The sequence below is a fragment of the Candidatus Accumulibacter contiguus genome (genome assembly GCF_036625285.1).
Taxonomy (GTDB): Bacteria; Pseudomonadota; Gammaproteobacteria; order Burkholderiales; family Rhodocyclaceae; genus Accumulibacter; species Accumulibacter contiguus.
Map to the genome: position 1 here is coordinate 2,850,436 of NZ_JAZKUC010000001.1, position 57,671 is coordinate 2,908,106.

The 57,671-nt window shown below is 60.9% G+C and carries 47 protein-coding genes, 1 tRNA gene and 1 pseudogene (2 of these 49 only partly in view); 23 read left to right on the forward strand and 26 right to left on the reverse strand.

The genetic code is table 11. From position 1 onward, the window contains the following. The 4 genes from V5B59_RS13825 to V5B59_RS13840 form a co-directional block, all read left to right on the forward strand. Positions 1-24, forward strand: partial view of a hypothetical protein gene (locus tag V5B59_RS13825; protein ID WP_169071780.1) — the 3' portion only. Its footprint begins 303 nt before the window's first position; only the last 24 of its 327 coding nucleotides appear in the window; its start codon lies beyond the left edge, outside the window; its stop codon occupies positions 22-24. A 179-nt stretch (positions 25-203) separates the two neighbouring features. Further along, complete coding sequence (locus V5B59_RS13830; RefSeq protein ID WP_169071756.1) at positions 204-827, forward strand: YSC84-related protein; 624 nt, start codon at positions 204-206, stop codon at positions 825-827. Between the two features lie 182 nt (positions 828-1,009). Next, a complete protein-coding gene (locus V5B59_RS13835) occupies positions 1,010-1,822 on the forward strand; it encodes a DUF2092 domain-containing protein (protein WP_169071757.1) in 813 nt (270 codons plus the stop codon). A gap of 20 nt (positions 1,823-1,842) precedes the next feature. Continuing rightward, positions 1,843-2,310, forward strand: coding sequence for a hypothetical protein (locus V5B59_RS13840; RefSeq protein ID WP_169071758.1), 468 nt, complete (start codon positions 1,843-1,845; stop codon positions 2,308-2,310). Between the two features lie 493 nt (positions 2,311-2,803). Here V5B59_RS13840 and V5B59_RS13845 read toward each other — a convergent pair whose 3' ends face one another. The 12 genes from V5B59_RS13845 to hisG form a co-directional block, all read right to left on the reverse strand. After that, the gene (locus tag V5B59_RS13845; RefSeq protein WP_169071759.1) at positions 2,804-3,718 is read right to left on the reverse strand and encodes an MBL fold metallo-hydrolase; all 915 of its coding nucleotides are present in this window, start codon (positions 3,716-3,718) and stop codon (positions 2,804-2,806) included. Continuing rightward, a complete protein-coding gene (locus V5B59_RS13850; protein ID WP_169071760.1) occupies positions 3,718-3,909 on the reverse strand; it encodes a DUF1289 domain-containing protein in 192 nt (63 codons plus the stop codon). The genes V5B59_RS13845 and V5B59_RS13850 overlap by 1 nt, the downstream gene beginning before the upstream one ends. Positions 3,910-3,911: 2 nt before the next feature. Continuing rightward, on the reverse strand, positions 3,912-4,160 hold the full coding sequence (locus V5B59_RS13855) for a DUF1289 domain-containing protein (RefSeq protein ID WP_169071761.1): 249 nt from the start codon (positions 4,158-4,160) through the stop codon (positions 3,912-3,914). Continuing rightward, complete coding sequence (locus V5B59_RS13860) at positions 4,157-5,080, reverse strand: hydroxymethylglutaryl-CoA lyase (RefSeq protein WP_169071762.1); 924 nt, start codon at positions 5,078-5,080, stop codon at positions 4,157-4,159. Before V5B59_RS13860 ends, V5B59_RS13855 begins: the two co-directional genes overlap by 4 nt. Beyond that, a complete protein-coding gene (locus V5B59_RS13865; RefSeq protein ID WP_169071763.1) occupies positions 5,077-7,107 on the reverse strand; it encodes an acetyl/propionyl/methylcrotonyl-CoA carboxylase subunit alpha in 2,031 nt (676 codons plus the stop codon). The genes V5B59_RS13860 and V5B59_RS13865 overlap by 4 nt, the downstream gene beginning before the upstream one ends. 57 nt (positions 7,108-7,164) lie before the next feature. Beyond that, complete coding sequence (locus tag V5B59_RS13870) at positions 7,165-7,959, reverse strand: enoyl-CoA hydratase/isomerase family protein (protein ID WP_169071781.1); 795 nt, start codon at positions 7,957-7,959, stop codon at positions 7,165-7,167. A gap of 9 nt (positions 7,960-7,968) precedes the next feature. After that, on the reverse strand, positions 7,969-9,588 hold the full coding sequence (locus tag V5B59_RS13875; protein WP_169071764.1) for a carboxyl transferase domain-containing protein: 1,620 nt from the start codon (positions 9,586-9,588) through the stop codon (positions 7,969-7,971). A gap of 423 nt (positions 9,589-10,011) precedes the next feature. Next, positions 10,012-11,544, reverse strand: coding sequence for a mechanosensitive ion channel family protein (locus V5B59_RS13880; protein ID WP_169071765.1), 1,533 nt, complete (start codon positions 11,542-11,544; stop codon positions 10,012-10,014). A 196-nt stretch (positions 11,545-11,740) separates the two neighbouring features. Continuing rightward, positions 11,741-12,073, reverse strand: a complete 333-nt coding sequence (locus tag V5B59_RS13885) for a DUF3024 domain-containing protein (RefSeq protein WP_169071766.1) — start codon at positions 12,071-12,073, stop codon at positions 11,741-11,743. 84 nt (positions 12,074-12,157) lie between these two features. Beyond that, complete coding sequence (locus V5B59_RS13890) at positions 12,158-12,292, reverse strand: hypothetical protein (RefSeq protein ID WP_256436019.1); 135 nt, start codon at positions 12,290-12,292, stop codon at positions 12,158-12,160. Between the two features lie 211 nt (positions 12,293-12,503). Then, positions 12,504-13,817, reverse strand: coding sequence for a histidinol dehydrogenase (hisD, locus tag V5B59_RS13895; protein WP_169071767.1), 1,314 nt, complete (start codon positions 13,815-13,817; stop codon positions 12,504-12,506). After that, positions 13,810-14,466 (reverse strand): ATP phosphoribosyltransferase, encoded by a 657-nt coding sequence (gene hisG / locus V5B59_RS13900; protein ID WP_034916291.1) that lies wholly within the window; start codon positions 14,464-14,466, stop codon positions 13,810-13,812. Before hisG ends, hisD begins: the two co-directional genes overlap by 8 nt. A 330-nt stretch (positions 14,467-14,796) precedes the next feature. Here hisG and V5B59_RS13905 point away from each other — a divergent pair, with 330 nt between their 5' ends. Further along, positions 14,797-16,248 (forward strand): hemolysin family protein, encoded by a 1,452-nt coding sequence (locus tag V5B59_RS13905; RefSeq protein ID WP_034916285.1) that lies wholly within the window; start codon positions 14,797-14,799, stop codon positions 16,246-16,248. A 47-nt stretch (positions 16,249-16,295) separates the two neighbouring features. On the opposite strand, the gene V5B59_RS13910 is transcribed toward V5B59_RS13905, so the two are convergent. From V5B59_RS13910 to V5B59_RS13930, 5 genes are all read right to left on the reverse strand, one after another. Beyond that, on the reverse strand, positions 16,296-18,533 hold the full coding sequence (locus tag V5B59_RS13910; RefSeq protein ID WP_169071768.1) for an arginine/lysine/ornithine decarboxylase: 2,238 nt from the start codon (positions 18,531-18,533) through the stop codon (positions 16,296-16,298). Between the two features lie 109 nt (positions 18,534-18,642). Then, positions 18,643-19,209 (reverse strand): dCTP deaminase, encoded by a 567-nt coding sequence (gene dcd, locus V5B59_RS13915; RefSeq protein ID WP_169071769.1) that lies wholly within the window; start codon positions 19,207-19,209, stop codon positions 18,643-18,645. 323 nt (positions 19,210-19,532) lie between these two features. Then, positions 19,533-20,624, reverse strand: a complete 1,092-nt coding sequence (apbC, locus tag V5B59_RS13920) for an iron-sulfur cluster carrier protein ApbC (RefSeq protein ID WP_288129620.1) — start codon at positions 20,622-20,624, stop codon at positions 19,533-19,535. A gap of 166 nt (positions 20,625-20,790) precedes the next feature. Further along, the gene (locus V5B59_RS13925) at positions 20,791-21,600 is read right to left on the reverse strand and encodes an inositol monophosphatase family protein (RefSeq protein WP_034917593.1); all 810 of its coding nucleotides are present in this window, start codon (positions 21,598-21,600) and stop codon (positions 20,791-20,793) included. 63 nt (positions 21,601-21,663) lie between these two features. Then, on the reverse strand, positions 21,664-22,215 hold the full coding sequence (locus V5B59_RS13930; RefSeq protein ID WP_169071770.1) for a thioredoxin family protein: 552 nt from the start codon (positions 22,213-22,215) through the stop codon (positions 21,664-21,666). 56 nt (positions 22,216-22,271) lie between these two features. Between V5B59_RS13930 and V5B59_RS13935 the strand changes: the two genes are divergently transcribed. The 4 genes from V5B59_RS13935 (at position 22,272) to V5B59_RS13950 (ending at position 26,416) form a co-directional block, all read left to right on the forward strand. After that, positions 22,272-23,033: a 16S rRNA (uracil(1498)-N(3))-methyltransferase gene (locus V5B59_RS13935; RefSeq protein WP_034909941.1), complete on the forward strand. Its 762-nt coding sequence runs from the start codon at positions 22,272-22,274 to the stop codon at positions 23,031-23,033. Then, positions 23,026-24,735, forward strand: a complete 1,710-nt coding sequence (pap, locus tag V5B59_RS13940; protein ID WP_169071771.1) for a polyphosphate:AMP phosphotransferase — start codon at positions 23,026-23,028, stop codon at positions 24,733-24,735. The genes V5B59_RS13935 and pap overlap by 8 nt, the downstream gene beginning before the upstream one ends. 1 nt (position 24,736) lies before the next feature. Further along, positions 24,737-26,056 (forward strand): amino-acid N-acetyltransferase, encoded by a 1,320-nt coding sequence (gene argA / locus V5B59_RS13945; protein ID WP_169071772.1) that lies wholly within the window; start codon positions 24,737-24,739, stop codon positions 26,054-26,056. An 87-nt stretch (positions 26,057-26,143) separates the two neighbouring features. Then, positions 26,144-26,416, forward strand: coding sequence for an oxidative damage protection protein (locus V5B59_RS13950; protein ID WP_169071773.1), 273 nt, complete (start codon positions 26,144-26,146; stop codon positions 26,414-26,416). Positions 26,417-26,608: 192 nt separating this feature from the next. On the opposite strand, the gene rpiA is transcribed toward V5B59_RS13950, so the two are convergent. From rpiA to V5B59_RS13965, 3 genes are all read right to left on the reverse strand, one after another. Further along, entirely contained in the window at positions 26,609-27,271 is a 663-nt protein-coding gene (gene rpiA, locus V5B59_RS13955; protein ID WP_169071774.1) for a ribose-5-phosphate isomerase RpiA, read from the reverse strand. 144 nt (positions 27,272-27,415) lie between these two features. Beyond that, a complete protein-coding gene (locus V5B59_RS13960; protein ID WP_169071775.1) occupies positions 27,416-29,386 on the reverse strand; it encodes an acyltransferase family protein in 1,971 nt (656 codons plus the stop codon). A gap of 76 nt (positions 29,387-29,462) precedes the next feature. Next, positions 29,463-29,539: transfer RNA gene (locus V5B59_RS13965), tRNA-Arg, on the reverse strand. Between the two features lie 115 nt (positions 29,540-29,654). Here V5B59_RS13965 and V5B59_RS13970 point away from each other — a divergent pair. Continuing rightward, a complete protein-coding gene (locus tag V5B59_RS13970; RefSeq protein WP_169071776.1) occupies positions 29,655-30,101 on the forward strand; it encodes a c-type cytochrome in 447 nt (148 codons plus the stop codon). 50 nt (positions 30,102-30,151) lie between these two features. Here V5B59_RS13970 and V5B59_RS13975 read toward each other — a convergent pair whose 3' ends face one another. Continuing rightward, positions 30,152-32,155, reverse strand: coding sequence for a UvrD-helicase domain-containing protein (locus V5B59_RS13975; RefSeq protein ID WP_332351971.1), 2,004 nt, complete (start codon positions 32,153-32,155; stop codon positions 30,152-30,154). Positions 32,156-32,374: 219 nt separating this feature from the next. Between V5B59_RS13975 and V5B59_RS13980 the strand changes: the two genes are divergently transcribed. Next, on the forward strand, positions 32,375-32,935 hold the full coding sequence (locus V5B59_RS13980) for an acetate uptake transporter (RefSeq protein ID WP_034917732.1): 561 nt from the start codon (positions 32,375-32,377) through the stop codon (positions 32,933-32,935). A gap of 86 nt (positions 32,936-33,021) precedes the next feature. Beyond that, on the forward strand, positions 33,022-33,576 hold the full coding sequence (locus tag V5B59_RS13985) for a cache domain-containing protein (protein WP_169071777.1): 555 nt from the start codon (positions 33,022-33,024) through the stop codon (positions 33,574-33,576). 121 nt (positions 33,577-33,697) lie between these two features. Here the strand turns inward: V5B59_RS13985 and V5B59_RS13990 are convergent, their stop codons facing one another. Beyond that, positions 33,698-33,910 carry a hypothetical protein gene (locus tag V5B59_RS13990; RefSeq protein WP_211203517.1) on the reverse strand — a complete coding sequence of 71 codons (213 nt, stop codon included), beginning with the start codon at positions 33,908-33,910 and terminating at the stop codon, positions 33,698-33,700. A gap of 196 nt (positions 33,911-34,106) precedes the next feature. Between V5B59_RS13990 and rmuC the strand changes: the two genes are divergently transcribed. Continuing rightward, positions 34,107-35,729, forward strand: coding sequence for a DNA recombination protein RmuC (gene rmuC / locus V5B59_RS13995; protein ID WP_169071778.1), 1,623 nt, complete (start codon positions 34,107-34,109; stop codon positions 35,727-35,729). Between the two features lie 8 nt (positions 35,730-35,737). Here rmuC and V5B59_RS14000 read toward each other — a convergent pair whose 3' ends face one another. Next, positions 35,738-39,628 (reverse strand): Ig-like domain-containing protein, encoded by a 3,891-nt coding sequence (locus V5B59_RS14000; protein WP_332351972.1) that lies wholly within the window; start codon positions 39,626-39,628, stop codon positions 35,738-35,740. 263 nt (positions 39,629-39,891) lie between these two features. On the opposite strand from V5B59_RS14000, the gene V5B59_RS14005 reads away from it, so the two are divergent. Together V5B59_RS14005 and V5B59_RS14010 are read left to right on the forward strand one after the other, a co-directional pair. Then, the gene (locus tag V5B59_RS14005) at positions 39,892-40,314 is read left to right on the forward strand and encodes a hypothetical protein (protein ID WP_034931510.1); all 423 of its coding nucleotides are present in this window, start codon (positions 39,892-39,894) and stop codon (positions 40,312-40,314) included. Next, complete coding sequence (locus V5B59_RS14010) at positions 40,311-41,234, forward strand: hypothetical protein (protein ID WP_332351391.1); 924 nt, start codon at positions 40,311-40,313, stop codon at positions 41,232-41,234. The genes V5B59_RS14005 and V5B59_RS14010 overlap by 4 nt, the downstream gene beginning before the upstream one ends. A 120-nt stretch (positions 41,235-41,354) precedes the next feature. Here the strand turns inward: V5B59_RS14010 and V5B59_RS14015 are convergent, their stop codons facing one another. From V5B59_RS14015 to gltA, 3 genes and pseudogenes are all read right to left on the reverse strand, one after another. Further along, positions 41,355-42,290, reverse strand: a complete 936-nt coding sequence (locus V5B59_RS14015; RefSeq protein WP_034917738.1) for an alpha-E domain-containing protein — start codon at positions 42,288-42,290, stop codon at positions 41,355-41,357. A 19-nt stretch (positions 42,291-42,309) separates the two neighbouring features. Continuing rightward, a pseudogene (locus V5B59_RS14020) lies at positions 42,310-43,730 on the reverse strand (circularly permuted type 2 ATP-grasp protein). Positions 43,731-43,990: 260 nt separating this feature from the next. Continuing rightward, entirely contained in the window at positions 43,991-45,280 is a 1,290-nt protein-coding gene (gltA, locus tag V5B59_RS14025; protein WP_169071012.1) for a citrate synthase, read from the reverse strand. Between the two features lie 426 nt (positions 45,281-45,706). On the opposite strand from gltA, the gene V5B59_RS14030 reads away from it, so the two are divergent. The 8 genes from V5B59_RS14030 to ribD all read left to right on the forward strand — a co-directional run. Beyond that, positions 45,707-46,024, forward strand: coding sequence for a hypothetical protein (locus tag V5B59_RS14030; RefSeq protein ID WP_169071011.1), 318 nt, complete (start codon positions 45,707-45,709; stop codon positions 46,022-46,024). Continuing rightward, a complete protein-coding gene (locus V5B59_RS14035; protein WP_169071010.1) occupies positions 46,021-48,621 on the forward strand; it encodes a [protein-PII] uridylyltransferase in 2,601 nt (866 codons plus the stop codon). The genes V5B59_RS14030 and V5B59_RS14035 overlap by 4 nt, the downstream gene beginning before the upstream one ends. A 115-nt stretch (positions 48,622-48,736) precedes the next feature. Further along, a complete protein-coding gene (locus tag V5B59_RS14040; protein ID WP_169071009.1) occupies positions 48,737-52,114 on the forward strand; it encodes a DUF2126 domain-containing protein in 3,378 nt (1,125 codons plus the stop codon). 40 nt (positions 52,115-52,154) lie between these two features. Next, positions 52,155-54,716: a circularly permuted type 2 ATP-grasp protein gene (locus tag V5B59_RS14045; RefSeq protein WP_169071008.1), complete on the forward strand. Its 2,562-nt coding sequence runs from the start codon at positions 52,155-52,157 to the stop codon at positions 54,714-54,716. Between the two features lie 5 nt (positions 54,717-54,721). Next, positions 54,722-55,744 carry a transglutaminase family protein gene (locus V5B59_RS14050; RefSeq protein ID WP_034909505.1) on the forward strand — a complete coding sequence of 341 codons (1,023 nt, stop codon included), beginning with the start codon at positions 54,722-54,724 and terminating at the stop codon, positions 55,742-55,744. 155 nt (positions 55,745-55,899) lie between these two features. Next, positions 55,900-57,159 carry a serine hydroxymethyltransferase gene (gene glyA / locus V5B59_RS14055; RefSeq protein WP_169071007.1) on the forward strand — a complete coding sequence of 420 codons (1,260 nt, stop codon included), beginning with the start codon at positions 55,900-55,902 and terminating at the stop codon, positions 57,157-57,159. Further along, entirely contained in the window at positions 57,156-57,638 is a 483-nt protein-coding gene (gene nrdR, locus V5B59_RS14060; RefSeq protein WP_169071006.1) for a transcriptional regulator NrdR, read from the forward strand. The genes glyA and nrdR overlap by 4 nt, the downstream gene beginning before the upstream one ends. Beyond that, a protein-coding gene (gene ribD, locus V5B59_RS14065) for a bifunctional diaminohydroxyphosphoribosylaminopyrimidine deaminase/5-amino-6-(5-phosphoribosylamino)uracil reductase RibD (protein WP_034909499.1) crosses the window boundary here: on the forward strand, positions 57,638-57,671 show its start. It continues 1,073 nt past the right edge of the window; the window shows 34 of its 1,107 coding nt (coding positions 1-34); its start codon is at positions 57,638-57,640; its stop codon lies beyond the right edge, outside the window. The genes nrdR and ribD overlap by 1 nt, the downstream gene beginning before the upstream one ends.

Genomic DNA, 57,671 nt, shown 5'->3' on the forward strand with positions numbered 1-57,671 from the left:
ACGGCGTTGTTGATTTGGGGATAATTGAACCGCCGTTGATCGCTTGTTCCATGTATGACTTCCGCTTATGCGGGGAATCCGGATTCCCGCTGGGTGCCCGGCTTCGCGGGACGACCGGATTGATTGGGGGGGCCATGTTGAAACATCGACGTCTGTTCAAGGACGGACGGGGTCCATCCACAGACTTTATTGGAGAAAGTACCATGAAAAATCGCTTGTCACCGCTTGCAATCGCCCTTTGTCTCACCGCGCCGCTGGCCACTGCCGCCGAGTTCTCCTGGGATCCGCTGCAGGATGTCGAGAACGTCCTGCCCGCGGGGGTGCCCAACGAAGGCAAGATCATCCAGGCCCGGCACCAGGTCCGGGAAATGGCTCAGGATGCGCTGGCCACGCTGTACGAAATTCAACCCGGCGCACAGCGCGCCATAGCGAATGCCGCAGGCTACGCGGTGTTCAGCACCTTCGGGATCAAGCTCTTCTTTGCCGGCGGCACGACAGGCAAGGGCATGGTCGTCAACCAGCGCACCAGCCGCCAGACCTTCATGCAGATGGCGCAGGTGCAGGGCGGGCTGGGATTCGGCGTCAACAAGAATCGCCTGATCTTCGTTTTCGCCACCGAACAGGCCTTGCGGAACTTCATCAACCAAGGCTGGGAGTTCGGTGCCCAGGCCAACGTCTCGATGATGGCCGACGGTCAGGGCGGCATGTTCTCCGGAGCCGCCTCAGTCGCCCCCGGCGTCTATCTCTACCAGTTGACCGAAACCGGTCTCTCCGCCACGCTCACCGTGTCGGGTACCAAGTTCTTCAAGGATTCCACTCTCAATTGAGTTTCGGGAGCGTTTCCGAAGTTCAGTGCATGGCGGGTGTCATGAATTGCCAACCGTCTTCATGAACCAATCGCAGGAGAATCAATCGAGATGAAAATACGTGCTCCAGCGGCGTCGACCGCAATGCAAGAATGCAGCGTACATCCGTGGCAATGTCGCCTCGGGCTAACTGGAAGATAGACATGCCAAAAAGAAAGCCAAATCCATTTGCACGTTTGTTCGGCGGTGCCGTGCTTGCCGCCACAGTCCTCTTCGGCGGCGCTGCCGTGGGCCAGGAAAAGCCCGCCGAAGCGCCAGCGACTGCACCCGTGCAGCAGTTCAAGGACGAACGCGCACTCAACCTGCTGAAAGGCATGAGCGATACGCTGGCCAAAGCGCAAACCCTGAACGTCAAGGTGCGCAGCCTGATTCCCTTTGCCACTCCCTCCGGGCAGCAGATCAGTCTGTTCGGGGCTTCGCGCGTGGCGATGCAACGGCCCGACAAGTTGTTCGTCGAGTCCCGTGGCGAGCTCTTCCCGCACAACCTCTATTTCAATGGCAAGACGGTGACGGCCATCGGCATCGAAAAGCGGTTCTATGCGCAGCAGCCAGCAGCGGCGAGCACGGTTGAGGCGTTGCTCGAGAAGGAACACCCAGGTTCGGATGCGCTGGCGCCTTTCGTCGATCTGCTCGTTGCCGACCCCTTCACCCGACTCACCCAGGATCTTTCGAGTGCGCTGCTGGTTGGTCAATCGACCCTTGATGCGGTCAACACTGATCATTTGGCATTTTCCGGTGCCGGGGTCGACTGGGAAATCTGGATCGGCACCAAGGACAAGCTGCCGCGCCTGATGGTCGTGCATTATCGGGGCGGGGAACGTCAGCCAACCTTCACGACGACATTCTCGGACTGGAAACTTGGTGCGCCGATCGCGGCCCAGACTTTCAACGCCAACATCCCGAAGGATGCGGTGAAGATCGACTTCAAGCTTCCCATCCTTCAGCAATCCAAATGAGCGGCCAAAGGAGCAATGCGATGAAACAGATCAAGATACTCGCCCTGGGAATCGCCGCCACTGCCGGCGCACTCGTTCCCCTGGCCGATGCCAACGCCTGGGTTGCAGCAGGTCGTGGTTATGGCGGCCGCGGATTTGTTGCGGCTGGTGGCTACCACGGCGCCTATTACCATCCCGCTTACCACCCTGCCGGATGCTACGGCTGCGGCGCGGCGGCCGGTGCCGTCGCCGGGATGGCGATTGGCGCCGCGGTTGCCAGCGCGGCGCGACCCACCACGGTCGTCGTCGCCCAACCCGCTTACGTGGCTACGCAGCCGGTTTATGTCGCCCAGGGCAATGTGCCGATCGGCACCCAATACGCGGCGTTGCCGTCCGGAGCGCAGAGCATGGTGATAAATGGCGTGAACTATTACCAGAGCGGACCGACCTGGTACAAGCCGTATTTCGGATCAAGCGGTGTCTACTACGAGGTGGTACCGGCACCGTGACATACAACTCCCGGCCGCACAGCGGCTGGGGATTTCTTGTCAGGAAGGGAAACTGTCGTGTGGTGGATCAGCTATCGTGGCGAAGGCCGTCACGGTCTCGAGAACGTCGGCGTATTCAACGATGACGGCACACCGCGGCAGAAGCATCCCTTGCTGCTCGACGACTCGCTGTGAATGGCGGTCAAAAAGCGCGTAATTCTGGCGCAGCGTTTTTTCCAGGCCCGAAAAATGCTTTCGCGCTGCACCGAAGAAGCGCTTTGTAGCCGAGTCAAGGGCAGGCTGCGGCCTTATGCAGCCTGGCGAAGCGCACCTTTTACGCGGCGTAGGAGCGATATGCTGGGCGTGCCAGTAAATAGTGTCTGGCAGAACAAGCCGTTTCTTGGACAGTCGGGGGCGTTCAGCGGCGCAAAAAATTGTGCGCGAATGCATTCTCCTTGCACTCGCTCGACTTTTCGTATGCGGTATGCGGACACGAACATCCGGATGTCTGTGCTTAGACGGCCAGCAGCATGCCACCGACGTCTTTCAGCGTTCCGACTCGGATCAGGTCGCGGACCAGCCATTGCGCCAGCACCTCGTTGCTGTGGTTCAGATAACGTGCGTTGACACTCTGGCAGAAGCTGAGGCTGGCGAGGAAGTCCGGGAGATCGGCGCGCAGCAGTTGCCGTCTCTCCAGCAAGGCAAAAGCAAGAATGACCCGGAGGGCATGTCTGGCCAGCAGCTCGACATTCTGTTCGAAGGTGGCCAGCCGCTGGTAGGCGCGCTCGAAGGCATCGGCCACCTCGACGAAAGGCGCACCGTGGCCGGGGATCACCCCATCGATCGGCAGGCGCGCCAGTACGTCGAGCGTTTCACGCGCGGCCTTCAGACCCCCCGCATCCTCCGGATGGCCCAGCAGTTCCGAGAAAATCACCCCGAAGCCGTTGCGCCACAGGGCATCACCGGAGATCAGCAGGCGCCGCTCCGGGTTGTGAAAGGCCAGCGCATCCATGTCATGGCCGGGAACCGCAATCGCACGCCAGTTGAGCCCGCCGAGTTCGACTTCATCGCCGGCAGCGATCGTTGCATCATGGCAAAAGCGCGCGCCCGACTGGCCGAGCGGCGAGAGCAGCAAGGCCTCTTCGTCCCACTCGGCAATCGTCGCGTCGATACCCTGGGGAACGATGACCTGGCAGCCGAAGGCGCGGGTCACTGCCGCATTGCCCCCGATATGGTCGGAATGCGAGTGGGTATTCAGCAGTCGCGTCAGGCGGCGACCGGCCAGCGCGTGTTCGAGCAGAGCGACCGTCTGTGCGGCATGCGTCACGTAGCCACTGTCGATCAGCGCCGCCTGCTCTCCTTCGAGGAAGACGATGTTGTTCGACGACAGCCAGCCGCGTTCAAGAACCAGCAGGCTATCGGGAAGCATCAGTCTGGATCTGGCGAGTCGTTGTTCGGAAAGGCGTCATAGATTGGCTCGCGGCGCAGTTCCTCGACGACGATTCCTTGCGTGATCAGCGAGACCGGCAGCGGCGGACGACCGCAGCCAAGGCAGTAACCGGAATCCGGGTCGGGCATGCAGATGCCGACGCAGAAATATTCTTCTTCAGATTCGTTCATGATCAACGATCGCAATCCGCGCGGAAATCACCACCCGACGCACAGCCTTCCGGGTCGTGTTCGAACCGCCGATGCTCGACGGCCAGTAGAATCCGCAGGCGCTGGTCATCGGAGGCGCGGCTCCAGACGGCAATTTCCTCGATCGTCCGGAAGCAACCCAGACAGCAGCCGGTTTGCTCGTCCATCCGGCAGACATTGATGCACGGCGAGGCAAGCGTTTGCGTCACGACCGTAGCTGCAGCAGCGCTCATCGGGTGTTCTGCCTGGCGAGCAAGGCGCGCGCCACTTTCGACGCCGGTTCGCGGCCCAGGTGATGCGCAATGAACTGGCTGGCGACCAGCAATTTTTCCATATCGACTCCGCATTCAATGCCCAGGCCCTGCAGTAAATGGACGACATCCTCGCTGGCGACGTTGCCGCTGGCGCCGACGGCATAAGGGCAGCCGCCGAGTCCGGCGATCGAACTGTCAAACACCGCCATGCCGAGTTCGAGCGAGGCGTAGATGTTGGCAATGGCCATCCCGTAGGTGTCATGGTAATGCCCCGCCAGCTTCTCGATCGGCACCACCGCCGCGCAGGCCTGGATCATTCGCTGGATCGATGCCGGCGTGCCGGCACCGATGGTATCGCCGAGAGAGACTTCGTAGCAACCCATTTCGAGGAGTCGCTCGGCGACCCACGCGCTTTTCACCGGATCGACGGCGCCTTCGTAGGGGCAGGCGACGACGCACGATACATAGCCGCGTACCTTGACCTCGAGTGCGCTGGCGGCATCGACGACGGCAGCGAAGCGCTTCAGGCTCTCGGCGATGCTGCAGTTGATGTTCTTCCGCGAGAAGGTCTCCGAGGCCGCAGCGAAAATCGCGACTTCCTGCGCGCCGGCTTCGACGGCCGCGTCGAAACCCTTGAGGTTGGGGGTCAACACCGGGTAGGAGGGCTGCGGCCAACGTCGCGGGCTCGCCAGCAAGGCGCGCAGCACCTCGGCGCTGTCGGCCATCTGCGGCACCCACTGCGGCGAGACGAAAGAGGTGGCCTCGATGGCCGACAGTCCGGCATCGGCAAGACGTTCGATCAGTTCGACCTTGATCGCCGTCGGAACGATCGCTTGCTCATTCTGCAAGCCGTCGCGTGGCCCGACCTCGACCAGTTTCACTCGCTGTGGCAGGGTCATGGCTCGACCTCGAAATCGACCAGTTCGGCAGCATCGGCGACCTGGTCGCCGGCGGCGTAGTGGAAGGCCTGGACGCGGCCGTTCTTCGGCGCGGTAATCGTGTGTTCCATCTTCATTGCTTCGAGAATCAGGAGCGGCGCGCCCTTGTCCACCCGCTGTCCGACCGCGGCCAGCAAAGCGATGACCTTGCCCGGCATCGGTGCGGTCAGACCACCGCCATGCGCCCCTCCTGCTTCGACGAGGTGCAACGGATCGTCGCGCAGGATGACGTAATTGGTGCCATTGAGAAAAACGTGGCGTTCCTGCTTTTCGGTGACCGCGACGACACTCGCCACCAGGCGTCGATCGTCGAGTTCGACCGCCAGTTGCCCGGCAAACTGGCCGCTGTCGAGGATGCGGCCGCGCGCGAGGACCGACTCGTTGCCGAGAGTCAAGCGCCAGCCATCGGCGGCGTAGGCGACGATGACTTCATGCCGGGTATCCCCGCTACGGTAGGTGAGCGTGCGTCGCGGCTGGATGTTCAGACGCCAACCGTCGTGCAGACTCCACGGCGACCAGGGGTCGCCCGAGTGGCTGGCCCTGGCGAGCGCTGCCGCGTATTCGCGCAGCAAACCGGCGACGGCGGCGACGAAGAAGACGCTGCTCGGAGGATCGCTTTGTGCCGGAAAGAGGAAGTCGCGGCTGCGCTCGATCAGAGCGGTATCGAGATCGGCGTTGGCAAAAGCCGGGCAGGCCACCAGCCGTGAAAGGAAGTCGATGTTGGTACTGACCCCGACGATGCGGTAATCGGCCAGCGCCTGCCGCATGCGCGCCAGCGCTGCATGCCGGTCGACGTCCCAGACGATCAGCTTGGCAATCATCGGGTCGTAGTAAGGCGTGATCTCGTCACCCTGTTCGATTCCGGTATCGACGCGGACGTTGAGGCTCTCGGCAGGCCGCGCCAGATGCAGCAGGCGGCCCGTCGATGGCAGGAATTCCTGGTCAGGATTCTCGGCGTAGATGCGCGCTTCCAGCGCGTGCCCGCGAATGTCGAGCTGTGCCTGGCGCAGCGGCAGGGGCTCGCCGCTGGCGACGCGCAACTGCCACTCGACGAGATCCTGCCCGGTGATCATCTCGGTCACCGGATGCTCGACCTGCAGGCGGGTGTTCATCTCCATGAAATAGAAGCTGCCGTCCTGCGCGAAGGTATCGCTGGCGATGAACTCGACGGTACCGGCGCCGACGTAACCGACCGCCAGGGCAGCGTCAACGGCGGCCTGGCCCATGGCGGCGCGGCGCGCCGGCGTCATTCCTGGTGCCGGCGCCTCTTCGAGCACTTTCTGGTGGCGGCGCTGCACCGAGCAGTCGCGTTCGAAGAGATGCAGGCAATTGCCCTGCGTATCGGCAAAAATCTGGATCTCGATGTGCCGCGAACGGCGCAGGTATTTTTCGATCAGCACCTGCTCGGAGCCGAATGACGAAATCGCTTCGCGCTGGCACGAGGCCAGCGCGGCGGCGAAATCGTCGCTCCTTTCGACCAGACGCATGCCCTTGCCGCCCCCGCCGGCAGCCGCCTTGATCAGCACCGGATAGCCGATGGCGTCGGCCTGAGCGTGCAGGAAAACGGGTTCCTGCTCATCACCGTGGTAACCCGGAGTCAGGGGAACGCCGGCAGCGGCCATCAGCGTCTTGGCGGCGGACTTCGAACCCATGGCGCGAATTGCCGCGGCTGGCGGGCCGATGAAAACGACCCCGGCGGCCGCACAGGCATCGGCGAAGCGGTCATTCTCGGAGAGAAAGCCATAGCCCGGATGCACCGCCTGTGCGCCGGTACGCCTGGCGGCGTCGAGTATCCGATCGGTGCGCAGATAGGATTCGCGAACCGCAGCCGGACCGATGCACACCGCCTCGTCGGCGAGGCGCACGTGCCGGGCGTTGGCATCGGCTTCGGAAAAAACGGCGACGCTGCGCACCCCCATGCGGCGGGCGGTACGGATCACGCGACAGGCAATCTCGCCGCGATTGGCAATCAGAATCTTGGTAAACATTGCACAAAACCTTTCGCTCGCTGCAAGCATGCGGACCGTATCCGGGTGGCCGCCATTTCAGTCGGCCACCCAGTTGGGCTGCCGCTTTTCGAGAAACGCCGCCAGACCTTCCCTGCCTTCGGGGCTGGCACGAACGCTCGTAATCCGCTGTGCCGTCTCTTCGATGGTCTCTTCGTCGATCGGCTGGCCGGCAACGATGCGAATCAGCGCCTTGCACTCGGCTTGCGCGCGCGGGCCGTTGGCGAGCAGACTGTCGAGGATCTCGGCGATCGCATCGTCGAGTTGCTCCTCACCGGGAACGAGTTCGTGCAACAGGCCAATCCGGTAGGCCTCGGCAGCCGAAAAGCGCTCGGCAGTCAGCATGTAGCGACGGCTGTAGCGCTCGCCGATCGCCGCCAGCACGTACGGGCTGATCACTGCCGGCACGATTCCCAGCTTCACTTCGCTGAGCGCAAACACCGCATCGTAGGTTCCGATCGCAATGTCGCAGGCGGCGATCAGCCCGACGCCACCGCCGTATGCCGGGCCCTGCACGCGCGCCAGCGTCGGCTTCGAGAGTTCGTTGAGCGTCGACAACAACTCCGCCAGCCTTTTCGCGTCGAGCAGGTTTTCCTCGGGAGTGCAGTCGGCGACACGCTTCATCCAGTTCAGATCGGCGCCGGCGCAGAAGCTTTTTCCGGTCGACGACAGCACGACGGCGCGAACACGCGCGTCCGCCTCGAGTTCGCGCAGGCCTTCGGTGATCTCGGCGATCAGTTGCTCATCGAAAGCGTTGTGCCGCTGCGCCTTGTTCAGCGTCAGGATGCCGACGTTGCCGTCGATTTCGGTGAGAATCGATTGATACTCGCTCATCATGACCCCTTACATGCGGAAAATGCCGAACTTTGTCGCTTCGGCGTCGGCGTTCAGCGCCGCCGACAGACCGAGTCCGATCACCCGCCGGGTATCGGCCGGGTCGATCACGCCGTCGTCCCAGAGGCGGGCGCTGGCGTAGTAGGGATGACCCTGCAATTCGTACTGTTCGCGGATCGGCGCCATGAAGGCCTCTTCGTCGTCAGCACTCCAGGCTTTGCCGGCGGCTTCGAGGCCATCGCGCCTGACGGTTGCCAGCACCTTCGCCGCCTGCTCGCCGCCCATCACCGAAATGCGTGCATTCGGCCACATCCACAGGAAACGCGGCGAGTACGCCCGACCACACATGCCATAGTTGCCGGCACCAAAGGAACCGCCGATGACCACCGTGAACTTCGGCACCCTGGCGCAGGCGACGGCGGTCACCATCTTGGCACCATCGCGGGCGATGCCGCCGTTTTCGTACTTGCGGCCGACCATGAAGCCGGTGATGTTCTGCAGGAAGAGCAGCGGGATGCCGCGCTGCGCGCAGAGTTCGATGAAATGCGCAGCCTTCAGCGAAGATTCCGAGAACAGGATGCCGTTGTTGGCGACGATGCCTAGCGGATAGCCCCAGAGGCGTGCGAAACCGCAGACGATCGTCGTCCCGTAGCGTGCCTTGAATTCGTCGAAGTCGGAGCCATCGACGATGCGGGCGATGATCTCGCGAACGTCGAAGGGCTTCCTGGCGTCGGTAGGGATCACGCCATACAGTTCTTCGGCCACGTAGACCGGCTCACGCGGTTCGGCGAGGCTCAATGGCGGATGCTTGCGCCAGTTGAGGTTGCCGACGATGCGGCGGGCGATCGCCAGCGCATGCGCGTCGTTTTCCGCGTAGTGATCGACGACGCCGGAAATGCGCGTATGTACATCGGCGCCGCCGAGATCCTCGGCAGTCACCACCTCGCCGGTCGCTGCCTTGACCAGCGGCGGCCCGCCGAGAAAGATCGTTCCCTGGTCCTTGACGATGATCGACTCGTCGGACATCGCCGGCACGTAGGCACCGCCAGCGGTACACGAACCCAGCACGGCGGCGATCTGCGGGATGCCGGCCGCCGAAAGATTGGCCTGATTGTAGAAGATGCGGCCGAAATGTTCCTTGTCGGGAAAGACCTCGTCCTGCATCGGCAGGAAAGCGCCTCCCGAATCGACCAGATAGATGCACGGCAGGCGGTTCTCGCCGGCGATCTCCTGCGCGCGCAGGTGTTTCTTGACCGTCAGCGGGTAATAGGTGCCGCCCTTCACCGTCGCATCGTTGGCAACGATCATGCACTCGACGCCATGGACGCGGCCGATGCCGGTGATCAGCGAGGCCGCCGGCACCTCGAAAGGATGGGCCTCGCCATACATGCCATAGGCAGCGAGTTGTGACAGCTCCAGGAAAGCCGAACCGGGATCGATCAGCGCATTGACCCGCTCACGCGGCAGCAGCTTGCCGCGTGCCAGGTGCTTCTGGCGTGCCGCTTCCGGACCGCCGAGAGCGATTCGGTCGACCGTCGTACGCAAGTCGGCGACGACGCTGCGCATCGCTTCGACGTTGGCCTGGAAGTCGTCGCTGCGAGGATTGAGCTGCGTTTGCAGAACTGGCATCAGAAACCTCCGCTGGCCAGCCAGCGCTCGACTGGTTTCTCCGAAGCCAGGTCGCCATAGGGGGAGGTGAAGTCGAAATAGAACTCGATTGGCTGCGACATGAATGCTTCTCCTGCTTTGGGTGAATGTCGGTGATCCCTTGCCTGTTCCGCTCAGATGAGGATCATAGCGCCTGACAGCGATCAGGACTGCAGCGATGTGTCAAATCGCTCCATCTGGATCGCGGGTTTTTAATGTGAAAGTCGCGTATGCGACTCACGAATCTCCCCTCCCCCCTCGCGGGGGCGCAGGCGGGGTTTCGCGGAGCACCGCTCCGCGCCGCCGCAGCCGGCCCGCGATGCAGCGCGGGCCGTGGAAGGGGTCGAGGGAGAGGGAAACGGTCATGACTTTCATGATCGGGGGTGCCTGGAAAAGTCATGACCGTTAGCGAAACCCGAAAAACGCGCGCATCTTGCCCAGGATGCTCTGGGCACGCAGCGAAACCTCGGTGCTCGCGCGCCCCAGATGGTCCTCTTGAAACCGGGCCAATTCCCGTTCGCGGGTGGCGACAATGCGCGCGATTTCCTCGGCAATTTCGGGGCGTGAACGGATCACCTGCTCGAAGTTTGCCTGGTCCAATCGGTAGCATTGCGCGTAACTCCTGGCGATCAATGTGGCGCGGCGTGGCTCTCCAGTCATCATCCCGATCTCGCCGAACACCTCGCCCGGCTCCAGAGTGGCGACATGGCGGCGGCTTTGCGCGGGACCTTCGATCCAGACATCGACTTCCCCTTCGGCCAGCAGGTAGAGCGAATCCCCTGCCACGCCCTGACGAATGATCACCTCCCCGTTGGCAAACGGAGTGTAGGTCAGACCTTCGGCCAGGATCGCAAGCTCGCCCTCGGTCAGCCCGCTGAACAGATCGACAGAGCGGAGAACTGCCTGGCGACGTTGCCGGTCGCGTGCCTGGCTCTGCTCGCGGCGCTGTTGCGAATCGATGACCATATGCACGCTGTGCTCGGTGATCGCGAACTCGATCTCGGCGCGCTGCAAAGCAGCGAACAGGCACATCCTGACCGCGGAATCGGTAGGGGAATCGGGGCCAGGGTCCACCAACCAATAGCGTAGCGCATAACGGCCGAATCCAGAACCGAACTCCATCAGCACACAACCCGGCTCGGGCTCTTTGGCGACATTCGCGATGTCAGCCGCCGTCACCGCCGCTACGGCGATCTCGATCACACGTCCCGGCGGGATCGAGCAATGCACGTTGAACCACAGCCAGCGCCGCCACTCCGGTTGCCTTTGGCCAGGACTCGAAATGACGGTAAACGGGTTTTTCATCAAGACGCTGTTGGGAAAGACCACGGTTTCGCCGTCGCGTGTCTCCACCGCCGTGTAACGCCAGCGGATTTCGGAGATTCGACCCGAGACGCTGCCGATGCTGATCCAGTCGCCGATCTTGAGCGAACTTTCCAACTGCAGCAGCAGCCCTCCCATGGTGTTGCCCAGCGTATCCTGCATCGAGAAGGCAACGACCGCCGTGATCAGCGCCGAGGTCGTGACCAGGCTCGCCAGATCCATGCCGGCAAGACGCAATCGCACCAGAACCCAGGCGATGTATCCGACAAAAATCAACAGGTCCTCGATGATTCTTGGCGTGCGCAGGCGGATCAACGGGAAGGTCAGGCGGAACAGCAGCAACCCGGTCAAATGGATCATGATCAGACCGGAACCCAGGACGAAGATCTCGTGGACGATCTCTGCCCCGCTGTGTAGACCGAAGGCTTCGAGCACGGCCGAGACGAACTTGCCAAGAAGGCAAAATACGTACAGTTCCAGCGAGTTGATGATCACCCGCCGATCGGCGCGCAGGAAACGCAGAAGAAGGAGCCCCAACCCAAAAGTAAAACCAAGCGCCCAGGGCAGTTCCGGGCGCCAGAAATAGCCGACCGCGGTTTCCCATAGCTGCAGCATCAGTATTTCTCCGAGAGGGTTTCGTTCCGGTCTGCTTGCCAGTTCCCGCCGCAGCAGACGGCGCGGGAATCGGGTTACCCGAGTTCGACGATTTTGCGCCTAAGTAATTGATTATGATAGGTTAGATTGTTATGTAGTGGCGCATTTAAAGCCTTAAAGTTCAATAACTTATCTGCCATCCGTCGAACTTGGGGGGTTACGGTTCAAATAGTGAATCTTCCGTGATGGCTACCAAACATTCTTCGATGGCCAAGTCGGAATAAATATTCACCCACTCGCCGGTATGGCGCATGTATGACATATTGAATCGCTCTCTTCCGGTATATTCCAGTCGGGAGAATTTCGCTTCAAAAAACGGCACCATTGCATCCGGGTGTGGGACGCAATACTTCGCACAAAAGTAAAAATAATGGCGATACCACTTGGTATAAATATCGGCGATATAGTTGTGCTGAAATTGGTCTGGCGCAGGCGGAGACTGGATATACTTCGGCTTCAGAACCGTCTCGACGACAGCAATTCCCGGCATAAGTTGCCCAAGCCATTGATTACAAATAGTTCCCAAATTGCATGCACAGGTTTGGTGCGTTAATTGTCAATATAAATCAACATGTTAAATCAGGCCGGGAATTGCTGTCTCGACGAGTTCGTCCGCTTTTTGTTGCAAATCGGCCTTTACCTGCGCTGACACCTTGGGTGCGACAGGTTTGGGCGGGCTGAAAACCCACGCTTTTCGAATATTAGCCATATCTCCTCCTGCATCTCAATCCTGAACTTCTGTGCTTCTGGGAATTTTTCCTGCATGTGAATAATAAAGTGTGGATTCAAATGCCGTGATCGAAGTCTGAATCTCTTTCATCCCCCAGGGTTCTGGCGATTTTCCGGGATCACAGACGGGATGCACAGGCTACCGCGGAGCGATTCCGCAGCAGCGCGGCTTCGGGTTTCACCCCAGCGCTTCAGCTCTCGACCCGATACTCCGCCGACCGCGCGTGCGCCGGCAGGCCCTCCCCATACGCCAGCGTTGCCGCGATGCGGCCCAGGGTTTTCGAACCGGCCTGTGACACCCGGATCAGGCTGGTCCGTTTCTGGAAGTCGTACACCCCCAGCGGTGACGAGAAGCGGGCGCTGCCGGACGTCGGCAGGACGTGGTTGGGGCCGGCACAGTAGTCGCCGAGAGCCTCCGAAGTGTAAGGGCCGATGAAGATCGCACCGGCATGCTGAATCTTGTTCACCCAGGCTTCGGCATCGACCAGCGAGAGTTCGAGGTGTTCGGGTGCGATGCGGTTGGCGATGCGGCAGGCTTCGTCGAGATCGCGCACCTGGATCAGCGCGCCGCGATTTTCGAGTGCTGCACGAATGACCCGCTGACGCGGCATCGTTGGCAGTAGTGCGTCGAGCGAAGCGGCAACGCGGTCGAGGTAATCGGCATCCGGACAGATCAGGATCGACTGCGCGAGTTCGTCGTGTTCGGCTTGCGAGAAAAGGTCCATGGCTACCCAGTCGGGGTCGGTCTGCCCATCGCAAATGACGAGTATTTCCGACGGACCGGCGACCATGTCGATGCCGACGACGCCAAAGACACGGCGCTTGGCGGCGGCGACATAGGCGTTGCCGGGGCCGACGATCTTGTCTACCTGGGGAATGGTCTCTGTACCGTAGGCGAGAGCGGCGACCGCCTGCGCGCCGCCGATGGTGAAGACGCGATCGACGCCGGCCAATGCCGCAGCGGCGAGAACCAGCGGGTTGTTCTCGCCAGCCGGCGTCGGCACGACCATGATCAGTTCCCTGACCCCGGCGACACGCGCCGGAATCGCGTTCATCAGCACGGAAGAGGGGTACGAGGCCTTGCCGCCGGGGACGTAGAGGCCGACGCGGTCGAGCGGCGTCACCTTCTGGCCCAGCATCGTGCCGCGCGTTTCCTCGCTTTCGTCTTCGTATTGCCAGCTCTGCAGAGGCTGCCGCAGGTGGTAGCTGCGCACGCGCTCGGCAGCGGCTTCGAGCGCCTGGCGCTGTGCTGGTGGCAGGCTGGAGAGTGCCTGCTGCAGTTTGTTCTGAGAGAGTTCGAGTTCGGCCATCGAATGGACCCTCAGGGCATCGAAACGCCGGGTGTACTCGATCACTGCGGCGTCGCCGTGTGCTTTCACCTCGGAGAGGATGCCGGCGACCGTCTGTTCGACGCAGGCATCCTGCGCCGCCTCGAAGGCCAGCAGCGCATCGAGGCGGGCCTGGAAGTCGGCGTCCGTGCTGGATAGGCGCTTGATCTCAATCATTGGTCGATGACTCCGTGACTTCGGCGATGGCTTCGAGAATCGGCGCCAGCATTTCGCGTTTCAGCTTGAGTGCGGCCTGATTGACGATCAGCCGCGACGAGATGTCCATGATGTGCTCGCAGGCGAGCAGATTGTTGGCTTTCAGCGTATTGCCGGTGGACACCAGGTCGACGATGGCATCGGCAAGTCCGGCCAGCGGTGCCAGTTCCATCGACCCGTAGAGCTTGATCAGGTCGACATGTACGCCCTTGGCCGCGAAGTGTTCGCGGGCAATATTGACGTACTTGGTCGCCACCTTGAGGCGCGCGCCCTGGCGCACGGCGTGCGCGTAGTCGAAACCGGCGGGTACGGCGACCATCATCCGGCACCTGGCGATCTTCAGGTCGATCGGCTGGTAGAGACCTTCACTGCCGTGCTCGAGCAAAACGTCCTTGCCGGCGACGCCGAGGTCGGCGGCACCGTATTGCACATAGGTCGGGGTATCGGTGGCGCGGACGATGACCACGCGGACATTTTCCCGATTGGTCGGGATGATCAAGCGGCGCGAGGTCTCTGGATCCTCGAGCGGCTCGATCCCGGCGGCTGCCAGCAGGGGCAGAGTCTCGTCAAAAATCCGGCCCTTCGATAGAGCAATGGTGATGCCGTCCACGGCCTTTTCCCTGCGCGACAAAGCCCGCATTCTACCGCAATGCAGCGGCCGGAGCGGCACACGCGAGAGTCAGTCGGCAAGGGAAGGAACGAGGCGAGGTGCCCTTCGCTGCTTTCCTGAAGCGGGCAGTATTGCCCTGAAGGGTTAGAGTTTAGGCATAAATGGCGTATTATTCGGGCGCCGTGGCGCAAGCAGGGGGAAAGCCTGCAGAAAAGCAAGAGTTATGCAGCGCACGCGGTCACGATGGCGCTGGATCTGGTCGTTCCTTTGGAGAGTTCCCAGGGGGCAACCGGGGTATTCAGCTGCCGCAAACACCGGAGGAGCACTCAGATGGACCAACTGCATCTTTACATCAACCTTGGACTGATTCTGGCCTTCGTCGCCGGCAATGCCTTTTTTGTCGGTTCGGAGATCGCCATTTCCTCGGCCCGCCGCAGCCGCATCAGGCAATTGTCAGAGGAGGGCGATCGGCGCGCAGCACGGGTCGAGATGCTGCACAATGAGCCGGAACGTTTCTACTCGGTGACCCAGGTCGGCATCACCCTGGTTTCCCTGGGCCTTGGCGCCGTCGGTATGGAGACGATCAGCACGCTGACCGATTCGACCTTCGTCTCGACCTTTGCCCTGTTCGGCGACAGCGAAGCCCTCGTCAAGGCAGCACACACGGTCTCGTACGTCTTCGCCTTTATCGTCATTTCGTTTCTGCATGTGGTCGCCGGCGAGCTGGCGCCCAAGGTGCTGGCCTTTCACAAGGCCGAGCAGATGAGCATGGCGGTTGGCGGCATCATCAACATTCTTTACCTCACCTTCCGGCCGCTGATCTACATCATGAAGCTGTCTTCAGACGCGTTGCTGCGGCTTTTCGGGCAGCGGAATCTCGAAGGCGAAGGCCATAGCCACTTCACGATGTCGGTCGAGGAAATCCGCATGATTCTCTCGGCGAGCGAGAAGGATGGGACACTGGCGCCGGAGGAAACGGAGATGATCCGCGGGGTGTTCAAACTCGACGAGCACACGGTGCGCGAGGCCATGATCCCGCGCACGCGCATCCGGGCCCTGGCGCAGGAAGATACCTTGGCCGACGCCCTGCGTGTCTTCCGCGACGTGCCACACGCACGCTTCCCGGTGTACGACAAGAGCCTGGACCGGATCACTGGCGTGGTCGCCATCAAGGAATTGCTGACGGTGATGGCCGAGAGTACCGGCCAGACGCTCGAAGAAGTCAGTCACCGTCCAGTCGGTGACTTTGTGCAGGCGCCGTACGTCGTTCCCAACAGCAAGTTGCTGAGCGACCTGCTCAAGGACTTCAAGCGCACCCGGCAGCAGATGGCGGTGGTGATCGACGAGTATGGCGGCACCGAGGGCATCATCACGCTCGAAGACATCCTCGAGGAAATCGTCGGCGACTACGAGGATGAATTCACTCGCCAGGCGAGGCGAGTCAGGAAACTGATTGGCAGTCAGTATGAAATCGACGCCTCGATGCGGGTTTCCGATCTCGACGTCCTGCTTGATTTCCCGTTCCCGACTGATGACGACTACGTCACCCTCGCGGGATTGTTCTACAAGAGGCACGGCAGCGTGCCGAAAGTCGGCGATACCGTCCAGCTGGAAGGCGGCCAACTGACGGTGCTCGAGATGGACAACCATCGGATCACCCTGTTGAAGTTCGAAGATACCGCCGTTGGAGACGATGGGGTCGTCCGTCTGGTCGAAAACTCTTCGGCAGCAGATGCCAGTTTGCCATCCACGGACGAGTCGCACGCAACGAATGACCGCTAGCCAGTGACGACGGCTTGCCGGGCTCGTCGCAGCGATTCCCGCGGTTGCTAGCGAACGCAATCGACCGAGTAGACCGGCTTGCCGTCGACGATTGCCTTGACCAGGCCATGGACGTCGGTCTCGAAGCCAGGGAAACGCTCGTTGAAATCGCGCGCGAATTGCAGGTAGCGAACGATCGTGGCGTTGAAGCGCTCGCCCGGGATCAACAGGGGAATTCCCGGTGGGTAGGGAGTCAGCAGGGTGCTGGTGATCCTTCCCTCCAGATCGTCGATCGGAACGCGGTCAATCTCGCGATGTGCCATACGGGCAAAAGCATCGGTCGGCTTCATTGCCGGCTCCATGTCCGAGAGGTACATGCGAGTGGTCAGATGCGCGACATCGTTGGCCGCGTAGATGCCGTGGATCTGCTTGCAGAGGTCTTTCAGCCCGCATTTCTCGTAGCGCGGATTCTTGGCCAGGAACTCCGGCATCACCTTCCACAAGGGCATGTTCTGGTCGTAACCATCCTTGAACTGCTGCAGTTCGGTGACCAGCGTGTTCCAGCGACCCTTGGTGATGCCGATGGTGAACATGATGAAGAAGGAATAGAGACCACATTTCTCGACAATGATGCCGTGCTCGGCCAGGTACTTGGTGACGATCGCCGCCGGAATTCCCCAATCGGCGAAGTCTCCATCGACATCGAGTCCCGGCGTAATGACCGTTGCCTTGATCGGGTCGAGCATGTTGAAGCCTTCGGCGAGCATGCCGAAGCCGTGCCAACGTTCGCCGGGCTTGAGGATCCACGCCGAGCGGTCTTCGAGGCCTTCTTCCGACAGGTCTTCCGGGCCCCAGACCTTGAACCACCAGTCGGCACCCCATTCCTTTTCGACCTTGCGCATCGTGCTGCGGAAGTTGAGCGCTTCGGCTATTGATTCGTCCACCAGTGCGGTGCCGCCGGGGGCTTCCATCATCGCTGCCGCGACGTCGCAGGAGGCGATGATCGCGTACTGCGGCGAGGTCGAGGTGTGCATCAGGTACGCTTCGTTGAAGACATCGCGGTCGAGTTTGCGCCCTTCGGAATCCTGGACGAGAATCTGCGAGGCTTGCGAGAGACCGGCCAGCAGCTTGTGCGTCGACTGCGTCGAAAAGATCATCGCATCCTTGCAGCGCGGGCGATCAGCGCCGATGGCATGGTAATCGCCGTAGAAATCATGGAAAGCCGCGTGCGGCAGCCAGGCTTCGTCGAAGTGCAGGGTATCGATCACGCCATCGAGCATTTCCTTGATTTCTTCGACATTGTAGAGGATGCCGTCGTAGGTGCTCTGGGTGATGGTGAGTACGCGCGGTTTGGCGGCGACCGCGCGCGCGAAGGGATGCGCCGCGATCTTCTTCTGGATGTTCTCCCAGCGGAACTCTTCTTTCGGTATCGGTCCGATGATCCCGTAGTGGTTGCGGGTCGGCATCAGGAAGACCGGGATGGCACCGGTCATGATGATCGAATGAAGAATCGATTTGTGGCAGTTGCGATCGACGACGACGACGTCGCCTGGCGCGACGGTCGAATGCCAGACGATCTTGTTCGAGGTCGAGGTGCCGTTGGTGACGAAAAACAGGTGGTCGGCATTGAAGATTCGCGCCGCATTGCGCTCCGAGGCGGCGACCGGACCGGTGTGGTCGAGTAACTGACCGAGTTCCTCGACGGCGTTGCAGACATCGGCGCGCAGCATGTTCTCGCCGAAGAACTGGTGGAACATCCGCCCGACCGGACTTTTCAGGAAAGCGACACCGCCCGAGTGACCGGGGCAGTGCCAGGAATACGATCCGTCCTCGGCATAGTGCGTCAAGGCGCGGAAGAAGGGTGGCGCCAGGCTCTCCAGGTAGGCCTTGGCCTCGCGGACCACGTGGCGGCCGATGAACTCGGAAGTATCCTCGAACATGTGAATGAAGCCATGCAACTCGCGCAGCACGTCGTTCGGGATGTGCCGGGAGGTGCGCGTTTCGCCGTACAGGAAGATCGGGATGTCCTCGTTGCGGCAGCGAATCTCCTTGACGAAGGCACGCAGACTGCCGACGGTCTGGTCGGCCTTGCCGTGTCTGAAGTCTTCATCGTCGATGGACAGAATGAAGGCCGAGGCGCGGCTTTGTTGCTGGGCAAACGAAGTCAGGTCACCATAACTGGTCACGCCGAAGACTTCAAAGCCCTTCTTCTCGATCGCCTTGGCCAGCGCGCGAATCCCGAGCCCGCCGGTGTTTTCCGAACGGTAGTCTTTGTCGATGACGATGACCGGGAAATTGAAATGCATTCAGGGATCCAGTATCAGGAGTCGGTTGGCTGGGGGGCGGCGACAAGCGCAGCACAGTTGATTTGCCTGCATGCCTCGGTACCTTGCGGTGTGTGGCGTCGCATGCCCATCAGATCTTCGGCAAGGTCACGCCCATCTGGCCCTGATACTTGCCGCCACGATCCTTGTACGATATTTCACATTCCTCGTCGGATTCGAAGAACAGAACCTGCGCGATGCCTTCATTGGCGTAAATCTTGGCGGGCAGTGGCGTCGTATTCGAGAACTCGAGCGTTACATGGCCTTCCCACTCGGGTTCAAAAGGCGTGACGTTTACGATGATGCCGCAACGTGCATAGGTACTCTTCCCGAGGCAGACTGTCAGGACGCTGCGCGGAATGCGGAAATACTCGATGGTCCGCGCCAGGGCAAAGGAGTTCGGCGGGATGATGCAGAAATCGTTCTTGACCTCGACGAACGAATTCGGATCGAAGTTCTTCGGGTCAACGATCGTCGAATTCAGATTGGTGAACAGCTTGAATTCGTTCGAACAGCGAATGTCGTAGCCGTAGCTGGAGGTGCCGTAGGAAACGATGCGGCGACCATCGATCTCGCGCACCTGATTCGGCTCGAAAGGTTCGATCATGCCGTGCTCTGCCGCCATGCGGCGGATCCACCTATCCGATTTGATTGACATTGCCGCTTACCCCAACACACCGCTGATCCAGGAAAGGCTCTCATTCTACGGTGTCCAGGCAACAGAAGGAACTGCTGTCGAGAGCGCTGCAGTTCTCGTACTTGCGGTCTCGTGCACGCTGTTTGATGTGAAAGTCGCGTCAGCGACTCACGAATCCAGCCCTGAGCCTTGTCGAAGGGCTCCCCTCCCCACTATGACTTTCATGATCGGGGGTGCCTGGAAAAGTCATGACCGTTAGCTGCCCTTGCCGGCAGGCGTGTGGCAAGGCTCAGATGGCTCAAATGCAGGACGGCCCGGCCCCGTCGCTGCCGGAGGAAGGCCGTTCAAGTGTTCTGTACGACGATACTCGGAAACTTTGCACTCATGTCCCTGGCGCGCTCGGCAACCTTGACCGCCAGGCGGCGCGCAATCGTCCGATAAATCTCGGCAGCGCGCGATTCCGGTGCACCGACCACTGTCGGCTTGCCGGAGTCGGTCAGTTCGCGAATCGAGAGTTCCAGTGGCAGGGCGCCGAGGAACTCGGTGTCGTAGTCCCGGCACATCTGCTCGCCGCCGCCCTGACCGAAAATGTATTCCTCGTGTCCACACTGCGTGCAGATGTGGATGCTCATGTTTTCCACCAGGCCGAGAATCGGGATGCCGACCTTCTCGAACATCTTTAGTCCCTTGCGCGCGTCGATCAGGGCGATGTCCTGTGGGGTGGTGACGATGACCGCACCGGTGACCGGGACCTTCTGTGCCAGCGTCAGCTGCGTGTCGCCGGTTCCTGGCGGCAGGTCAACCACCAGATAATCGACATCCTGCCAGTTGGTCTGCTTGAGCAATTGTTCGAGCGCCTGGGTGACCATCGGCCCGCGCCAGACCATCGGTGAATCGACGTCGATCATGAACCCGATCGACATCGCCTGCAGGCCATGCGCCCATAGTGGATCCATCGACGTACCATCCTGTGATTCCGGTTTCTGTCCGGCCAGGCCGAGCATCTGCGGCTGTGAAGGACCGTAGATGTCGGCGTCGAGCAGACCCACGCTGGCCCCTTCCTGGGCCAGCGCCAATGCCAGATTCACCGCCGTCGTGCTCTTGCCGACGCCCCCCTTGCCGGAGGCGATGGCGATGATGTTCTTGACGCCGGGCAGCGGCTTCAGGCCACGCTGAACGGTGTGCGCGACGATCTTGACCGTGACATTGACACTGACATTGCCGACTCCGGGGATGCTCCTGAGCTTTGTGAGCACCGCGCGCCGAATGTCGTCCAGCTGGGTTTTTGCCGGATAACCCAATTCGATATCGAGCGCGAGGTCGGCGCCGTCGATCCTGATGTTCCTGGCGGAACGTGTGGAGACAAAATCCTTTTGGGTATTGGGATCGATCAACTCCTTGAGTGCCGCCTGTACGGCTTCAGTCGTTACAGCCATTGGTCAAAGCTCCTGTGGTGGATACCAGAGTAATTTAGTAAAGTTTAACCGAAATATCGGCAAAGCACACGCAAGCCCGCGATGCCGGGTGCAGTAGTTCGGCAGTTGGCAGACCGGAGGGAAACTATGGATCGACTAGCGCCGGAAGCAGACCAGCGGCGCTTGATCAGAAGATCGCGGGCTGGCTGTGGTAGCGAACCCAGTCTCGCCATGTGGCGAATACCGTCGGATCGAGTGCAGCGATTACCGGGCGTCGCCAGACATCATCCGCGTTGTAGTCATCCTGTGCAAGGGTACACATCTGGCCGCCGGCTTCGCGCAGGATCAGGCTGCCGGCGGCGTAGTCCCAGAGCATCTGGCCGCCATGCAGATAGAGATCGAGCCGACCCGCGGCGAGGTTGCACCAGTCGAGTGTCGAGCTGCCGAAATTGCGCTGTGAGTAAAAAGGCGGGCTGACTGCGATTCGGTCAGCCAGTGGCTTCGGGATCCGTTTGAAGTCTACTCCCCCGACGGCGCGACGGATATCCGCGGTCACCTGGCGCAAGGGCAGGCGGCGGCCATTGAGGTAGGCGCCATTGCCTTCACGGGCATAGAACATTTCGTCGGTGATCGGATTGTAGGTCACCGCCAGGCGTGCGCGCCGCGCACTCATCCAGGCGATGGAAACGGCAAAGCAGGGCAGCCCGTTGATGAAATTGGTGGTGCCGTCAATCGGGTCGATACACCACAGCCCGTGCTCGTCGGTGCTGCCGTCTTGCCAACCGGCTCGTTGCACCGCCGGTGTCATTTCTTCGCCAATGATCGGGCAGGCGTGGATCTCGGTCAGACGCCCCATGAGAAAATGCTGCGCAGCGAGGTCGGCTTCCGAGCACAGCGAACCATCGTCCTTGCGTTGTCCATGACTGACGCGCAGGAAACGCGGAATGATCTCGCGTTGCGCCACCTCGCGGACCACCGCGACGCTGGCGTCGAGCATGCGCTTCAGCTTGGCGTCAGTGATCGCCGGCGTGCCTGCGCCTTCTTCATCGCACATGCTGAATCAGTTGCGCCACTTGATCGAGCAACCCATGCTGGCGGTCTGCTCGTGTGGGCCGCGACCGGTTTCGGCAACCAGGCGCATTGCCTCGACCAGTTCGCGTCGGGCATCGGGAGGGGCCGGCAGACGGCCGCTGGCGTCCAGACGTCCACGATACTGTAATTGCAGATGGCGGTTGAAGCCGAAGAAGTCCGGCGTGCACACCGCTTTGTAGCTGCGAGCCACATCCTGGGTGGCGTCAAGCAGATAGGGAAAGGGGAAATGCAGATCCCTGGCCACCCGTTGCATGTTTTCAAAGGAGTCTTCCGGGTATTCGGCCGGATCATTGCTCATGATGGCTGCGACGCCGATACCCAGAGCCTGTAGCGCGCGCGCGTCGCGGCAAATGCGGTCGATGATCGCCTGGACATAGGGGCAGTGGTTGCAGATGAACATCAGTAGCAACCCGTTCGGACCACGCAGGCTGGCGAGGGTTTGCCGGGAACCATGGGTATCCTCGAGTTCGAAGTCAACGGCCTGCCAGCCAAAGTCACAAACCGGGGGGGTGAGCGCCATAAAGAAGATGCCTCCAAACAACGACCATCGAACAGCGAAACTCTTATAATACCACGGTGAATGGTCCCCGCTTTCATTGCCCGATGCCGCTTGCGGCCGGCGAGCGCGTAGATTTGCCCGAACGGGTTGCGCATCATGCGGTCAAGGTGCTGCGTCTGCGTCGCGGCGATGCGGTCATGCTCTTCAACGGGGCCGGTGGCGAATATCCGGCCCGGATTGTTGGCATCGAGCAAACCAGGGTCAGCGTCGATGTGCAGGGCTGGATGGCGACGGAACGAGAATCACCGCTATCGATCACGCTGGTGCAGGCGCTGCAGGCTGGCGAAAAAATGGACTTGACGATACAGAAGGCCGTCGAACTCGGCGTCGGCCGAATCGTCCCGGTGATTTCACGGCGCAGTGTGCTACGTCTCGAAGGTGAGCGCGCGCTGCGCCGAGTAGCGCATTGGCGCGGGGTGGTCGCAGCAGCCTGTGAACAGTGCGGCCGCAACCGGTTGCCCGAAGTGGCCATGCCGGAGAGCCTCGAATACTGGCTGGCGCGCAAGCCCGAGCCAGGTTCCCTGCGCCTGATGCTGGTGCCGGAAGGTGGACAGTCATTTGCGAAACTTTCGGAGCCGCCATCGGGCAACTCCGTTGAACTGTTGATCGGCGCCGAGGGTGGCCTGGCACCTGAGGAAACGTACCTTGCAGCGTTGTCCGGCTTTCAGCCGGTGCGCTTCGGGCCGCGTATCCTGCGCACCGAAACCGCTGGCCTGGCTGCCTTGGCAGCAATCCAGTATTTGTGGGGTGACTTGAAGGAGGAGACGACTGATGTTTGAATCAGCAGAACTGGGACACAAGATCGACAAGGAAACATTCAAGGTAGAGGAGCCCAAGCTGCGCGCTGCGCTGCTCGAAACGCAGTTCCAGTTGCGCGAGAACGGCAGCTTCCCCGTGATCATTCTGATCAGCGGCGTAGATGGTTCGGGTAAAGGTGAAACCATCAATGTCCTCTACGAATGGATGGATCCACGTTACCTCTCGACGCATGCCTTTTATGCGCCGACAGCCGAAGAGCGCGCTCACCCCTCGATGTGGCGTTACTGGCGGGCGCTGCCACCGAAAGGGCGGATCGGGATTTTCGCCGGTTCATGGTATTCACATCCGATCGCCGAGCGGATTGGCAACAGCCTCTCACGATCCGATTTCGATCAGCGCATGGATCAGCTCAATCGCTTCGAGGCGATGTTGGTCAATGAGGGTGCGCTGGTGCTCAAGTTCTGGATACATCTTTCCAAGGATGCGCAGCGCGAGCGCCTGAAAGCGATCGAGGCAAACCCGCTGACCCGCTGGCGGGTCACCAAGACCAGTTGGGATCGCCTGAAGACCTACGACAAGATGCAGGAAGTTGCCGGCCACCTGTTGCGTACGACGAATACGCCCTGGGCACCGTGGATCATCGTCGAGGGAACCGACGACCGTTATCGCTCGCTGACCGTCGGCAAAACGATTCTCGACTCGCTACAGAAGCGGCTGGCCGACAAGCGCGACCAGAATTCTCCGGTAGCTCCACCCTTCTCGCCACGTATCGACCGTCTCGACGTGCTGAGTTCACTGGACATGACGCAAAGCCTGACGAAAAAGGTGTACGAAACCGAGCTTTCGACCTGGCAGGGGCGTCTGGCGGAACTGATGCGCCACCCAGAGTTCAAGAAGCGGGCCCTGATTCTCGCTTTTGAAGGTTCGGACGCGGCCGGCAAGGGCGGTGCCATCCGGCGGGTGATGTCGGCGATGGATGCGCGCCAGTATCAGATCATCCCGGTCGCCGCACCGACCGAAGAGGAGCGTGCACAACCCTATCTGTGGCGATTTTGGCGGCATATGCCGCGGCTCGGACGAGTGGCCATTTTCGACCGCACCTGGTATGGGCGCGTGCTCGTCGAGCGGGTCGAAGGATTCTGCAGCGAGGCGGACTGGTTGCGTGCCTATTCGGAGATCAATGATTTCGAGCACGACCTCTGGCATGCCGGCGGCATCGTCGTCAAATTCTGGCTGCAGATCAGCGACGAGGAGCAACTCAAGCGCTTCGAGGAACGCGCCAAGATCGAACACAAGCGCTTCAAGATTACCGAGGAAGACTGGCGCAACCGCGAGAAGGCCGCTGCCTATCATGAAGCGGTCTGCGACATGATCGACCGGACCAGTTCCGGCACCGCGCCGTGGACGATCGTCGAGTCCAACGACAAGTTGTTTGCCCGGATCAAGGTTCTGCGAACGATCTGCGAACGTCTGGAAAAGGAACTCAAAGTCGAGCCGATGAAAGAGCCGAGGGTTTTGATTGCAAGAGCGCCCAAGGCCGAGGTGGCGAAGGAGGCAGAAGCCAAGGATGTCAAGGAGGAACACGAATCGAAGGTCGAGCATGCCAAGCAGACGAAAACCCAGCGGGCGAATGCGTTGAGGGCCGAGAAAGCGAGAGCGGCGAAAGAGGCGAAAGAGGCGAAAGCCGTGGAGGCCGGAGAGAAGGCGAGACCCGTCGCTTGAGATGTCCAAGGACTTGAGCGCTGGCCAGTTCGTCGCCTGGTTTCGGTCGGTTGCGCCGTACGTCAATCTCTTTCGCGGCAAGACCTTTCTGATCGCTTTTGGCGGCAAGGCGATCGCCGGACAACTGGCGCGTACGCTGGCCTATGATGTGAATCTGCTGGCCGCGCTCGGCGTGCGCCTGGTGCTGGTGCATGGCGCGCGGCCGCAGATCGAAAAATTGATGCGCGAGAGAGGCCTGCAGTCGGTCTACCATGGCAATTATCGTGTTACCGACACCAAAGCAATCAATTGCGTGATTGACGCGGTGGGCAGCATCTACGTTGAAATCGAGGCTCTGCTTTCGCAGGGTCTCGCCGACACACCGATGGCCAACAGCACGATTCGGGTCGTTGGCGGCAATTTCATTACCGCCAAGCCGGTCGGGGTCGTCGATGGCGTCGATCTGCAGTACTCTGGGCAGGTACGCAAGATCGACGCCGAGGGTATCCGTGCGCAACTCAGCCTCGGCAACATCGTCCTCCTGTCATGCATCGGGTCAAGCCCGACCGGGGAGATCTTCAACCTGGCGATGGAGGAGGTGGCCGAGGCGGTCGCCACCTCGCTGCTGGCCGACAAGCTGATTTTTCTGAGCGATAGCCGAGGTGCCACCGACATCGATGGCGCCTTGCTCGATGAACTGACCGTCGAGGCCGCCGAGCGGCTGATCAAGCTCGGCGACTGGTTGTCGACCGACCTCAAGCGCTACCTTCCCTGCGCGGTGCGGGCCAGCCGGGCAGGCGTCGGGCGTGTGCACCTGCTCGGCTACGACGAAGACGGTACCCTGCTGCGCGAACTCTTCACGCACGACGGGGTGGGCACGGTGATCACCCAGGAGTCACTTGAACAGTTGCATGATGCCGGGCCAGACGACATCGGCGGTCTGGTGGCGCTGATCGAGCCGCTCGAAGCCGATGGCACGCTGGTGCGTCGCTCGCGCGAGTTGCTCGAAAGGGAGATCACGCGTTTCTCGGTGGTTGAACACGATGGAGTGATTGTTGGCTGTGCCGCGCTTTACCCCTACGGCGAAGGACAGGCCGAGCTGGCCTGCCTGGCCGTGCATCCTCACTATCGTCGCTGGGGTTATGGTGCCCTGCTGATGAAGCGGATCGAGGCGCAAGCACGCGTGGCTGGTGTCAATCGTCTGTTTGTTCTCACCACGGCGACCTCGCAGTGGTTCAAGGAACGTGGTTTCACCGTCCGCCAGATTGATGAGTTGCCAGCCGAGAAAAGGCTGGTCTACAACCTGCAACGGCGTTCCATGGTGTTGATGAAGGAGCTGTAAAGCGTGGCAAGGGCTGCCCTTGCACGCGCCACAGCGCCGAAAGTTCGTCTCGGCGAAATTCCACAAGGTTTATAAGGAGTGGTTTGAATGGCAAGAATGGTCAATTGTGTCAAGCTCGGTCGCGAGGCTGAAGGTCTTGACTTTCCTCCATCCCCCGGAGATCTGGGCAAGCGGATTTTTGAATCGGTATCCAAGGAAGCATGGCAGCAATGGGTGCGCATGCAGACCATGATCATCAACGAGAACCGACTCAACCTGGCCGATGCCGCACATCGCAAGTATCTGGCCGAGCAGATGGAGAGGCACTTCTTCGGTAGCGGTGCCGACAAGGTACAGGGCTACGTGCCGCCCGGTGCCTGAGTATTGACCGGTGCAGTCCGGTCTTCGGACAGCGACTGAACCGCTGGCTTCTGCTGTTCGGGTTACTATGAAAGTCGCGAGCGACTCTCGAATCTCCCCTCCCCCCTCGCGGGGGAGGGGTTGGGGGAGAGGGGAAACGGTCATGACTTTCAACATCGGGGGTGTCTTGCAAGGTCATGACCGTTTGGCCGTTCAGTCGGCGGTCAGCGTCTTCACCCCGGCAGCCGTACCAAGCAGGCAGACATCCGCCGGACGGCAGGCGAAAAGGCCGTTGCTGACCACGCCGACGATCTGGTTGATGCGGGTCTCCAGCTCGACCGCGTCGACAATCGCGAGTCCGCCGAGGTCGACAATCAGGTTGCCGTTGTCAGTGACGAAACCTTCGCGCCAAAGCGGTTTGCCGCCGATCCGCGCAAGTTCGCGTCGGACGTGGCCCAGGGCCATCGGAATGACCTCGACAGGCAGCGGGAAAGTGCCGAGCTTCGGCACCAGTTTCGATGCATCGGCAATGCAGACAAATTTTTGTGCGACGGCGGCGACGATCTTCTCTCGCGTCAGCGCGCCACCACCACCCTTGATCATCTGCATCGATGTATTGATCTCGTCGGCACCGTCCACATAAACCGGCAGGTACTCCACGTCGTTGAGTTCGAAAACGACAATGCCGTAGCCCTCGAGTCGCTTCCTCGTCGCCACGGAACTCGCCACTGCCCCCCGGATTCGGTCTCTGATCGCGGCCAGCTCATCGATGAAGCAGTTGGCGGTCGAGCCCGTCCCGACGCCGACGATTTCTCCCTCGACCACATGCGCGATCGCCGCGCGGGCGACCGCTTTCTTGAGTTCATCCTGGATCATGGCGGGTTTCGGCTTCCGGGAATTGAATGACGACATTGTAACGATAGCAAATTTGCGCCAGTGGGTCGATGCAGCCAAAGCCGGAGATCTTCCCTGTGAGCGGCACACCTGCCGAAATATTGCTCGAGGACCGTTGCGGGAAGGTCATTTTTCCAAGGCAACATCGATGAAATTGGCAGACTCCCGGACATAAGAGGCTCTGAAGTGATTGAAGTCTCTGTAGGCGGGTTTGCCGTCCGCAGCAAAGGCCCGGCAATCGAGCTTTGGACAAAGATGGGCAACTGGATCAATCAATATCGCTCCGGCCTCCGTAGCGATTTTCGAGAGCCGTATTCGCAATTGTTCCTGATCACTGGCAAGCGGCACTCGTTCTGGCAATGGCTTGACCTTCAGGTCAGTCAGGCGGCTGCCTTCGAAGAAATTCCGTGGCTCGAATTGCCCGCCGCTGGCATTATCCAGAATGAAATACACTCGCTTGCGAGTCGATATCGACTTGATCAAATTTTCCAGCTTGCCGATTTCCTTGTCGATGTCAATATCTTCGGAGTAATTTGCTCCGGATTTGAGCAGGTAGAGATTCCAGGCCGCGCCGATAACCACCGAACTGATTTCCGGATTCAGGACAAGTTTTCCCACTCGCTCCCTGAAATCCTGGCACCTTTCGACATGATAGCTATTGACCTGGGCACTGCCAGGAACCGGCGCACACCCTGGACTAGTCAGGAATACAACCGAGCTGTACTTTCTCGAATCGCCATCCAGCAAGCGGACGACTCGCGGTGAATACTGCTCGATATGCGAGTCACCAACGAACAATACCTTCTTTTCACCCGCTTCCCTGGCTTTTACTGGCACCCCGGCAAGGCTTGTCTTGTTGAGACCTGCAGGATATTCCCAGTCGTCCAGAGCTTCCAGAATCAGTTCGATGGCCCGGTTATCGTGCCGCGGACGCAGCAGTTCAGAGTAGGTGGCGAATCCAGCCAACATCAGGATCACCATGATCGCGACCAACACAATCGTAGTCACTCTTCCCCCAGCTCTGGCCTGCTTTTCTATGAAGCGATACGTCAGATAGGAAAGCACGAAACTGAGGACAACGAGCAGCATTCTCGTTCCACTGGGTGGCATTCGTCCTTTGACTATCCAGGCCAGCGAGAGGAGCAGCCAATGCCACAAATACAATGGATAACTGATCAGCCCGATCCATACCATGCCGCGACTGCTCAGGAATTTTCGATTCAACCAGGCATTTGGCCCGGCTGCGATCACGAGAAAGGTTCCCATCGTGGGAAGTAAAGCCCACCAACCTGGGAATGTGGCTTTCTTGTTCAGAAGCGCCACACCAAGAACGATCAATACCAGCCCGACGGCTGACGGCCAATTGGACCTTGCTACCAGATATTTCGACCGATGCAGCCCCAGATAAGCAAGGATTCCGCCGGCCATCAATTCCCAAAACCGTGACCATGGCGAGTAGAACGCTGCGACGGGGTCAACCCGGACAATCAGGATGTTGGCTGCGAACGATCCAACGGCAACCAGGATGGTGATTCCCAGGAAATTATGTCTTTGTCTCCAGACCACAGCGAGCAGAAGTGGCCAAACAATATAGAACTGCTCTTCAATGCCCAGGGACCACAAATGTAGAAATGGCTTGGTATAGGCGTCACCGTCAAAGTAGCCCGCCTCATGCCAAAGAACAAAATTGGAGACGAATCCCGCACCAGAAACAATGTGCAGACCCAGTTGCTTGTATTCGTCCACCAATAGAACCACCCAGCCGAGAATCCAGCCTGTGGCTAATACAAGAGCCAGGGCAGGAAATATCCTGCGAATTCTTCGCGAATAGAATTCGGCGAAACTGAAAGTGTCTCTTTCCAGGTTGCCGAAGATGATCGTGCTGATCAGATAACCGGAAACAACGAAGAAGATATCAACGCCAGCGAAACCGCCGGGAAGGGTTCTCGGGAAGGCATGAAATGCAACCACCAGAAGCACCCCCAAGGCACGTAACCCGTCAATGTCGGGACGATATGCGGGATGTGCCAGCTGTTGAGCGGGAGTTGTTGCCGCTATTGCGTGGAATGGTGTGGTCAGCGTAGTGGTATTTGCCAAAGGGTGGACGGCAGATGCCGCCCGCTGCGAGGCGGCACGGATAGCTGGGGCAATGCAGGAATTCCGGACCAGAGCTTGGCACGCCCGAGACGATTCGAACGTCCGACCCCTGCCTTCGGAGGGCAGTACTCTATCCAACTGAGCTACGGGCGCGTGCAGAGGTGAAAGCTTAACCGCTTTGCTCGGGCTAGTCCACCCTGGCACTGTTGGTCCGTGTCAAACAGCGGTACAATTCGCCATCCAACCCTCAGACCATTAAGGATTTGGCATGGCCCAACAACAACACTCTTCCAGGTCGATTCTGATCATCACCATCATCGTCGCCGTCGTTCTGATCATCGTCATCTGGCCGCTTTCCATGATCGGCAAAGGCAGCGTCACGACCGCTGCTGGCGATGAGCCGGAAGTCCGTATTCAGCCGGTGGCAAAGCTGGAACTGGCGAAAGCCGCTGCGGTCAAGAGCGACGGCAAGCCGCGCGATGGAGCCACCGTCTATAATTCGGTATGCATGGCCTGCCATGCCAGTGGCGCAGCCGGCGCTCCGAAAGCAGGCGACAAGGCGGCCTGGGCGCCACGGCTTGCAGCCGGCACGGCGGCGCTGGTCAAGAACGCCATCAACGGCAAGAATGCAATGCCGGCCAAGGGCGGTAATCCCGACCTGAGCGAAGCCGAGGTCAAGGCTGCGGTCGAGCACCTGATCGGTCTCGCCAAGTAGAGTCAGGCTGTCCGGCGGCACGCAGGCAGCCTGTACGCCCTTGCCCCGGACTATTTGCCTTTGTTCAGCATCGCCTTGAGCGCGGAAAAGCGCTCGGCGTTGCCTGCCCTGTCCGGCGTGGTTTCGCTCTTGCCACCAGAAAAGCGCAGATCCTCGCTACCCATCTCGGCGATGAAGCGCGACGCTTGACAGGCAATCACTTCCCGACCCTGCTGGCGCTTCTCGGCATAGCTCAGGTGCAGCGATCGCTGGGCGCGCGTGATTCCCACGTACATCAGGCGACGCTCTTCCTCGACGCGGTTTTCGGCCTCGGCTTCGCGGTGCGGCAGAACGCCTTCCTCGATACCGATCAGGAAGACATGCTTGAACTCCAGACCCTTGGCCGCATGCAAGGTAGACAGCTGCACGGCGTCGACGCCGGCATCCTTTTTGTCGAGCATGTTGATCAGCGCGATGGTCTGGGTGAGGTCCAGTAGCGTTTTCTGCTCCTCATCGCCCTTCCTGCCCAGCCACTGGCAGAACTCCTGAACGTTCCCCCATTTGATCTGCGCAGCGCGCGCTTCATCCTGATCGTACAGCCAGGCCTCATAAGCGATCGCGGTGAGCAGACCGGTGATCACCTGCCCTGCCGGTTCTCGCTCGGCGCGTGCCTGCAGGCGATGGATGAATTCGCAGAACTCGAGCAGGGGCGGCAGCTGGCGTGCCTGAACGCGTTGCACAAAGCCTTGTTCAACAGCGGCAGCGAAGAGTGAAATCCGGCGTTCGCCGGCATAGCTGCCGAGCGCCTGCAGGGTGCTGCTGCCGACGCCACGCCGGGGCGTGTTGACGGCGCGGAGGAAGGCCGGGTCGTCGTCATGGTTGGCCAGCAGGCGCAGGTAGGAAGTGATGTCCTTGATCTCGGCCTTTTCGAAGAAGGATTGGCCGCCAGACAATAGATAGGGGACGCGCTGATTACGCAGGAATTTCTCGACGGCACGTGCCTGGAAGTTGCCGCGGTAGAGGATCGCATAGTCACGGAATGCGCCCTGATGCTGAAAGCGGTGCGCCTGCAGTTTCATGACCACCGACTCGGCTTCCCTTTCCGTGTCCTGGCAGGCGTTGACGGTGATCGGATCGCCGTGCCCAAGCTCGGACCACAGCTTCTTGTCGAACAGCTTCTCGTTGTGCGAGATCAGGGCGTTTGCTGCCTTGAGGATACGTACCGTCGAGCGGTAGTTCTGTTCGAGCTTGATCAGCCTGAGGTTCGGGTAGTCGCGCGGCAGACCGCGCAGATTGGCAACGTCGGCACCACGCCAGCCATAGATCGCCTGATCGTCGTCGCCGACCGCCGTAAAAGCGGCGCGTGCTCCGGCCAGTAGCCTCAGCAATTGATACTGGCTGGCATTGGTATCCTGGTATTCATCGATCAGCAAATAACGCAGGCGGTTTTGCCACTTGTCGCGTACTGCCGAATGGTTCTCGAAGAGCGCGACGGGCAGAGCGATCAGGTCATCGAAATCGACGGCCTGGTATGCCTGGAGGGTTGCCGAATAGCTTGCGAAAGCTTTCGCGGCAAGAGATTCGCTCTCGTTCCGGGCATTCTTGCGCGCCTGGTCAGGCGAGACCAGCGCGCTTTTCCAGTTCGAAATGAGCGACTGCAGCTTGCGGATGGTGGCCTTGTCGACACTGCCGGCAAGCTCTGAAACGATACCGAAGCAGTCGGTCGAATCGAGAATCGAGAAGCTCGGCTTGTAACCAAGAGCAGCAGCCTCTTCGCGCAGGATGCGCACCCCGAGCGCATGGAAGGTCGAAATCGTCAGCCCCCGCGAAGGCTTGTCGGCGAGCAGCTTGCTGACCCGCTCCTGCATTTCCCGTGCCGCCTTGTTGGTAAAAGTGATCGCGGCGATGTTGCCGGGACTGAAGCCGCAGGACTCGATCAGGTAGACGATCTTTTCGGTGATCACACGCGTTTTTCCCGATCCGGCGCCGGCCAGGACCAGCAGCGGACCGTCGAGGTAGCGGATGGCTTCGCGTTGCGGAGGGTTGAGGACGGAGATGGGGGAGATCGCGGACATCGCGGAAAAGAACTGAAGCGGGGCGCGATTCTAACATGCGCCGATTTCTGAAAACCTTCGTCGTTGGCACGGGTTTGCCATCGCGGGGGGGATGCCTGTAAAATCCGGGCGGCCTCCAGAACACCCGGCTAGCACCGTGGATCATCAGGAAGGCCTGTTATATGGGCGATCGGGGCCTTTCCCGACCGCATTCGCAAACGAGTATCAAGGGGGTAGTGCATGGCTGAGCAGAAGCTGGGTAATCCGGCCGTTGTAGGTCTGGCAGGATTTGGCCTGACGACAATGGTGTTGCAGTTTCACAACGTGGGATGGATGGGATTGGGTCCGGTCGTCTGGCTGGGGCTGATTTTTGGGGGCCTGGCGCAGATGATCGCCGGGCTGCAGGAGATGAAGACCGGCAACAATTTCGGCTATTGCGCCTTCACGGGTTATGGCTGTTTCTGGATCGCTCTGGTGCTGCTCCTGATCGGTAACCACTACAATATCTATACTTCCAGCAAGACTGACGTCGGCTGGTTCCTGGTGGCCTGGACACTCTTCACGGCGATCCTGTGGATTGGTTCCATGCGCGTCAGCAGCGCGCTGGCACTGACCTTCACCCTGTTGCTGATCGGTTTCATTCTGCTCGACCTGGCACACTTCGGCTATCCCGATCTGACCGTCGTCGCCGGCTATGAACTGATGGTGACCGCAGCGATGGCGTGGTACATCATGGCGCACATCATCTATGCCGATTTGTTTGGCCGGGACGTCCTTCCGGTTGGCAAGCCCTGGATTTAAGGCTGATGGAGTCCTCCGATGGACGCCATCGAGTGACCATCGTGCTGACGTTCCATACCTCTGAACAGAAGAAGGAGAAGCGTGAAATGAAGTTCGCAACAACGATTGGATTGATGGGAATGCTGCTGGCCTGCGGCGTTGCCCGCGCCGCGGCACCGACCGAAGCCGATGTGGCCAGTGCCGAAGAGACGGTCAACAAAGTGCGCGCAGCCGCCAGGCTCCTGCACGAAAAGGGCTCGTCGGCCTATGCCGATTTCAATCAGAAGGATGGCAAATGGGTGTGGAAGGATAGTTATGTGTTCGTCTTCGACTGCCGCAAGGACCGGATGATCGCGCATCCAATGCGCCCTGACCTGGTCGGCAAGCCGATCCTGCAGATTACCGACAACGCCGGCAAGTACATCTTCAAGGAACTCTGCAAGGCCGGCAGCGAACCGCGCGGTGGCTGGGTAGAGTACAGTTGGCCGAAACCCGGTGCCGGACGACTGTCTCGTAAAATATCTTACGCCACGACCGCCGATATCTCGTTCGCCACCGGAATCCAGGTCAGCGCCGGTATTTACGATGAGGGGATCACCCTCCCTGAACTCGCCAAGGTTCTCGAAAAAATGTCCGATCCTGCCAAGTATCCGGCCCTGTAGTCGTTGCAGCAGCAGAGACCCCGGCGAGCCGGGGTCTCTGCTTCACCCCTCGACATCCACTCTTTCAAGACTGCGGCCCAGGTGTTCATTCGAACATCCGGGCCGCAGGGGGTACGACTACTCAAGCAGAGGTGTTGATGCGGGTCCCGACGGTTTGGCCGTTGAGATTGACCGTTGGAGCCGGTGCTTTGACGGCAGTGCCGCCATCGTCCGCATCCCCATCATTCCTGACATCACGCCCTGCCCGTTGCGTCTCGGCAGCTTCCGCCTGAGGCTTGACTGCCGGGCTATACGACGAAGCGCTACTACTCGAACCGATTGAACTGACAGACATAGGCTATCTCCGGTGAGGCAAAGCTGGTGCGAAGTGCACCACTGATCATAACGGCAAACTTGCAGGATGCTTGAGTTTTTCAGTACCACCTGAGTCCTGGAAGCCGATTACACTGTCGCCGCAACCCCAGGCACAGCGGCTGCAACATGGATCAAGAAGGCAGATCTCGCCATTAGCTCAAGAAAAGGAACCCTGTATGGATAGTCTCCCCTGGCTAACGGCGGTGATCGGCCTGCTGGTCGGCGTGCTAATGGTCTGGCTGGGCACCCGCAGCCGCACGTCCGGCGCCAGCGATCAAGGTCAGGGAGGGCTTGCTGTCGAACTCGCCACCTCGAGAGAAAGACTTCGTGCGCTCGACGCCGATCGCCTGCAACTGATCAGTGCGCAGGAAGAGTTGAAGGCACAGGCCGTCGAGTTGCGGGATGCACTCGATGACGCATGCAACGAGCGTGCCCAGCTCAGCGAGCGTGCCTTGCGTGTGCGGGTGCTTGAGGAAAAGCTCGCGGAAGTCGAACGGGTGCTGGCGGAAACGCACCGGCAGGCCGCCGACCTGCGCGAGGACTTCGGCCGCGTCAATGCAGAGATCAAGGCCGAACGGGCGACCGTTGCCTCGCTACGCAGCGAGTTGCAAAGCGAAAAGACACAACGTGCAGCGGCTGAGCTGCGCGCCAGTCGTCTTGCGAGCGAACTTGCCGAACTTACTACCCGCCTCGACACCGAGCGCAGTCAGGGCGAAGAAAAACTCAACCTGCTCCTGCAGGCCAGGGAAGCCCTTGCCAACCAGTTCAAGAGCCTGGCCAACGACATCCTCGAAGAAAAGGCCAAGCGCTTCACCGAGCAGAACCAGCTCAACATCGGCCAGTTGCTGGAGCCGCTGAAAACAAAATTGCAGGAGTTCCAGGGCAAGGTCGAAGAGGTCTACGTGCAGGAAGGCAAGGACCGTACCGCCCTCGCCGAGCAGGTGCGGCAACTCATGGAACTCAATCACTCGCTGAGTCAGGATGCCAGAAACCTGACGCGGGCGCTCAAGGGTTCAGGAAAGGTGCAGGGCAACTGGGGCGAACTGGTGCTCGAGCGTGTCCTCGAAGCCTCCGGCTTGCGCAAGGGCGAGGAATACGACGTACAGGAGAGCCATCAGCGCGACGACGGCACGCGCGCGCAGCCTGACGTCGTCGTGCATCTGCCCGAGGATCGCCACCTCGTGGTCGATGCCAAGGCATCGCTGACCGCCTACGAAGACTACGCCACAGCCGAAGACGAGAGCGAGCGCCAGGCCGCCATCAAGCGTCACCTCGATTCCGTCCGCGCGCATATCAAAGGCCTCTCGGACAGGAACTACCAAGTGCTCTACGGCCTGAAATCGCTCGACTTCGTATTGATGTTCGTCCCCATCGAGCCCGCTTTCATGCTCGCCATCACTCATGATCGCGAGTTGTTCATGGATGCCTGGCAGAAAAACGTGCTGCTGGTCAGTCCTTCGACGCTGTTGTTCGTCGTTCGCACGGTTGCGCACCTCTGGCGGCAGGAAGCGCAAAGCCGCAACGCACAGGAAATCGCCAAGCGCGGTGCGGAGCTTTATGACAAACTGGTCGGTTTTGTCGAAGACCTGGAATCTCTCGGAAATCGCCTCAAGCAGGCGCAAAGGGATTATGACGCAGCGCACGGCAAACTCACCGGCGGACGCGGCAACCTCATCCGTCAGGCCGAAATGCTCAAGCAGTTGGGCGTCAAGCCGAGCAAGACGCTGCCGGCGGGATTGGTCGAAATCGCCGGGGAAGTCCCCGGCGAAGCAGCGGCGGTAGTGGCGATTGCGAGCTAGCAGCGAGATCAGACAAACTCGATACCCGATTGGTACAAACCCACGAGATTGATTTTGGTCGCGTTTAGCGAGGTTTCGGCAGCCAGCACACCCAGGCTGGACGGTGTATAGGCACCGCTGTCGAGCAGGCCGGTAAGGGATGCCAAGGCATCGGCAGGAGGTGCGCTGCCGACCACATTGGTATAGAGCAACTGCACCACCGCCTGGTGGCTGGCGCCTGCGCCGAGCCGGACGTCCAGCGCCAGCTGCATCAGGTCTTGGTAGGACATGCCACGATCGAGCAGGCCGAGCCCGATGCCGACATAGGCCTGGTTATTGACCGCGGCTGCGCCGAATACCGCCCCCAGGATCTTGGCAGTGGTGCCGGCATGTCCAGCGATATCGAGAGCCACGTTGTGGTCGGCAAAATGCAGACGTTCGACGTTGTACAGGAGGTCACTGCCATCGCTGCCGGAAGTGTCGCGTACCGCCCAGCCACCGTTCACCACGCCCAGGTCATAGCGCTTGGCAGAGCCGCTGTAGAAGGCAGTGTCGATGCCGTCGCGGCCATCGAACGAATCGTTGCCTGAACCACTGGCAAACTTGTCGTCGCCGGAGGTGCCGCTGCTCACGATCCGCGGGAAGGCGTTGATACTGTAGGCGCCCGTGCCGGAATCAAAATCGGACACGGCGAGGTAGACCATGCCGCTGCTCTGCGCGGTAAAGGTGATTTCGGAATTGAGGGAGCCCAGGCTGTCGTCGTCGTAGGCTATTGCCGTGCCATTCGCGTCAAGCAGCACGAGGTAGGGATCGGCCAGACCGGTGCTCTTCAGGTCTACCGAATACTGCACGCCAGCAACCGTGGACAGACCAAATAGGTCGATGTCGCTGGGTACGCCGATGCTGCCGCTGACCCCTGCGCCACCGCTCACCAGGCGGCCGGCGCTTGCCGTCGAGCCCAGGTAATCGTCGGCCGGCACGGTGGCGGAAATGCTGTAGGTGCCGGTGGCCTCGGCATAGTCATAGGCCGCCAGATAGTAGGTGCCCGGGACGGATGGGGTGTAGTAGATTCGTGAATCCAGCGGCAGCGGACCACCGTCGTCATCGTAGGTGATCAGTGTCGCGTCGGGCAGTAGGCCGTAGAGCAGCAGATACGGATCAACCGCACTGGTGAGCGGGCTGACCATGTCGAAGCGGTAGGTGACCCCGGCGCTCAGATTCACCTTGAACAGATCGCCGTCGCTGCTGTTGTCGATGTAGGCATTCAGTGCCGAACCGTCGATCGTGACTACCCCCGTGGTATTCACGCTCAATGGATAATCGTCGGTCGATGGCGCAGCTGCGGTAGAGAAGTTCCATGAACTTGTGTCGCGAAGGCCGGCGTAGGGGTTGCCCGAGGCATCGTGGAAGGCGTTGACATCGACATTGACGTAGAAGCTGCTGCCTGCTGGCAGGTTCTCGCCCGGGTTGATGGTGACGCGATTGCCCGAAATACGGACTGCCGCACTGTCGTCGGCATGGATCTCGCGTACCAAGGTGCCGTTGCTGTTGTAGATCCGGATGCTGCCGCTATCGGCCAGCACTGTTTCGCTGAAGTCGAGCACGAGATCGGCACTGATGCTGACAGCCTGCGTATCGTCCGCCGGCGTCCGGTTGACCAGGGTGGGCGCCACCGAATCAGCGGTCGTGGCCCGCAGGGTGTAGCCGCCGGTACCGATCTCGTAGTCGAGAACTGCCAGATAGTACGAGCCGGTCGTCAACGCGGTGTAGCTGATGCGCGCGTTGCCGGAGCCGCCGCTGTCGTCGTCGAAGGCCACCTGCGTGATGGCCGGGCTGAACAGCGCGAGGAATGGATCGGCCAGTCCCCCAGCTTTGCGCTGCAGCTCGAAAGTGTAATTGACGCCAGCCAGCAACTCCACCCGGAACAGGTCCTGGTCGTCAGGCACTTCGATCACCCCCGATGCACTTGCGCCATTGACGACGACCAGACCTGGCGTGTCGGTGCTGTAGGGATAGTCGTCGGTCACCGTGGTGGTGCCGGTGCTGAAGTTCCAGGCGGTGGCCGCCAGCATGCCAGGGTGGTTGTTCCCGGCCAGGTCGCGGAAGGCGCCTGCCTCGATGGTGACGGTGTAGTTGGCGCCGACGGCCAGGTCGGCCGTTGGATTGATCGTCACCGTGCTGTTGTCGATCGTGACCTGGCTGGTGTCGGTTACTGCGATCGTTCGCAGTTGGCCTTGTGCATCGCGGATGTGGAGGTTGCCGCTGCCGGTGCGCACGGTTTCATTGAACACGATCACCAGGTTGGCGCCGCGAGACACGTTGCCGCTGTCGTCAGCCGGTGTGAGCGATACGATCTGCGGGGCGGAGGTATCGGTACTGCCGGTGCTGAAGTTCCAGCGGGTCGATCCGCTGATGCCGGCAAAAGCGTTGTCCGCGAGGTCGGTGAACGCGCCGGCCGACAGGGTGATGTAGTAAGCGTGACTGGCCAGCAGATCGCTGCCAGGATCGACGGTGACACTGCTGCCGTTGATGCGCACTTGCGCAGTATCCCCGGCGTTGATGCTGCGCGCCAGGCTGCCGTCGCTGTTGTAGATACTGATCGTGCCGTTGCCGGCCTTGATGGCCTCGTTGAAGCTGAGCACCAGATTCGTACCGACGGCGACATTGTTGCCGTTGTCCGACGGATTCAGGCCCACGAGTTGTGGCGCGGTGGTGTCGCTGTCGGGTGACAACTGGTCGAGCGTACGCGTGCTATCGGCGAACTGGAAACGTTCTACTTCGCTGATCCGGTCGCTGCCACTGGCCGTGCCGCTGATGGTCAGCACGCCGCCGCCGCTGCTGATGGTGTAGCTGGCGAAGCTGCCCTCGAACACCGCGGTGTCGGTACCGTCGCCGCCATAGAGCTGGTCGTTGCCGGTGCCGCCAACCAGCGTGTCGTCTTCGGTACCGCCATACAGTTCGTCATTGCCGGCATCGCCTCGCAACAGGTTGGCTACGTCATTGCCGGTGATCACATCGTTGCCGCCACCCCCCTCGGCGTTCTCGATCGTCGTGTTGTACGCGATCGCAATGTTGTTGCTCATGTCGTTGCTTGACGAGAAGGCGCCCGCGTGCAGGTCGATGCGGCTGGGCGTGGACCAGCCGCTCAGGTTCAGCGTGTCCAGGCCACCCGAGTCGTAGATGCTCAGGATCGGGTGCGCATTGCGCGCGAAATCATAGATCGCACTGGTGCTGTCGATGATGGTGCTGCCGAAGCCGTAGATGGTATTGTCCAGGCGCGTGCTGCTGGAGACACCATAGATCGTCTGGATCGCCATGATGTCGTTGAGCATCGGCGTCTGTGCCGAGTAGGTCTGTCCATCGCTGCCCGTCCAGTCAGCCTGCATCACCTCGGACGAGTAGTAGGGCGCCGCGTAGCGCGGGCCGAAGTAGGACATCACCGACAGTACCACGCTGTCCTGGTACGACGAGGGCGCCCAGTTGCCATCGCCGTTGTAGTCACCCATGTGGTTCAGACCCAGGGCATGCCCGAGTTCGTGGATGAAGGTATCGAAGCCATAGCCGCCGATCACCGGCGTGATCAGGTCCGCTTCGGTGCTGTTGAACCAGGCGCTGCCGGTTGTTGGGTAGTAGGCGTGGGCGAAGCCGATGTTGGCGGTGGTGTAGCCAAACTCGATGTGGGTGGCGCCCGGCGTACCCTGCACGAAATTCGGGGTGATCAGATCATCCCAGGTAAGCAGCGCCAGGGTCATCATCGACTGCTGGCTACCGTTGAATGAGCGGAAAGCGGCCGCCTCCCCCTGCGAGTACATGCCCGTGGCGGTAGCCGGGAATGCGTAGCTGATGCTGCTGCCAGCCCACTTCTGGCCCGAGTTGAGCTGGTTCAGTACCTCGGTCAGGGTCCAGTTCGCAGTGGCCATGATGAGCCCCTTTGCTGAGTTATGGAAAACCAACAAGCAGCGCCTTCTCCGCCTGCTCTTCTGGTGAGGCGCGACATCCAGTCCGGGTCGCGCTATTCCATTTTACTGACCCGTTGGGGAGTTGTCATGATGACAATCATTACGGGGTGCGAACGAAAGTGTTGGGCGAGTCCCGCTCTGATAATTGTCAGCGACGTGAGCAAACGTAAGGAAATTAGCGGAGAGTTGCGATAGAGTAGGGAACCCATCCACGGAGAGAAGCCATGCCTAAGATTTCCCACATCGAACCTTGCGATTCCAGAGACTTGGTGGCCCGTTTGGAGGCTAATCCAAAGATACTGGCGAAAGTGCTAGAGATGCTGGAGTTGGTGGAGAACGCCGAAGGGGATCTGCGTCGGGCCGATGAAGCCGAGCGCCGCGTGATAGAAATTCTCCGCGGGACGGGCCAGGAGATTCTGACGGGATGGGCCGAGCAGGTTGCTGAGGCGGTGACAGCCGAGGTGCGGGCCGCTGAGCCGGTCGTGGTACACGCGAAAAAAAAGTTCTCTGGTATACGACATACGGCTCGGTCATGGTGGAGGAGGAATGCTTTCTCCACAAAGAAACAAACCGGCTGCTTCGTCCTTTTTCAGAAGCTGCCGGTGTCCGTTGCCGGAGCCATTCTCTGCCACTGGAGCGCGCCGTGACGGACTTGGGCGCCGACCTTCCCTTTGGACAGGTTGCGGCAAAAATCAAGGAGCACTACGGTGTTGACTTGGCGGTCAGTGCGCCCCGGACGCTCACCGAACGGGTGGCCTGTGAATTAACGGAGGCAGATTGCCTGCCGGTGGCGGGCCCATCGAACACCGCGAAGAGGCTGATTGTGGAGACGGACGGCGGAATGGTGCCCCTTGTCGAGACCGTGGAGGGCGCTGCGGACGCCCGCAAGGGGAAGCGCACGCACTGGCGAGAAGCGAAGGTCTGTATCGCACAGCGGCAGGGCGAGGCCGTTCCCAAGGCCGGCGTGACGATGGAGGGTCCCCGGGAAGCGGGGGCCATCCTGAAGCGGCTGGTCGATGCGCTGGGATTTGGCCCCAAGACCCAGGTTCACTGTGTTGGCGACGGGGCGGCTTGGATAAGCAGCCAAATCGAGGAACTGTTCGGTACTCAGGGGACCTTCCTGGTCGACTTGTTCCACGTCTGCGAATATCTGACCCCAGCCAGCAAGGTCTGCGCGCCGGATTCTGCCCAGGATTGGGTGGCCTCCCAGAAGGCGCGATTCCTGCTGGGACAGGCCCGCGAGGTGGTTGCAGAGATGAAACTGCACCTCGAACCTGCATCGGTCGATGACCCGCAGGCTCCGGTGCGCGTCGCCTGGCGCTATTTCTCCAACCGACTCGACCAGTTGGACTACCCCCGCGCACTTGCGCTGAATCTGCCCGTCGGCTCTGGCGAGGTCGAGAGTTCTCATCGCTACCTCGTGCAGGCCCGCCTCAAGCGCCCAGGGGCTTGGTGGCGTGCGGACATGGCTCAAGCCATGATCAACCTGCGTGTCATGCGACATAACCAGCTGTGGGAAACCTATTGGGAAAAGCGCTGGGCGGAGCCTCTACGCAGAGCGGCTTAAAACCGAGACTCCCCGTCCAACACTTTCGTTCGCACCCATCATTACGGGAGTGAGCGCCCGCCTTGCCTCTCCGATCCCTGTGCCTGTGGCAGGAAGGTGTTCGTACCGAACCGGGGGAACTCAGCCCGGTATCAGGAAGTCGCGGCTGATGCCGTCGCCAAGTTCGAAGATGCGATCCATGAAATCGGTCAGATACTCGTGCAGTCCACTGGCCAGTACATCTTCGATGCGCGCGAAATGCAGGCGGGCATGCAGCACCCCGGCCTTGCGCGCGGTCTCGGCCGAAGCGTTGTTGGCAATCAGTTGCAGCATGCGAACGATGCCGTCGGCGCAGGCATGCAGCGATCTCGGCAGATCCTCGCGAAGGATCAGCAAATCGGCCACCCGCCCCGGCGTGATGGCGTCACGGTAAACCTTGCGGTAGACCTGGAACGCTGACAGCGAGCGTAGCAGCGCACCCCAGCGATAGAAATCGCTGGCCCCCTCGTCGTCATTCTGGCGCAGGATATGATATTGCATGTCGAGAATTCGCGCGGTGTTGTCCCCCCGCTCAAGCAATCCGCCGAGGCGGATGAAGTGCAGTGCATCGTCCTTGAGCATGGTCCCGAAAGTCACGCCGCGCGTCACTGCCGAACGCAGCTTGACCCAGTCGAAGAACTCACTGACGCCGCGCGCGAGAATATGTTCGAAGTTCTGCTGCCGAAGTTCGATCCAGGTCGCGTTGACGCTCTCCCACATCTCGGCAGTCATGGTGCCACGAACGGCGTGCGCGTTTTCGCGCGCGGCGCGCAGGCAACTGAAGATCGACGAAGGATTGGCCGGGTCCGAAACCATGAAACGCAGGACGTTCTCGACGTTGACTTCGCGGTAGGTCTCCGCAAAAGCCGTCTCCAGGCTGTTCAGGGCGAGTATGGCGCGCCAGTTTTCGTTCCGCGAAGCAACGGATTGGGGTACCAGTGACATCTGGTAGGAGACATCGAGCAGACGCGCGAGGTTCTCGGCACGCTCGGTATAACGCGCCATCCAGTAAAGATGATCAGCTGTACGGCTCAACATTTCGGATCTCCCAGCATTTCTAGTTTTCGAGCACCCAGGTGTCCTTGGTTCCGCCACCCTGTGAGGAGTTCACCACCAGCGAGCCTTCGCGCAAGGCCACCCGGGTCAGGCCGCCCGGCACCATTCCGATACCGCGCTTGCCCGAGAGAACAAAGGGACGCAGGTCGAGGTGACGCGGAGCGATTCCAGCCTCGACGAAAGTCGGGCAGTTGGACAAGGCCAGCGTGGGCTGCGCAATGTACTTCTCCGGACAGGCAACGATGCGGGCGCGGAACTCTTCGATCTCGGATTTGCTCGACGCCGGCCCGACCAGCATGCCGTAGCCGCCGGCGCCATGCACTTCCTTGACCACCAGTTCCGGCAGATGCGCCAGCACGTATTTCAGGTCATCCGGCTTGCGCAGCATCCAGGTCGGGACATTGTTGAGCTTCGGTTCCTCGCCGAGGTAGAAGCGGATCATCTCCGGTACGTAAGGGTAGATCGACTTGTCATCGGCGACACCCGTGCCGATGGCATTGGCCAGCGTGACATGGCCGGCACGGTAGGCGGCAAGCAGTCCCGGAACGCCGAGCATCGAATCCTTGTTGAAGACCAGCGGATCCAGGAAGTCATCATCGAGACGTCGGTAGATGACATCGACCCGCTGCGGGCCCTGCGTGGTACGCATGAACACGGTTTCGTTTTTGACGAAGAGGTCTCTTCCTTCGACGAGTTCGACGCCCATCTGCTGCGCCAGGAAGGTATGTTCGAAGTAGGCGCTGTTGTAGGCTCCCGGTGTCAGCAACACGACGGTCGGATCGGTCACTCCTTTGGGCGCCACCGAGCGCAGGTTTTCCAGCAGCATGTCCGGGTAATGCTGGACCGGGGCAATCATCTGCTGCGTGAAAAAAGCTCGGGAAAGAGCCGCATCATCATCTTGCGGTCTTCGATCATGTACGAGACGCCCGATGGCACGCGCAGGTTGTCTTCGAGGACATAGGACTCGCCGGCCCCGGCACGCACGATATCGACTCCGGCGATGTGGGCGTAAATGCCCGACGGCACGTCGATGCCGATCATCTCGGGGCGAAACTGTGCGTTGTTCAGTACCTGCTCAGGCGGAATGCGGTTGGTCTTGAGGATCGCCTGCTCATGATAGATGTCGTGCAGGAAAGCATTTAGTGCTTGTACCCGCTGCCATAGTCCAGTCTGCAGCGACTGCCATTCAGCCGCCGGGATGATGCGCGGGATGATGTCGAAGGGAATCAGACGTTCGGTCCCGGATTCCTCGCCGTAGACGGCAAAAGTGATGCCGACGCGATGAAATGCGGTATCGGCCTCGACTCGCTTGCGCTCCAGGCGCTCGACCGGCATCGCTGCCAGCCACTCTGCAAATACCCGGTAATGGGGCCGCAGCGTGCCTGTCGAATCGTACATCTCGTTGTAGAAATCTGCGCTCATGATACTCACCACCAGTTAGGTCCCTAAAGTGTAAGCAGAAATCGTGCCAACAAATTGAAAGCACACAACAGCAAGCACCCGCAAGCTCGACGACTGTGTCTATGCCAACAAATGGTGCGACGCTACCAGAGAAGGCACTTGCTTGGTGCATCGCCGATGCGATTCGGATCGTGGCAGCATTCTTCGATCTTTCCGGATCAGGACGACAGCCATGTCGCGTCGTAGGCCTGAATCGATCATTGTAGTCTCGTCAGCGTCGCTCAGGCTGGCGATGGCAGGTTACGTCTGTTTACACCAGTGTAGAGCTGACGCGGACGCGCGATCTTGTATTCGGGATCGCCCAGCATTTCTTCCCACTGCGCCATCCATCCCGCGGTGCGGGCCAGTGCGAAGATGCAGGCGAACATCGAAGCCGGTATACCGAGGGCCTTCTGTACGATGGCCGAGTAGAAGTCCACGTTTGGGTAGAGTTTGTTCTCGACAAAATACGGATCTTCGAGCGCAGTTTTCTCCAGGGCTTTCGCCACCTGGAACAGAGGCTGATTCTCCAGCCCCAGTTCCTGTACCAATGCATCGCACACTTCGCGCAGTAGCCTGGTCCTTGGGTCGAAGTTGGTGTAGACAGGGTGGCCAAAGCCGATCCGCCGGAGACTGTCGTGATCATTGCGGGCGCGGGCGACGAACTCAGCAAGCCGTGCGACATCGCCGATCGCTTCGAGCATCGCCAGGCACGCCTCGCTGGCACCTGCATGTGCAGGGCCTGACAGGCAGGCAATCGCCGCGGCAACGCAGGCAAACGGGTTTGCGCCAGAGGAACCGGCCATTCGTACCGTCGAGGTTGCAGCATCCTGCCCATTCTCGGCATGCATGATGAACAGCCTGTCGAGCGCGCGCACCAGGAGCGGATTCGGCCGGTACGTTTCGCGCGGGGTGCCGAACATCATGTACAGGAAATTGGCGGTGTAGCTGAGATCGGGGCGCGGGCTCATGAATGGCTCGCCGATCGAGTACTTGTAGGCCATGGCGACAATCGTCGGCATGCGGGCCACAATGCGAAGGAAGCTGAGCTTGCGCCGCTCGGCGTCGGAGAAGTCGGCAGCGTCATGATGGAAAGCCGAGAAGGCGCCGACCACTCCAACCATCACCGCCATCGGACGGGCATCCCGACGAAAGCCCTGATAGAACTTGACCATCTGTTCATGTACCGAAGCCTGCTTGCGGATCGCGGACTCGAAGCATTGTTTCTGCGCGGCATTCGGCAGCTCGCCATTTTTCAGCAGATAAGCCACTTCGAGAAAGTCGCATTGTTCGGCAAGTTGTTCGATCGGGTATCCGTAATGGAGGAGTTCGCCCTTCTCGCCATCGATGAAGGTGATTTTCGACTTGCAACTGGCGGTCGACTCGAAACCCGAATCGTAGGCGAAGCGACCGCTCCTGCCACCCAGCGTACGAATGTCGAGACAATCGTTACCGTGGGTCGGCGTCAGGACTGCAACAGGCACAGGCGCCTCGCCGTGAATGCTCAGCGTGGCATTACGTCCGGTGATCATGGTATTCCTCCTCATCAGTTCTTCGATGGCATCAATTGCCGTGCAATGTGGCCGGCGGAACGGCCTGGGCAGCCCCCCACGGTCCCGATTCGCCTTGCCGCGCAAGGCGCACCGCCTTGGGGCCACGTTCGTCAATTTCGCACCGGCGCTGTGCTCGCCGCTGCTTGCGCTGCAACTCCCGTTGATCGTTTACGCCTGTCAGGCACCCAGAATGCGTTGCTGCCGGCGCGCAGCCTCAATCGATCACGCCTCGGCTACTCTGAGGCTAGCAAGAGGCATACCAGCCAGAATGCTGGTGCGCACGAATTTTGCTTGAGCTACCAGGTGTGCCCGAAGCTCGTCATCTGATCTCTCGGGAAGTACTTCGCCGTGCTGTGTCAGTCTCTTGACTGACACCTGCCGGCATCGTTGACAAGGCGGATAAAGATGAAGACACCAATGATTCTCCCCTGGCTGGCTGGCAGGGCCGGCGTGAGCGACAGCCGCGCCGAGGAACTGTGGCGGGTCGCCTGTCGTGAGGCAGCGCTGCTGACCGGGGAACGCGACAGTTCATCCTACTGGGGTATGGCGCAGCAGATCCTGCTGGCGCTGCTCGAACAGGAACGCTGGCAGGCGTATCCCCTGCTTGTCTGGCCCTGGCTGCTCATGCAGGGTGGGCTGCAGCGCTGGTCCATATTGACGCGGCGCTGGCTGCTGCCACTGCTGCGTGCTTGCCGGCCTCTGCAATCGGGCCGGCCGCGATGAAAGTAGAGACGGTGGCGCGCAGCGCCTTGATCTCGCGCCTGAAAACCCGCCTGCGGGATGGGCAGCGGCTGATCCGCGAGCGATTCCTTGCCGGGGGCGACGCCACTCGCCTGCTGCACGAACGCTGCCAGCTGGTCGACGAAGTGCTGTGCGAACTCTGGAGCGATCTTGCATTGCCGGCTTCGCTGGCGTTGATTGCGGTGGGCGGCTACGGACGCGGCGAACTTTACCCGGCCTCCGATGTCGATCTGCTGATCCTGCTGCCGGAGCAAGCGGACGACGTGCTGACCACTCGGATCGAACAACTGATCTGCGTATTCTGGGATGTCGGGCTGGAAACCGGCCACAGCGTGCGCACCATCGAGCAGTGTCTGGAGGAAGCTGCCGGCGACATCACGGTGCAGACGGCGATGATCGAAGCTCGCCTGTTGGTTGGCAGTGGCAGCCTGTTTCAGGGCTTGTCATCACTCATCCGGGGCAGTCTGGACGCACAGGCCTTCTTCCAGAGCAAGCGCATCCAGCAGGAGGACCGGCATCAGCGCTTCAGCGACACTCCTTACAGTCTCGAGGCGAACTGCAAGGAAGGGCCAGGCGGGTTGCGCGATCTGCAACTCATCCTGTGGATTGCACAGGCAGCAGGCTTTGGCAAGTGCTGGAAGGACCTCGAACAACGCGGCTTCATCACCGAAGAAGAGGAAGAGCTTCTCAGCGCCTGCGAGGCCTTTCTGTGCCGCCTGCGCATTCACTTGCACCTGCACGCCGGACGCCGAGAAGATCGCCTGCTCTTCGAGTACCAGACCGCCCTGGCCGAACAGCTCGGGTTCGCCGCCACAGCCAACCTTCGCTCCAGCGAGCGCCTGATGCAGAAATACTACCGGACCGCCAAAACGGTGACCCAGATCAATGCGATCGTCCTGCAGAATATCGGCGCAGCTTTGTTCCCCCCGCCGGAAGAGCCGCCGCAAAGGATCAACGAACGCTTCCAGAATGCGCACGAGTTTCTCGACGTGGTGCACGAGGACGTGTTCAAGCAAACCCCCGGTGCCATCCTCGAAGCCTTTCTGCTGCTCCAGAAACATGCCGAGTTGAAGGGAATGAGCGCGCGCACGCAGCGCGCCCTGTGGCGAGCACGCAAACTGATCGACGATGATTTCCGCAGCAACCTGGACAACCGTGCACTTTTTCTGCAGATCTTCAAGCAGGAACGCCATCTGGTCCAGGAGTTCCGGCGCATGAACCAACTGGGCATCCTCGGTCGCTATCTGCCCAGTTTCGGACGCATCGTCGGGCAGATGCAGCATGACCTGTTCCACGTCTACACCGTCGATCAGCATATCCTGCAGGTCGTGCGCCGCTTGCGCCGCTTCTCGATGGAGGAGTTCGCGCACGAGTATCCTTTCTGCAGCCGTCTGATCAGCGACCTCGGCAATCCCTGGATCCTCTACATTGCGGCTCTGTTTCACGACATCGCCAAGGGGCGCGGCGGCGATCACTCGGAACTCGGCGCGGTCGATGCGCGGGAATTCTGCGAACAGCACGGCCTGGCTGCAGAAGATACCGAACTCATTGTCTGGCTGGTTCGCCAGCACCTGCTGATGTCCAGGATCGCGCAGAAGCAGGACATCTCCGACCCTGGCGTAGTTGCCCAATTCGCCAGCATCGTCGGTGACGAACGGCACTTGATCGCACTCTACCTGTTGACCGTCGCCGACATCCGCGGAACCAGTCCGAAGGTCTGGAATGCCTGGAAGGGACAATTACTCGAGCAACTGTTCCAGGCCACCCGGCGCTTCCTGCTCTCGGGTGACGAAACGCTGATGACGCAGGGCGTCATCGCGCAGCGTCAGCAGGAGGCATTGCGTCTGATGCGCTATCTCGCGCTTCCCGAGGCTGCGCATGAGCGCCTGTGGAAACAACTCGATACGGTGTATTTTCTGCGTCAATCGGCCGAGGAAATCGCCTGGCACGCGCGCGCGCTGCACGAACGTATCGAGGCCGACCGACCGGTGGTCGTGGCCCGCCTGAATCCGTTTGGCGAGGGGCTGGAAGTGATGGTCTACACGCACGATCAGGCAGACCTCTTCGTGCGTATGGTTGGCTTCTTCAGTCGCGCCGGTTACAGCATCGTCGACGCCAAGATCCACACCACGCAGCATGGCTACGCGCTCGACACTTTCATACTGCTCGACGTTTCCGATCGCGACAGTGACCGCGCGATGATCAGTTATATCGAGCACGAACTCGGAGATCGGCTGGCTCACCAGGCGCCACTGGACGTCCCCGCCAACGGACGCATCTCGCGGCAGGTGAAACATTTCCCGATTCAAACGCTGGTGAGTATCCAGCCGCTGGTCAGCCTCGAAGCCGACGAAACCGGCAAATTGTTCGTGCTCACCGTCGTTGCCGCCGATCGTCCCGGCCTGCTGTTCGTCATTGCCAGCGAACTGGCCAGACATCGGGCCAATCTGCACACCGCCAAGATCGCCACACTTGGCGAGCGGGTCGAGGATACTTTCCTGATCAGCGGCGGACATCTCGAGGAAAGCGCCGGCCGTGTTAAATTGGAAACCGACTTGCTGCAGCACCTGCAGGGCTGAGTTGGCCAGAGGCATCGCGACTGCGCGCAAGCTTGCGCCGTAGCGCGCCTGGAGGATGCCAATAAATGGTGCGATTCTTGCTTGTAAATTCTGATCTTTTGTCCCGGAGCTGACCGTGTCCATACATGTTGCCCTGAATCATCTTACACACTATCGCTACGACCGCCTGATCGATCTGTCTCCGCAGGTCGTTCGGCTGCGCCCGGCACCGCATTCGCGCACCCCGGTCCTCAGCTACTCGCTGAAGGTCAGTCCAGCACAGCATTTCATCAACTGGCAGCAGGATCCGCAGGCGAATTACCTGGCGCGCCTGGTATTCCCGGAGAAGACGCGCGAGTTTTGCGTTGAAGTCGATCTGGTGGTCAACATGTCGGTGATCAATCCGTTCGATTTCTTTCCTGAACCCTATGCGACGACCTTTCCTTTCAAATACGAAGCGTGGCAACAGGAAGAACTCGAACCCTATCTGCACCGTTTGCCGCTGACGCCGCTGCTGCGTAGTTTCCTGGAGACGGTTCCCTCCGAGCCGCGCGCCAGCGTCGATTTTCTGGTCGACCTGAACCGGCAGGTGCAGCGAGCAGTGGGTTACGTCATCCGTCTCGAGCCCGGCGTGCAGACGCCCGAGGAAACCCTCGAACTGGCGCGTGGCTCTTGCCGTGACTCCGCCTGGTTACTGGTGCAGGTGCTGCGCCATCTCGGCCTGGCGGCGCGCTTCGTTTCGGGTTACCTGATTCAGCTGGTGCCCGACGTCAAATCGCTGGATGGTCCATCGGGAACCGACCATGACTTCACCGACCTGCACGCCTGGTGCGAGGTGTACCTGCCGGGCGCCGGCTGGATCGGCCTCGATCCGACCTCGGGCCTGTTCGCCGGGGAAGGGCACATTCCGCTGGCGTGTTCGCCGCAACCGTCTTCGGCGGCACCGATCACGGGCTTCACCGAGGCCTGTGAATGCGAGTTCGAGCACCACATGAAAATCGAGCGCGTCTGGGAAGCGCCCAGGGTCACCAAGCCCTATGACGAAGCACAATGGTCGGCGATCGAAGCGCTCGGCCATCAGATCGACGCGGATCTGGTCAGTGCCGACGTGCGCCTGACGATGGGCGGCGAACCGACTTTCGTCTCGATTGACGACCACGACGGCGCCGAATGGAACATCGACGCGCTCGGGCCGACCAAACGCCTGCGCGCCGCGGAAATCTTTCAGCGCCTGCGTGCGCGGTACGCGCCGCAGGGTTTGCAGCATTTCGGGCAAGGCAAATGGTATCCTGGCGAACAGTTGCCGCGCTGGTCGCTGAACTGCTTCTGGCGGCGTGATGGCCAGCCGGTGTGGAACAATCCGGCGCTGTATGCCGACGAAACCCGCGACTACGGTGCCGACGAAGTTCTTGCCGGGCGCTTCCTGATCAAACTCGCCGAGTTGCTAACGCTCGACCCGAAGCATGTATTCCCGGCCTTCGAAGATGTGTACTATTACCTCTGGCGCGAACATCGCCTGCCGGTCAACGTCGATCCCTTCAATGCCCGCCTCGACGACCCGATTGAACGCGACCGTCTGGCGAAGGTTTTTCGTCAGGGGCTCGACAAGGTGGTCGGCTATGTCCTGCCGCTCAAGCGCCGGCCGCAGGGTGGCTGGCAAAGCGGGCCATGGTTCCTGCGCGCGGGTCGTTGCTATCTGGTGCCGGGCGATTCGCCAATCGGCTACCGCCTGCCGCTGGACTCGCAACCCTGGGTGGCCAAATCCGACTATCCGTACATTCATTCTCCCGATCCTACGCAACGCTTTTCACCGCTACCCGACCATGCAGATATGCAGGCACGCTATGCGGTCAGCCACAGTGAGAGCCTGAGCGCCGAAGCCGCCGCGGTCACCAGCGAACACTTTTCCGAGCAGGCGCTCGACCGTGCCGCCGAGTCGCTGGCGCATGCTGCCGGGGATGCTGGCGAGCCAGGAAGCCTGTCGCCGGCATTGGTCACGCGCACCTCCTTGTCGACGCAGGCACGCAATGGCGTGTTGTATATCTTCATGCCGCCGACCGAGACGCTCGATGACTACCTCGAACTGGTGACCGCGGTCGAGGCCACGGCCGCGGCACTGGCCACACCGGTCATCGTCGAAGGGTACGAGCCGCCGTCGGATCCGCGCCTGACCAACTTCCGGGTGACGCCCGATCCCGGGGTGATCGAAGTCAACATTCAGCCGTCAGCAAACTGGGATGAACTCGTCGAAAGGACGACACATCTCTATGAAGCTGCGCATCTGTCGCGTCTCTGTACGGAAAAGTTCATGCTCGACGGTCGCCACACCGGCACCGGCGGTGGCAACCACTTCGTCTTCGGTGGTGCCAGCGTCCTCGACTCGCCTTTCCTGCGCCGCCCGGACCTGTTGCGCAGCCTGATCAGTTACTGGCATAACCACCCATCGCTGTCCTATCTTTTCTCGGGCCTGTTCATCGGCCCGACCAGTCAGTCGCCGCGAGTCGACGAGGCGCGCAACGATTCGGTCTATGAACTGGAGATCGCCTTCAGCCAGTTCCCGCAACCGACTGCCGAAGGGGCGGAGTGCATCGCCCCCTGGATCATCGACCGCGTGCTGCGCAATCTGTTGATCGACTCGACGGGCAATACGCACCGCGCGGAGTTCTGCATCGACAAGCTGTACTCTCCCGATGGCCCCACCGGTCGCCTCGGTCTGCTGGAAATGCGCGCTTTCGAAATGCCACCGCACGCGCGCATGTCGCTGGCCCAGCAGCTACTGCTGCGGGCGCTGATCGCCCGCTTCTGGCGTACCCCCTACGCGCCGGAGCGCCTGGTGCGCTGGGGAACCGAACTGCACGACCGCTTCATGCTGCCGCACTTCGTGCAACAGGATTTCGAAGACGTGCTCAGTGAATTGCGCGGCGCCGGTTATGCACTTGAAAGCGCGTGGTTTGCGCCGCATTTCGAGTTCCGTTTTCCGTTGCACGGCCGCATCACGGCGCTGGGCATCGAGCTGGAACTGCGGCATGCCCTCGAACCCTGGCATGTGATGGGCGAGCAGGGGGCAGTCGGTGCCACCGTGCGCTACGTCGACTCCTCGCTGGAACGGGTGCAGCTCAAGGTGACCGGCATGGCCAGTGATCGTTATGTGATCGGCTGCAACGGCCGCGCCTTGCCGATGCGCTCGACCGGCAAGCCGGGTGAGTTTGTGGCCGGCGTGCGTTACCGGGCCTGGCATCCGCCATCGGCGCTGCATCCGACGATTGGTGTGCACGCGCCACTGGTTTTCGACCTCGTCGATACCTGGATGAAGCGCTCGCTCGGGGGTTGCCAGTATCACGTCGAACACCCCGGTGGACGCAACCCCGACCGCTACCCGGTCAACGCCAACGAGGCGGAAGGTCGCCGTCTGGCGCGCTTCACGCCATTTGGCCACACGCCTGGTGAAATCGATATACAGCCCGCACCAATCAATACCGGCTTCCCGTTTACGTTAGACTTGCGGCGATCCTGAAACTACTCGGCGCAGGAGCAAGCACTCCTGCGCTTTTTTCATGCCGCAATCCCTGCTTTCCAGTTACCAGAAGAAAACCGACCGTTTCGACGAAATGCTCGCCGAGGACGGTAGTGTTCGCCCGGCGTGGCAACCGTTCCTTGCCCACCTCGATGCGGCAACACCCGAGCAGATGCGCCACCGGGTCGATTACGTACGCCGGCGCATTCTCGAAAATGGCGTCACCTATAATGTCTATGCCGACCTGAAGGGCGCCGATCGGCCATGGGAGCTCGATCCTTTGCCGTTGATCCTGTCAACCGGCGAGTGGCAGGAACTGACCAGCGCCGTGACGCAGCGCGCGCGCCTGCTCAACGCCGTGCTCAAGGATCTGTATGGTCCGCAGGAGTTGCTGAAGAACGGCAGCCTGCCGCCGGCACTGGTCTTTGGCCACAACAATTTTCTCTGGCCATGCCAGGGGGTCAGACCGGCTGGTGATATCTACCTGCATCTTTGCGCCGTTGACCTCGCACGTTCGCCTGACGGCCGCTGGTGGGTAATCGCCGACCGCACGCAGGCGCCTTCGGGTGCGGGTTACGCGCTCGAAAACCGGACCATCATTGGCCGCGTCTTTCCCGAACAGTTCCGCGACCTGCATGTCCAGCATCTCGCTTCCTTCTTCCGCCAACTCCAGGACAGTCTCGCCTACTGGGCAGCGCCGGCCAGCGAGGCGCCGCTGATCGTTCTCCTGACCCCGGGGCCCTACAACGAAACCTACTTTGAACACGCCTATCTGGCGCGCTATCTCGGTTTCCCGCTGGTCGAGGGACATGATCTGACGGTGCGCGGTGACTGCGTCTACATGCGCACGCTCAGTGGCCTGCGCCGCGTGCATGCGATTCTGCGCCGGCTTGACGATGACTACTGCGATCCACTCGAACTGCGCGGCAATTCGGCACTCGGCGTGCCGGGACTCTTGCAGGCCGTGCGTGCCGGCAAGGTGCTGGTCGCCAATGCCCTTGGCAGCGGCCTGCTCGAATCCGCGGCACTGCCGGGATTTCTGCCCGGCGCCTGCGAAAAGCTGCTCGGTGAGCCGCTGGCAATGCCTTCCGTAGCCACCTGGTGGTGCGGCGAGCAGGCGGCGCTCGAGTTCACCATCGAGCACCTCGACAAACTGGTGATCAAGGGCTCGTATCCCTCACAGCGTTTCGATCCGGTCTTTGGTAACGAACTGATCGGCAGCCCGCGCGAAGAAATGATCGCCCGCCTGAAGACGCGGCCACAGGCCTATGTCGCCCAGGAACTGGTCAATTTTTCCGAGGCGCCGACCTGGAGTACCCGCCATGACCGTCATCTGCTGCCGCGCGGTGTGGGCCTGCGCGTCTTTGTCGCCGCCACCCCGAGCGGCTACGTGGTGATGCCGGGTGGCCTGACGCGCGTCTCTGCGGCTTCCAATGCGCGGGTCATCTCGATGCAGCGCGGCGGCTCGAGCAAGGACACCTGGGTATTGACCGACCAGGCGGTCAATACCTTCAGCCTGCTCAAGCACTCGGTCGGCAAAGCCGACCTGGTGCGCGGCGGTCGCAACCTGTCGTCGCGAGTGGTCGAGAACCTGTACTGGTTCGGCCGTTACGCCGAACGAACCGACAAGACCTCGCGCCTCCTGCGCGTCGCGCTGTCACGTCTGGTGGATACCGGCGCCGACATTCTGCCGGCACTGACCTCGGCTTTCGACCTCTGCCGTGCCCTGCAGTTGTTGCCGGCCGTCAGCGAAGCCGAGACGGGCAGTCCTACAAAGATCGGCCCGCCAGCGCCCGAGCTGTCACTCGAAGCGCAACTGCTTGCCGCAGTTTGTGGCAAGGAATCGGGCGAGGGCCTCGCGGGCGACATTCGCCGCCTGCTGTGGGTCGCCACGCAGGTACGCGAGCGTTTCTCGCTCGACAACTGGCATGCGATCAATCGTCTGCAACAACAGTTGCAACGCTACGCCAAGACCGTGGCCGAAGTCGGCCAACCCGAGCTCAGCGAGGTGCTCGCCTTCCTCGACCAGGTTCTGCTCGTTTCCTCCTCGCTGGCCGGTTTTGCGATGGACAACATGACCCGTGACGACGGCTGGCGTTTTCTGATCATCGGCAGGCGGATCGAAAGACTCGTTTTCCTCGCCAACACCGTCGCGCAGTTCCTGCTCCTGGACTCGACACGTGCTGCCGGCAGCCTGGAATGGCTGCTCGAACTGACCGACAGCATCATCACCTACCGTTCGCGCTACATGACCCAGCCACAGGTCCTGCCGACGCTCGACCTGATCGTCTTCGACGAAGGCAACCCGCATTCGGTGGCCTTCCAATTGCAAATCCTCGTCCGTTACCTCGACAACCTGACGCGCCTGCTCGGCGGTCCGCGTGACCAGGCCCTGCGCCAAGAGCTGGCGCGCCTGCAAGGCTTCGACCTCGGGCGTTTCGAGGGGCAGAGCTTCAGCGAGTGTCGTGCCTGCGATCCCTGCCTCGCGCTGGCAGCGATCCTCGGCGAGGTTTCACTCGCCGCGGCAACGCTTTCGGACCGCCTGGCGATGCGCTATTTCAGTCATGTCAGCGACGTCAGTCGGCCCACCCTCACCTCGTGATCGCCGTGAACCCGAGCGCCGCCCGCTATCACATTGTTCACGAGACGATCTACAGCTACGACAGCCCGGTGTCGCTGTCGCGCCAGCTCCTGCATCTGACGCCGCGCGAATGTGCCTGGCAGCGCTGTCTGGCGCATCAGATCAGCGTGGCTCCGGAAGTAACCACTGCGCGTGAGCGCCATGATTGCTTCGGCAATCCGGTGCGGGAGCTGACGATCGAATTTCCGCACGACAGCCTCAGCGTCCGCGCCGAGAGCACCATCGAGGTATTGCCGCACTTGCCGGTTGACGCACTCACTGTCCTGATGGGCGGCGCGACCACGAATGCTGGCGAAGCCAGGCCGCCGCAACCAGCATCATCACCCCGCTACCTGCGCGCTTCGCCGGCGTGGGAAACGGTGCGAGACGCACTTGCCTACGGTTCTCGTCCCGTCCTGCTCGACGCCAGCTGTTTCCAGTTCGAATCGCCCTATGTGCGCGTCAAGCGCGAGTTTGCCGCTTATGCCAGACCCTGCTTCACCCCTGGCCGGCCGGTACTGGAAGCGGTGCAGGCGCTGATGAGCCGCATCTACAACGAGTTCGAGTTCGACCCCGAGGCAACGACCGTCGCTACCCCGGTTCTCGAGGTGCTGGCCGAAAAGCGTGGCGTTTGTCAGGACTTCGCGCACCTGATGCTGTCCTGCCTGCGTTCGCAGGGCCTCGCCGCGCGTTACGTCAGCGGCTACCTGCTCACCCATCCGCCACCAGGGAAGCCGCGCATGGTCGGCGCCGACGCTTCGCACGCCTGGGTTTCGGTGTATTGCCCGGGACTCGAAGGCGGGCGCTGGGTGGACTTCGATCCGACCAACAACCTGTTGCCCGACACGCAGCACATCACGCTCGCCTGGGGGCGCGATTTTTCCGACGTCTCCCCGCTGCGCGGCGTCATTCTCGGTGGTGACGCGCACGAACTCGACGTTGCCGTCACCGTCACCCCGGTCAGCGAAACCTGCGCTGAGGCGGCTGCCGTCAATGCGAGCCAGCCGTAGGCAGGCATGCTCTGGTTGAACGGTAATGCCGCTCCCGCTGGTAAACCAGCAGCCTGGCAAAAACCTGCTGCTTATTGAGGGCTTCCCGGCTGCCAAATCCGGGAACCGCCACGCGTGCTACAATTCGGGCCTTTTCAAGGCTTGAGAGGCGCATCATGTTTTCCGATAAAGACACCCTGGCGAAAGTGGATCCCGAGATCTGGAAGGTCATCGAGAACGAAAATCGGCGTCAGGAAGAGCATATCGAGCTGATCGCCTCCGAGAACTATGTGAGCCGCGCGGTGATGGCCGCGCAGGGTTCGCAACTGACCAACAAGTATGCCGAAGGTTATCCCGGCAAGCGCTATTACGGCGGCTGTGAACATGTCGACGTCGCCGAGCAACTGGCTATCGACCGCCTCAAGAAACTGTTTGCTGCCGAAGCCGCCAACGTTCAGCCCAATTCCGGGTCGCAGGCCAATCAGGCAGTGCTGATGGCTTTTGCCAAACCGGGCGACACCATCATGGGAATGAGTCTTGCCGAAGGTGGCCATCTCACACACGGCATGCCGCTCAATATGTCCGGCAAGTGGTTCAGGGTCGTGGCCTATGGTCTCGACCGGAACGAAGCGATCGACTACGCGCAGATGGAAGCGCTGGCGCGCGAGCACAAGCCGCGCATCCTGATCGCCGGTGCGTCGGCATACTCGCTGCATATCGACTTCGAGCGTTTTGCCAAGGTTGCCAAGGAAATCGGCGCGATTTTCATGGTCGACATGGCGCACTACGCAGGCCTGATCGCTGCCGGTTGCTATCCCAACCCGGTACCCTATGCTGATGTCGTTACCTCGACGACGCACAAGACGCTGCGCGGCCCGCGCGGCGGCGTCATCCTGATGAAGGCCGAGCACGAAAAAGCGATCAATTCGGCGATTTTCCCCGGTCTGCAGGGCGGCCCCCTGATGCATGTGATCGCGGCCAAGGCGGTGGCCTTCAAGGAGGCCCTGACGCCTGCTTTCCGTGATTACCAGGAGCAGGTGGTCGCCAACGCCCGCGTACTGTCAAGGGTGTTGGCAGATGAACGGGGACTGCGCATCGTCTCGGGTCGCACCGAATCGCACGTCTTCCTGGTCGATCTGCGCGCCAAGAACATTACCGGCAAGGATGCCGAGGCGCTGCTCGGCGCCGCACACATGACGGTCAACAAGAATGCCATCCCGAACGATCCGCAGAAGCCCTTCGTGACTTCGGGTATCCGCCTCGGTTCGCCGGCGATGACCACGCGCGGTTTCACCGAGATCGAATCCGAGCAGGTTGCCCACCTGATCGCCGATGTGCTCGATGCGCCCACCGACGCCGATGTGCTGGCGCGAGTGCGCGCCGATGTCTCGAAGCTGTGCCGGAAATTCCCGGTCTATGGCGGCTCGGCGAGATGAAATGCCCGTTCTGCGGCGCTGACGAAACCGCCGTCGCCGACACCCGCATCAACGACGACGGCGACATCGTGCGGCGGCGGCGACGCTGTCTGACCTGCGACAAGCGCTTCACGACTTATGAGCGGGCTGGCTTGCGCCTCCCGCAAGTCATCAAGAAGAACGGCTCGCGGGTCGATTTCGACCGCGAAAAACTTGCCGCCAGTCTCTGGCTGGCGCTGCGCAAGCGACCGGTCAGCGTCGAGGCCGTCGAGGCGGCGATTGCCCGTATCGAGGAAAAACTGCTGGCGCTGGGCGAGCGCGAACTGGCTTCGGAGAAGCTGGGTGAAATGGTCATGCGCGAGTTGAAGAAACTCGACAAGGTGGCTTACGTCCGCTTCGCTTCGGTGTATCGGAATTTCGAGGACGTAGACGAGTTCTCCAAGGTCATTCGCGAAGTTTCCCCAGAAGTGCCGCATCCTACGCAGCCACTCGGCCGTTGATGGCGCCGGCGTTCAGCGCGGCGGATCACCAAT

Bases quoted from the DNA above. Each gene is read 5' to 3' on its own strand.
- V5B59_RS13830 (WP_169071756.1), top strand. From the start codon at position 204: ATGAAAAATCGCTTGTCACCGCTTGCAATCGCCCTTTGTCTCACCGCG.
- V5B59_RS13835 (WP_169071757.1), top strand. From the start codon at position 1,010: ATGCCAAAAAGAAAGCCAAATCCATTTGCACGTTTGTTCGGCGGTGCC.
- V5B59_RS13840 (WP_169071758.1), top strand. From the start codon at position 1,843: ATGAAACAGATCAAGATACTCGCCCTGGGAATCGCCGCCACTGCCGGC.
- V5B59_RS13845 (WP_169071759.1), bottom strand. From the start codon at position 3,718: ATGCTTCCCGATAGCCTGCTGGTTCTTGAACGCGGCTGGCTGTCGTCG.
- V5B59_RS13850 (WP_169071760.1), bottom strand. From the start codon at position 3,909: ATGAACGAATCTGAAGAAGAATATTTCTGCGTCGGCATCTGCATGCCC.
- V5B59_RS13855 (WP_169071761.1), bottom strand. From the start codon at position 4,160: ATGAGCGCTGCTGCAGCTACGGTCGTGACGCAAACGCTTGCCTCGCCG.
- V5B59_RS13860 (WP_169071762.1), bottom strand. From the start codon at position 5,080: ATGACCCTGCCACAGCGAGTGAAACTGGTCGAGGTCGGGCCACGCGAC.
- V5B59_RS13865 (WP_169071763.1), bottom strand. From the start codon at position 7,107: ATGTTTACCAAGATTCTGATTGCCAATCGCGGCGAGATTGCCTGTCGC.
- V5B59_RS13870 (WP_169071781.1), bottom strand. From the start codon at position 7,959: ATGAGCGAGTATCAATCGATTCTCACCGAAATCGACGGCAACGTCGGC.
- V5B59_RS13875 (WP_169071764.1), bottom strand. From the start codon at position 9,588: ATGCCAGTTCTGCAAACGCAGCTCAATCCTCGCAGCGACGACTTCCAG.
- V5B59_RS13880 (WP_169071765.1), bottom strand. From the start codon at position 11,544: ATGCTGCAGCTATGGGAAACCGCGGTCGGCTATTTCTGGCGCCCGGAA.
- V5B59_RS13885 (WP_169071766.1), bottom strand. From the start codon at position 12,073: ATGCCGGGAATTGCTGTCGTCGAGACGGTTCTGAAGCCGAAGTATATC.
- V5B59_RS13890 (WP_256436019.1), bottom strand. From the start codon at position 12,292: ATGGCTAATATTCGAAAAGCGTGGGTTTTCAGCCCGCCCAAACCTGTC.
- hisD (WP_169071767.1), bottom strand. From the start codon at position 13,817: ATGATTGAGATCAAGCGCCTATCCAGCACGGACGCCGACTTCCAGGCC.
- V5B59_RS13905 (WP_034916285.1), top strand. From the start codon at position 14,797: ATGGACCAACTGCATCTTTACATCAACCTTGGACTGATTCTGGCCTTC.
- V5B59_RS13910 (WP_169071768.1), bottom strand. From the start codon at position 18,533: ATGCATTTCAATTTCCCGGTCATCGTCATCGACAAAGACTACCGTTCG.
- dcd (WP_169071769.1), bottom strand. From the start codon at position 19,209: ATGTCAATCAAATCGGATAGGTGGATCCGCCGCATGGCGGCAGAGCAC.
- apbC (WP_288129620.1), bottom strand. From the start codon at position 20,624: ATGGCTGTAACGACTGAAGCCGTACAGGCGGCACTCAAGGAGTTGATC.
- V5B59_RS13925 (WP_034917593.1), bottom strand. From the start codon at position 21,600: ATGCTCGACGCCAGCGTCGCGGTGGTCCGCGAGGTGGCGCAACGCGAG.
- V5B59_RS13930 (WP_169071770.1), bottom strand. From the start codon at position 22,215: ATGGCGCTCACCCCCCCGGTTTGTGACTTTGGCTGGCAGGCCGTTGAC.
- pap (WP_169071771.1), top strand. From the start codon at position 23,026: ATGTTTGAATCAGCAGAACTGGGACACAAGATCGACAAGGAAACATTC.
- argA (WP_169071772.1), top strand. From the start codon at position 24,737: ATGTCCAAGGACTTGAGCGCTGGCCAGTTCGTCGCCTGGTTTCGGTCG.
- V5B59_RS13950 (WP_169071773.1), top strand. From the start codon at position 26,144: ATGGCAAGAATGGTCAATTGTGTCAAGCTCGGTCGCGAGGCTGAAGGT.
- rpiA (WP_169071774.1), bottom strand. From the start codon at position 27,271: ATGATCCAGGATGAACTCAAGAAAGCGGTCGCCCGCGCGGCGATCGCG.
- V5B59_RS13970 (WP_169071776.1), top strand. From the start codon at position 29,655: ATGGCCCAACAACAACACTCTTCCAGGTCGATTCTGATCATCACCATC.
- V5B59_RS13975 (WP_332351971.1), bottom strand. From the start codon at position 32,155: ATGTCCGCGATCTCCCCCATCTCCGTCCTCAACCCTCCGCAACGCGAA.
- V5B59_RS13980 (WP_034917732.1), top strand. From the start codon at position 32,375: ATGGCTGAGCAGAAGCTGGGTAATCCGGCCGTTGTAGGTCTGGCAGGA.
- V5B59_RS13985 (WP_169071777.1), top strand. From the start codon at position 33,022: ATGAAGTTCGCAACAACGATTGGATTGATGGGAATGCTGCTGGCCTGC.
- V5B59_RS13990 (WP_211203517.1), bottom strand. From the start codon at position 33,910: ATGTCTGTCAGTTCAATCGGTTCGAGTAGTAGCGCTTCGTCGTATAGC.
- rmuC (WP_169071778.1), top strand. From the start codon at position 34,107: ATGGATAGTCTCCCCTGGCTAACGGCGGTGATCGGCCTGCTGGTCGGC.
- V5B59_RS14000 (WP_332351972.1), bottom strand. From the start codon at position 39,628: ATGGCCACTGCGAACTGGACCCTGACCGAGGTACTGAACCAGCTCAAC.
- V5B59_RS14005 (WP_034931510.1), top strand. From the start codon at position 39,892: ATGCCTAAGATTTCCCACATCGAACCTTGCGATTCCAGAGACTTGGTG.
- V5B59_RS14015 (WP_034917738.1), bottom strand. From the start codon at position 42,290: ATGTTGAGCCGTACAGCTGATCATCTTTACTGGATGGCGCGTTATACC.
- gltA (WP_169071012.1), bottom strand. From the start codon at position 45,280: ATGATCACCGGACGTAATGCCACGCTGAGCATTCACGGCGAGGCGCCT.
- V5B59_RS14030 (WP_169071011.1), top strand. From the start codon at position 45,707: ATGAAGACACCAATGATTCTCCCCTGGCTGGCTGGCAGGGCCGGCGTG.
- V5B59_RS14035 (WP_169071010.1), top strand. From the start codon at position 46,021: ATGAAAGTAGAGACGGTGGCGCGCAGCGCCTTGATCTCGCGCCTGAAA.
- V5B59_RS14045 (WP_169071008.1), top strand. From the start codon at position 52,155: ATGCCGCAATCCCTGCTTTCCAGTTACCAGAAGAAAACCGACCGTTTC.
- glyA (WP_169071007.1), top strand. From the start codon at position 55,900: ATGTTTTCCGATAAAGACACCCTGGCGAAAGTGGATCCCGAGATCTGG.
- nrdR (WP_169071006.1), top strand. From the start codon at position 57,156: ATGAAATGCCCGTTCTGCGGCGCTGACGAAACCGCCGTCGCCGACACC.